Annotated in this window: 48 protein-coding genes and 3 pseudogenes (1 of these 51 running past the window's edge); 24 read left to right on the top strand and 27 right to left on the bottom strand. The window is 36.1% G+C overall.

Going from position 1 to position 57671, the window contains the following annotated elements; translation table 11 throughout:
- From fruA to J3U16_RS09225, 12 genes are all read right to left on the bottom strand, one after another.
- Nucleotides 1-207, bottom strand: partial view of a PTS fructose transporter subunit IIBC gene (gene fruA / locus J3U16_RS09280; RefSeq protein ID WP_267337132.1) — the 5' end (the start) only. 1536 nt of this gene lie to the left of the window's left edge; the window shows 207 of its 1743 coding nt (coding positions 1-207); the start codon lies at nucleotides 205-207; its stop codon lies beyond the left edge, outside the window.
- Nucleotides 208-215: 8 nt separating this feature from the next.
- Nucleotides 216-1151: a 1-phosphofructokinase gene (gene fruK / locus J3U16_RS09275; RefSeq protein ID WP_267338794.1), complete on the bottom strand. Its 936-nt coding sequence runs from the start codon at nucleotides 1149-1151 to the stop codon at nucleotides 216-218.
- A 2-nt stretch (nucleotides 1152-1153) separates the two neighbouring features.
- Complete coding sequence (fruB, locus tag J3U16_RS09270) at nucleotides 1154-2344, bottom strand: fused PTS fructose transporter subunit IIA/HPr protein (protein WP_267342932.1); 1191 nt, start codon at nucleotides 2342-2344, stop codon at nucleotides 1154-1156.
- 189 nt (nucleotides 2345-2533) lie between these two features.
- The gene (gene cra, locus J3U16_RS09265) at nucleotides 2534-3571 is read right to left on the bottom strand and encodes a catabolite repressor/activator (RefSeq protein WP_267342931.1); all 1038 of its coding nucleotides are present in this window, start codon (nucleotides 3569-3571) and stop codon (nucleotides 2534-2536) included.
- Nucleotides 3572-3716: 145 nt separating this feature from the next.
- Complete coding sequence (locus tag J3U16_RS09260) at nucleotides 3717-4472, bottom strand: ABC transporter ATP-binding protein (protein WP_220225631.1); 756 nt, start codon at nucleotides 4470-4472, stop codon at nucleotides 3717-3719.
- On the bottom strand, nucleotides 4469-5440 hold the full coding sequence (locus J3U16_RS09255) for an iron chelate uptake ABC transporter family permease subunit (protein ID WP_065735126.1): 972 nt from the start codon (nucleotides 5438-5440) through the stop codon (nucleotides 4469-4471). Before J3U16_RS09255 ends, J3U16_RS09260 begins: the two co-directional genes overlap by 4 nt.
- Nucleotides 5430-6389, bottom strand: a complete 960-nt coding sequence (locus J3U16_RS09250) for an ABC transporter permease (RefSeq protein ID WP_267342930.1) — start codon at nucleotides 6387-6389, stop codon at nucleotides 5430-5432. Before J3U16_RS09250 ends, J3U16_RS09255 begins: the two co-directional genes overlap by 11 nt.
- Nucleotides 6390-6397: 8 nt before the next feature.
- Nucleotides 6398-7354 (bottom strand): siderophore ABC transporter substrate-binding protein, encoded by a 957-nt coding sequence (locus J3U16_RS09245; protein ID WP_267342928.1) that lies wholly within the window; start codon nucleotides 7352-7354, stop codon nucleotides 6398-6400.
- 200 nt (nucleotides 7355-7554) lie between these two features.
- Nucleotides 7555-8988: a nitrogen regulation protein NR(I) gene (glnG, locus tag J3U16_RS09240; RefSeq protein WP_267332422.1), complete on the bottom strand. Its 1434-nt coding sequence runs from the start codon at nucleotides 8986-8988 to the stop codon at nucleotides 7555-7557.
- 11 nt (nucleotides 8989-8999) lie between these two features.
- A complete protein-coding gene (gene glnL, locus J3U16_RS09235) occupies nucleotides 9000-10049 on the bottom strand; it encodes a nitrogen regulation protein NR(II) (RefSeq protein WP_267332421.1) in 1050 nt (349 codons plus the stop codon).
- A gap of 74 nt (nucleotides 10050-10123) precedes the next feature.
- The gene (gene glnA, locus J3U16_RS09230) at nucleotides 10124-11533 is read right to left on the bottom strand and encodes a glutamate--ammonia ligase (RefSeq protein ID WP_065563711.1); all 1410 of its coding nucleotides are present in this window, start codon (nucleotides 11531-11533) and stop codon (nucleotides 10124-10126) included.
- 269 nt (nucleotides 11534-11802) lie between these two features.
- Nucleotides 11803-12306 carry a DUF4952 domain-containing protein gene (locus J3U16_RS09225; protein ID WP_065563712.1) on the bottom strand — a complete coding sequence of 168 codons (504 nt, stop codon included), beginning with the start codon at nucleotides 12304-12306 and terminating at the stop codon, nucleotides 11803-11805.
- 130 nt (nucleotides 12307-12436) lie between these two features.
- On the opposite strand from J3U16_RS09225, the gene J3U16_RS09220 reads away from it, so the two are divergent.
- The 3 genes from J3U16_RS09220 to gpsA are packed head-to-tail and all read left to right on the top strand — an operon-like array spanning nucleotide 12437 to nucleotide 14418.
- Nucleotides 12437-12877, top strand: a complete 441-nt coding sequence (locus J3U16_RS09220) for a rhodanese-like domain-containing protein (RefSeq protein WP_065735119.1) — start codon at nucleotides 12437-12439, stop codon at nucleotides 12875-12877.
- A 25-nt stretch (nucleotides 12878-12902) separates the two neighbouring features.
- Entirely contained in the window at nucleotides 12903-13373 is a 471-nt protein-coding gene (secB, locus tag J3U16_RS09215; RefSeq protein ID WP_065563714.1) for a protein-export chaperone SecB, read from the top strand.
- Nucleotides 13374-13398: 25 nt separating this feature from the next.
- Complete coding sequence (gene gpsA, locus J3U16_RS09210; RefSeq protein ID WP_267342927.1) at nucleotides 13399-14418, top strand: NAD(P)H-dependent glycerol-3-phosphate dehydrogenase; 1020 nt, start codon at nucleotides 13399-13401, stop codon at nucleotides 14416-14418.
- A 318-nt stretch (nucleotides 14419-14736) separates the two neighbouring features.
- Here the strand turns inward: gpsA and J3U16_RS09205 are convergent, their stop codons facing one another.
- A complete protein-coding gene (locus J3U16_RS09205) occupies nucleotides 14737-15711 on the bottom strand; it encodes a hypothetical protein (RefSeq protein ID WP_267342926.1) in 975 nt (324 codons plus the stop codon).
- A 183-nt stretch (nucleotides 15712-15894) separates the two neighbouring features.
- Between J3U16_RS09205 and aas the strand changes: the two genes are divergently transcribed.
- The 8 genes and pseudogenes from aas to J3U16_RS09170 all read left to right on the top strand — a co-directional run bounded on the left by aas (nucleotide 15895) and on the right by J3U16_RS09170 (nucleotide 23573).
- Nucleotides 15895-18042 carry a bifunctional acyl-ACP--phospholipid O-acyltransferase/long-chain-fatty-acid--ACP ligase gene (gene aas, locus J3U16_RS09200; RefSeq protein WP_267332419.1) on the top strand — a complete coding sequence of 716 codons (2148 nt, stop codon included), beginning with the start codon at nucleotides 15895-15897 and terminating at the stop codon, nucleotides 18040-18042.
- Between the two features lie 15 nt (nucleotides 18043-18057).
- Nucleotides 18058-19245 (top strand): lysophospholipid transporter LplT, encoded by a 1188-nt coding sequence (gene lplT, locus J3U16_RS09195; RefSeq protein ID WP_220225625.1) that lies wholly within the window; start codon nucleotides 18058-18060, stop codon nucleotides 19243-19245.
- Nucleotides 19232-20143 (top strand): N-acetylmuramic acid 6-phosphate etherase, encoded by a 912-nt coding sequence (gene murQ / locus J3U16_RS09190; RefSeq protein ID WP_267342925.1) that lies wholly within the window; start codon nucleotides 19232-19234, stop codon nucleotides 20141-20143. Before lplT ends, murQ begins: the two co-directional genes overlap by 14 nt.
- A gap of 186 nt (nucleotides 20144-20329) precedes the next feature.
- A pseudogene (locus J3U16_RS12130) lies at nucleotides 20330-20702 on the top strand (PTS sugar transporter subunit IIA); the annotation flags it as partial.
- Nucleotides 20703-20761: 59 nt separating this feature from the next.
- Nucleotides 20762-21304 (top strand): annotated as a pseudogene (locus tag J3U16_RS12125) (PTS system mannose/fructose/N-acetylgalactosamine-transporter subunit IIB); the annotation flags it as partial.
- Between the two features lie 21 nt (nucleotides 21305-21325).
- A complete protein-coding gene (locus tag J3U16_RS09180; protein ID WP_065563721.1) occupies nucleotides 21326-22126 on the top strand; it encodes a PTS mannose/fructose/sorbose transporter subunit IIC in 801 nt (266 codons plus the stop codon).
- A gap of 16 nt (nucleotides 22127-22142) precedes the next feature.
- Nucleotides 22143-23054: a PTS system mannose/fructose/sorbose family transporter subunit IID gene (locus tag J3U16_RS09175; protein WP_065563722.1), complete on the top strand. Its 912-nt coding sequence runs from the start codon at nucleotides 22143-22145 to the stop codon at nucleotides 23052-23054.
- 150 nt (nucleotides 23055-23204) lie between these two features.
- A complete protein-coding gene (locus tag J3U16_RS09170) occupies nucleotides 23205-23573 on the top strand; it encodes a DUF956 family protein (RefSeq protein WP_267342923.1) in 369 nt (122 codons plus the stop codon).
- 38 nt (nucleotides 23574-23611) lie between these two features.
- On the opposite strand, the gene J3U16_RS09165 is transcribed toward J3U16_RS09170, so the two are convergent.
- Complete coding sequence (locus J3U16_RS09165) at nucleotides 23612-24499, bottom strand: LysR family transcriptional regulator (protein WP_267330389.1); 888 nt, start codon at nucleotides 24497-24499, stop codon at nucleotides 23612-23614.
- A gap of 373 nt (nucleotides 24500-24872) precedes the next feature.
- Here J3U16_RS09165 and J3U16_RS09160 point away from each other — a divergent pair, with 373 nt between their 5' ends.
- From J3U16_RS09160 to J3U16_RS09125, 8 genes are all read left to right on the top strand, one after another.
- Nucleotides 24873-26183, top strand: coding sequence for a CitMHS family transporter (locus J3U16_RS09160; RefSeq protein ID WP_065735097.1), 1311 nt, complete (start codon nucleotides 24873-24875; stop codon nucleotides 26181-26183).
- 21 nt (nucleotides 26184-26204) lie between these two features.
- Nucleotides 26205-27542, top strand: coding sequence for an acyclic terpene utilization AtuA family protein (locus J3U16_RS09155; protein WP_267342921.1), 1338 nt, complete (start codon nucleotides 26205-26207; stop codon nucleotides 27540-27542).
- A gap of 1 nt (nucleotide 27543) precedes the next feature.
- Nucleotides 27544-27846: a hypothetical protein gene (locus J3U16_RS09150; protein WP_065735093.1), complete on the top strand. Its 303-nt coding sequence runs from the start codon at nucleotides 27544-27546 to the stop codon at nucleotides 27844-27846.
- 209 nt (nucleotides 27847-28055) lie between these two features.
- Complete coding sequence (gene rpsP / locus J3U16_RS09145) at nucleotides 28056-28304, top strand: 30S ribosomal protein S16 (protein WP_065563724.1); 249 nt, start codon at nucleotides 28056-28058, stop codon at nucleotides 28302-28304.
- An 18-nt stretch (nucleotides 28305-28322) separates the two neighbouring features.
- Nucleotides 28323-28850 (top strand): ribosome maturation factor RimM, encoded by a 528-nt coding sequence (rimM, locus tag J3U16_RS09140; RefSeq protein WP_065563725.1) that lies wholly within the window; start codon nucleotides 28323-28325, stop codon nucleotides 28848-28850.
- A 16-nt stretch (nucleotides 28851-28866) separates the two neighbouring features.
- Nucleotides 28867-29619 carry a tRNA (guanosine(37)-N1)-methyltransferase TrmD gene (trmD, locus tag J3U16_RS09135; protein WP_065563726.1) on the top strand — a complete coding sequence of 251 codons (753 nt, stop codon included), beginning with the start codon at nucleotides 28867-28869 and terminating at the stop codon, nucleotides 29617-29619.
- A 31-nt stretch (nucleotides 29620-29650) separates the two neighbouring features.
- Nucleotides 29651-30001 (top strand): 50S ribosomal protein L19, encoded by a 351-nt coding sequence (rplS, locus tag J3U16_RS09130; RefSeq protein WP_065563727.1) that lies wholly within the window; start codon nucleotides 29651-29653, stop codon nucleotides 29999-30001.
- Between the two features lie 151 nt (nucleotides 30002-30152).
- The gene (locus J3U16_RS09125) at nucleotides 30153-30755 is read left to right on the top strand and encodes a MarC family protein (RefSeq protein ID WP_065735090.1); all 603 of its coding nucleotides are present in this window, start codon (nucleotides 30153-30155) and stop codon (nucleotides 30753-30755) included.
- A gap of 93 nt (nucleotides 30756-30848) precedes the next feature.
- Here J3U16_RS09125 and J3U16_RS09120 read toward each other — a convergent pair whose 3' ends face one another.
- Genes J3U16_RS09120 through lysA form a run of 4 tightly spaced genes read right to left on the bottom strand, consistent with a single transcriptional unit; the run spans nucleotide 30849 to nucleotide 36272 of the window.
- Nucleotides 30849-32234 carry an amino acid permease gene (locus J3U16_RS09120; protein ID WP_065735088.1) on the bottom strand — a complete coding sequence of 462 codons (1386 nt, stop codon included), beginning with the start codon at nucleotides 32232-32234 and terminating at the stop codon, nucleotides 30849-30851.
- Nucleotides 32235-32288: 54 nt separating this feature from the next.
- A complete protein-coding gene (locus J3U16_RS09115; RefSeq protein ID WP_065735086.1) occupies nucleotides 32289-33395 on the bottom strand; it encodes an alanine/ornithine racemase family PLP-dependent enzyme in 1107 nt (368 codons plus the stop codon).
- A 19-nt stretch (nucleotides 33396-33414) separates the two neighbouring features.
- Entirely contained in the window at nucleotides 33415-34821 is a 1407-nt protein-coding gene (locus J3U16_RS09110) for an APC family permease (protein ID WP_065563731.1), read from the bottom strand.
- A 53-nt stretch (nucleotides 34822-34874) separates the two neighbouring features.
- The gene (gene lysA, locus J3U16_RS09105) at nucleotides 34875-36272 is read right to left on the bottom strand and encodes a diaminopimelate decarboxylase (protein WP_065563732.1); all 1398 of its coding nucleotides are present in this window, start codon (nucleotides 36270-36272) and stop codon (nucleotides 34875-34877) included.
- 254 nt (nucleotides 36273-36526) lie between these two features.
- On the opposite strand from lysA, the gene J3U16_RS09100 reads away from it, so the two are divergent.
- Complete coding sequence (locus J3U16_RS09100) at nucleotides 36527-37951, top strand: sigma-54 interaction domain-containing protein (RefSeq protein ID WP_416379938.1); 1425 nt, start codon at nucleotides 36527-36529, stop codon at nucleotides 37949-37951.
- Here the strand turns inward: J3U16_RS09100 and J3U16_RS09095 are convergent.
- Complete coding sequence (locus tag J3U16_RS09095; protein ID WP_267338781.1) at nucleotides 37948-39129, bottom strand: NAD(P)/FAD-dependent oxidoreductase; 1182 nt, start codon at nucleotides 39127-39129, stop codon at nucleotides 37948-37950. The genes J3U16_RS09100 and J3U16_RS09095 overlap by 4 nt on opposite strands.
- A gap of 390 nt (nucleotides 39130-39519) precedes the next feature.
- Between J3U16_RS09095 and gltB the strand changes: the two genes are divergently transcribed.
- Together gltB and J3U16_RS09085 are read left to right on the top strand one after the other, a co-directional pair.
- On the top strand, nucleotides 39520-43977 hold the full coding sequence (gene gltB / locus J3U16_RS09090) for a glutamate synthase large subunit (protein ID WP_267330383.1): 4458 nt from the start codon (nucleotides 39520-39522) through the stop codon (nucleotides 43975-43977).
- Between the two features lie 14 nt (nucleotides 43978-43991).
- Nucleotides 43992-45404, top strand: a complete 1413-nt coding sequence (locus J3U16_RS09085) for an FAD-dependent oxidoreductase (RefSeq protein ID WP_267342919.1) — start codon at nucleotides 43992-43994, stop codon at nucleotides 45402-45404.
- A gap of 234 nt (nucleotides 45405-45638) precedes the next feature.
- On the opposite strand, the gene J3U16_RS09080 is transcribed toward J3U16_RS09085, so the two are convergent.
- Nucleotides 45639-46079 (bottom strand): hypothetical protein, encoded by a 441-nt coding sequence (locus J3U16_RS09080; RefSeq protein ID WP_267337150.1) that lies wholly within the window; start codon nucleotides 46077-46079, stop codon nucleotides 45639-45641.
- Nucleotides 46072-46869: a nucleoside triphosphate pyrophosphohydrolase gene (gene mazG, locus J3U16_RS09075; RefSeq protein WP_267330381.1), complete on the bottom strand. Its 798-nt coding sequence runs from the start codon at nucleotides 46867-46869 to the stop codon at nucleotides 46072-46074. The genes J3U16_RS09080 and mazG overlap by 8 nt, the downstream gene beginning before the upstream one ends.
- A gap of 220 nt (nucleotides 46870-47089) precedes the next feature.
- Here mazG and J3U16_RS09070 point away from each other — a divergent pair, with 220 nt between their 5' ends.
- Complete coding sequence (locus J3U16_RS09070; protein ID WP_267342917.1) at nucleotides 47090-49093, top strand: OPT family oligopeptide transporter; 2004 nt, start codon at nucleotides 47090-47092, stop codon at nucleotides 49091-49093.
- 221 nt (nucleotides 49094-49314) lie between these two features.
- Entirely contained in the window at nucleotides 49315-51240 is a 1926-nt protein-coding gene (locus tag J3U16_RS09065; protein WP_065735071.1) for an ABC transporter ATP-binding protein, read from the top strand.
- A gap of 313 nt (nucleotides 51241-51553) precedes the next feature.
- Here the strand turns inward: J3U16_RS09065 and fbpC are convergent, their stop codons facing one another.
- The 6 genes and pseudogenes from fbpC to J3U16_RS09035 form a co-directional block, all read right to left on the bottom strand.
- Nucleotides 51554-52600: a ferric ABC transporter ATP-binding protein gene (fbpC, locus tag J3U16_RS09060; protein WP_065735070.1), complete on the bottom strand. Its 1047-nt coding sequence runs from the start codon at nucleotides 52598-52600 to the stop codon at nucleotides 51554-51556.
- A 162-nt stretch (nucleotides 52601-52762) separates the two neighbouring features.
- Nucleotides 52763-54847, bottom strand: a complete 2085-nt coding sequence (locus J3U16_RS09055) for an ABC transporter permease (RefSeq protein WP_267342914.1) — start codon at nucleotides 54845-54847, stop codon at nucleotides 52763-52765.
- 116 nt (nucleotides 54848-54963) lie between these two features.
- Nucleotides 54964-55965, bottom strand: coding sequence for an ABC transporter substrate-binding protein (locus J3U16_RS09050; protein ID WP_416379937.1), 1002 nt, complete (start codon nucleotides 55963-55965; stop codon nucleotides 54964-54966).
- 525 nt (nucleotides 55966-56490) lie between these two features.
- Nucleotides 56491-57036, bottom strand: coding sequence for a transcription termination/antitermination protein NusG (gene nusG / locus J3U16_RS09045; RefSeq protein ID WP_065563741.1), 546 nt, complete (start codon nucleotides 57034-57036; stop codon nucleotides 56491-56493).
- 1 nt (nucleotide 57037) lies between these two features.
- A complete protein-coding gene (gene secE, locus J3U16_RS09040) occupies nucleotides 57038-57439 on the bottom strand; it encodes a preprotein translocase subunit SecE (protein WP_065563742.1) in 402 nt (133 codons plus the stop codon).
- Between the two features lie 134 nt (nucleotides 57440-57573).
- Nucleotides 57574-57671 (bottom strand): annotated as a pseudogene (locus J3U16_RS09035) (elongation factor Tu); the annotation flags it as partial.

The following is a 57671-nucleotide window of genomic DNA, read 5'->3' as shown; positions in this document are numbered from 1 at the left end:
ATTTATATCATTAACAACATAAACTTTTTTGCCAATAACTGATTTGTCACTAATATTACCGCTACCAACCGAAATGATAGTATCGGCTGATGTTGCATTATCAACAATTTTAAAATTTAAAGAATTAGCAGCTAACGCTAATTCCGCTTTAGCTAATCGCCCATTAACTGGGCCTGAATTGCTACCTTCAACTATGTATATATTCATGAATACTCCTATCCAGCGATTATTTCAATTTTTTCCGACATGTTGGTAACCGCTTGACGGTCTGACACACCAACACCAGCTTGTTCAACAGATAAAGCGGCAACACTTGATGCAAATACTAGGGTGTCTTTGATTGATTTATTATTTAATAAACCATACATTAACCCACCGACCATTGAATCACCAGCACCAACAGTGCTAACCACTTTACATTTAGGTGGTTTGGCTAACCATGCTTCACGTTTAGTTACCCACAAAGCACCTTTGCTGCCAAGTGAAATTACTACGTTTTCTACCCCACCATCAATAAGTTCCATGGCTGCTGTTTTAATTTCTGATAATGTAGATAGTTTTCTGCCTACCCACATTTCCAGTTCTTTATCATTTGGTTTAATTAACCAAGGGTTGGCCTTAAGCCCTGCTACTAAAGCATCACGGCTACTATCAAAGACCACTTTAGGACAAATTGTTTTAACTTGTTTCATCCATTCTGTGAATTTTTCCAGTGATACTCCAGCAGGTAAACTACCACTAATGGCAACCATATCTATCTCTTTCAACCATTCTAAAGAATTGGAAACGAAAGTTTGCCAATCTTGATCGTTAATCGTGAAACCTGAAAAATTTAGGTCAGTGACTTCACTATTTTCTTCAGTGAGTTTAACGTTAATTCGGGTACGGCCATCAACGGTCTGGAATTTATCATCAACATTCAGAGATTTAAAAAGTAAATTAAAACCATCACGATTCTCTTTACCTAAAAAACCACCCACGGTTAATTTAATACCAAGATCAGATAATACTTTGGCAACATTGATACCTTTACCCGCAGCAAGCAAAGCGTTAGTTTGAACTAAGTTAACATCACCAAGCTCAACTTTTGGACAAAAACCTAATAAATCATAAGCAGGATTTAAAGTGATCGTTGCAACACGATAAGTCATGATTAAGCACCCTCTCCTAAACCACTTTCAATTGCTTTACCGATTGCATCTAATACTTGTTCTGCATCATTACCAACAGCAGTAAATTGTAAACGGCTACCTTTTTTCGCACCTAACGCAACAATTTTCATTAAACTAGTTGCACTCACTGGCTCGTTTTTACCATCTAGATTAGCTACCGTCACTTTGCTATTGAACTCTTTAACTAATTTGACAAGAACTGATGATGGGCGAGTGTGTAAGCCATTTTCATTTGGAATAACAAATACTCGGCTTAATTCTTCACCATTAGCACCACTGTTTGATGAATCATTAACATTTTCTGATGTTTCAGATGATACAGAATGATCCCCTGATAGGAGTAGATTATTAAAATCATCACTTTTTGCAGAAATTAATAATGCTAATTTTTGGTTATAAGCTAATGATGCAATGTTATTCACGATAGCTGTTACTGAATCATCAACAGCTGAAATAGTAATAAGAAGCTTAACTGGTTTGCCATCTTGATTAAGATCATTCACCGTACGGCTAATAGCAATCGCATTTTTTAAATTGCCTTCGCGGCTGTCACTTAACCATACCCCATTACCTAAATAACTTGGTTTATTATCAAGTACGTTCGTAATAAAGCTGACATTAACCGCATCGTGTTGTTTTAAACGTGAAGCATTTAAAGCTTGTAATGTAGTTAAGCTATCAGCTTGTATATCCAATAATAATGAGGATTCATCAATTACAAATTGACTATCTTCTACACTTTCTTTGCCAGTTAAAATAGCTAAAGCTTCATCGGCAGTTTGGATTTTTTTGATTCGCTCTTCAACCCCATCAGCACCAAGTACATGAGTTAATTGGCGAAGTAATTCTAAATGCTCATCAGAACTCGCAGCGATACCAATAGTTAGATAAGCTTTTTCGCCATCATCACCCCACTCTACGCCTTGAGGAAAACAAAAAACTTGAACCCCAGTTTTTTTAACTAAGTGGCGAGTTTTAGGTGTGCCATGAGGTATAGCAATACCAATACCTAAATAAGTTGCAGCTTGACTTTCACGTTCAAGCATACCATCAACGTAGCCTTCTTCAACATAACCAGCGCTAGTTAATGCGGCTGCAATCTTTTTAATTGCCTCACTTTTGTTGGTTGCTTGTTCATTTAAATGGATATCTTCTTTAACTAAATGAAACATATAATAAATACCTCTGGGTTATAATATTGGATATACTAAAAACAACTCAGCAATCCCATAATCGTTATTGAATCATGATTGAATCGTTTCAGCGATAATGAATATAAACGTCCTAATTATCAAATAAATTATATCTATTAATTCCTAAAATGTGATCTAGATCAGCTTTTTGAGTAAATCTTTTTAGCTCTATGACGATTTAATTTGACTTTTTAGCAATTTTTCTCGACTCAGGCTACCTCGATAAATTAAACGTCGCGGTATGACTGTTGTTCCTGGTTGATAGTTCTTTTTATGCAAACTATTTAATAATAATTCAATGGTTACTTCTGATACTGATTTATGATCTTGAGATAACGCAATCAATTTACACGGTAAAAAATCGAGTAACTCATTATCACCAAAGGTGGCAATTGTTAGATTATCCGGTAAACGACCAAACTTTTTCAGAATTGCATCAATGGTGCCTTGTAATAAAGAAAAAGAAGTGGAAAAAATGCCGTTTGGTAAATCATTATTTGCCAACCATTGACTAAAAGTAACCTCTGCATCGCGACGACTATAATTATTTGCACACAAAAAATCAACTTTATTGCTATGATTTAGAGCAACTTCCTTAAAACCCTCCATTCGTAGCTGGCTAACAGACAAGTTAGGTAATGCACCAATATAAGCGACTGTTCCATCAACAAATTGATTAAAAGCTTGAGCTAGCATTTTAGAATCTTCTTTGTCAGATCCAACAACATTCCTAAATTCAGATGTTGAGAGTGTTCTGTCTAATGCAAACAAAGGAGTATCACTATTTTGCCAACCGTTGTAAAACGCATAATCAGAATCATTAACAAACGATGAAGAAATGACTAAAGCATCTACACGGCGTTGCTTTAAATGTTTTACACACTCTTTTTCAATTTCCGGATTATCTTCAGAACAAGAAAGCAATAATTGATAGCCTTCTTTTCTTAACAACTGCTCTAAGTAACTTGCAATTCGGGTATAACTTATATTTTCAAAGTCTGGAATGATGATACCAATAGTACGTGTTTTCCCCGCTCTTAGACCTGCTGCTACAGCATTGGGTTGGTAATTATATTCTTTCACTACTGCCATCACTTTAGCAATGGTTTTATCACTAACTCGGTAGTCTTTAGCTTTACCATTTATTACATAGCTGGCTGTCGTTCTTGAAACGCCAGCTAACAGTGCAATTTGTTCTAATTTCATGAATATATCTCAATAAAAAAATTCATCAGTTATTTAAACTGAACACAAATTAAATGTAAACAGAACTTATCATTTAAACTTAACGAATTATAAGAAAAAAAGGATTTAGTGTGAATCTAAACCCTTTTAGTTAAAAAATCTTTTATTAATAATAAATAGCAATGTTTTGGTTATGTATCGTTTCTATTTTTACTGGCGTATCAAATATATCTTCTAAAATAGTTGAATTCATAATTTCTTTTGGACTACCTTGATAAACAAGTTGGCCATCTTTCATGGCTAAAATATAATCAGAATAAACTGAGGCAAAATTGATATCATGGATAACAATAACAATCGTTTTACCGAGTTCATCGGCCGCTCGGCGTAACTGTTTCATCATCGAAACTGCGTGTTTCATATCAAGATTGTTTAGCGGTTCATCAAGCAAAACATACTCAGTATCTTGACAAAGCACCATAGCAACATAAGCACGTTGTCGTTGCCCGCCAGAAAGTTCATCTAAAAACCGATCTTTATACTCAGTTAAATTTAAGAATTCCAGTGCTCGATGGATATGTGCTAAGTCATCTTTATTTAATCGCCCTTTTGAATAAGGATAACGTCCAAATCCTACTAATTCAAAAACAGTTAATCTGCTAGTAAAACGGTTTTCTTGCCTCAATACCGATAAGTAGGTGGCAAGTTTGTCACTTGGCGTATTAACCACGTCCATACTTTGTATTTTTACTTGTCCTTCATCAGCCAGTAATAGACGACTAATAATTGATAATAATGTCGATTTACCTGCACCATTAGGACCTATGATAGCTGTCACTCCACCTTGTGATATGGTCGCATTCACATTTTTTAATACAGATATGGTTTGATATTTTTTACTAATATTATCAATTTCTATCACATTGGAACCTTTTTCAATAATAAGAAGATAAACAGCGAACCACCAATAAACTCAATTACAATAGATAATGCACCAACCATGTTTAAAACATGCTCTAAAAACATTTGCCCACCAACAAGGAAAATAATTCCTAATAAAAATGCGGTTGGCAATAAAAAGCGATGTTGGCTGGAACCACTAATACTGTACGCTAAATTTGCAATAAGTAAGCCTAAAAACGTAAATGGACCAACTAATGCGGTCGATATTGACACTAATACCGAAACTAATAATAAAATAATGGTGACACTTTTTTGATAATCGATACCAAGATTAATCGCATTATCACGACCTAATGCTAGTACATCAAACCGAAAACGCATTCGCCATAAAAATAGACCAATTATGCTGGAAATAACTAATGAAAAGACAATTAGTACGGGTTCAGCTCGAGTAAATGTTGCAAAAATTCGACTTTGTAATACAGCAAATTCAGTTGGTGTCATTAGGCGTTGTAATAAATTGGAAAAACTACGGAACAGCGTTCCTAGAATAATCCCAATTAATAAAACTAAATGAAGATTTTGTTTAAGTTTGTTAAATAATCCTCGATACAAAAATAGAGAAAATAAAATTAATAGTAATGACTCAAAGATAAATTTACCGACAATACCAATATAAGGGATACCTTGAGCATCAATAAAAAATATTACTACTGTTTGAATCAACACAAACAGTGATTCAAACCCCATTATTGAAGGTGTTAAAATTCGATTATTCGTAACAGTTTGGAAAAGTAATGTTGACGTTGCCGCCGAAAAAGCAACTAAAATCATCGTTAATACAATCCAAGTCCGATGTGTCAAAATGTAGCTGATGTTGCCTTTTAAATTAAATGTCATGAAAAAAACAACACAAAGCACAGCAATACCAAGTAATAACCATACTGTTTTTCGGCTAGAAATATGGCGTTTTTGATTAACTAGCATGACGTTTTTTACTCAACAATACTAAAAAAATAATAGCCCCTACTACACCAAGAATGACACTGGCTGGTATTTCAAATGGATAACGGATAACGCGTCCAATAATATCACATAGCAAAACAAGCCCACTGCCTAATAAACAGATCCAAGGAATCGTTTTTCTAACATTATCACCAAATAATAAACTGACAATATTGGGAACAATCAGTCCTAAAAATGGCAATACACCAACCACCACAACGACTATTCCACCTATCAAAGCAATCACAACAAGACCAATTAACATGACTCGATTATAATTAAGCCCAACATTAACCGAAAAGTCTCTACCTAAACCGGCAACAGTGAACCGATCTGCACTCCAACAAGCAAGTAGAGTAATACCTCCAACTAACCATAATAACTCATAACGACCTTGCAAGATTCCGGAAAAGTCTCCTGACTCCCAACCACCAAGTGATTGTAATAGGTCAAAATACATCGCAAAAAAAGTACAAATGGCACTAATTACCGCACCTAGCATAATCCCAATAAGAGGGACCATAAGGGCAGATTTAAAAACAATTTTGCGAGAAATGAACATAAATAACATTGTGCCCGCCATAGCAAATAAGCTGGCAACCACCATTTTCATCATCACACTTGCACCAGGTGCAAGCACTATCATCACTAATAAACCAAGGCTAGCCGACTGAGTTGTACCTACTAACGAAGGTTCCACAAATCGATTTTGGGTAAGGAGTTGCATAATTAAACCAGCAACGCTCATGGCGCTGCCAGCTAATAATAATGCCACTGTTCTAGGTACTCGACTAACAAAAAAGATTTGTCGCATATTACTGTCAGACCATAAATCAGCTAACGTAACGTGCCCAGCACCAATAAAAAGGCTTAATGCAGCCATTGCGAATAAAAAAACAATGCCTGCAATAAAGTAAACCGTTTTAGACATGATTTATATTAATTTGCTGATGATTTTTGTAAAACATCACTTATTTGATCCATCAAACGACTATAAGTTTGAATACCACCAGAGATATACATAGAAGTAGAATCTAAATAAACAATATGGTTTTGTTGCCATGCATCGGTTTTTTGAATTAATTCGTTATTTAAAACCTGTTGTGCAGACTGTGCTTCTTTATTACCAATTGCGTTATCTCTATCAAGCACAAATATCCATTGTGGATTAACACTTGATACAAATTCAGAAGTTACTGCATTACCATGACGTCCTGCTTCTTGGAATGTTGTTGCAGGTTCAAAACCTAATACATCAAAAATAAAACCAAAACGCGATTTAGGGCCATATGCAGACATTTTGCCGCCATTAACCATAATCACTAAAGCCGTTCCAGCAGTGCTAGTTTTTGGTTTTAAGCTATCAATTTTCTGATTAAAATCAGCAATTAGTTTTTTAGCTTCTGCTTGTTTACCAAAAATATTACCTAACTGCTCAGTACGCTGCGTCAAACTAGCCACAAAATTATTAGGATCAATATCAAGCGAAATTGTCGGTGCAATATCACTTAATTTTTTATATACATCAGTGGCACGACCACCTGCAATAATCACATCAGGTTGTAATGAACTTAATACTTCATAATTTGGTTCAAATAATGTACCGACATTGGTATAAGTTTTATCAGCATATTTAGATAAGAACTCGGGGAAATGCACATCAGATTGAGGAACCGCAGTAACGGGAATATTTAATGCATCAATAATATCAAGTGTTGCTACATTAAACACTACCACTTTTTTCGGATTTTCAGGAACGTCTGTTTTACCTTGAGCATGTTCAACAACGATTGAAGCTTTATTAGCGGCAGGTACTTCTTTTTTATCATCACAACCAACTAAAGCAAATAAAGCGGTTAGTAATACTAAAAATTTAAATTTGATAGATGAAAACATTGTAACTCCTAATTATTAGCTTAGTTCAAAAGCGCGTAAATGATAAATAGAATGATTATCATTTAGACTGAATTGTAACTAAAAATAAATAAGTGTTCAATGAACTTTGATAAACAAAAAAATCAATAATTAATAAGCTTATAAAAACATCAGCCAATAATATTAAATTAAAGGCTGATTATTGATCAATTCTACGTCAATTAATAATTGGAATCTTCGGATAATTCTTTAAGCTTTCTGGTTAACGTATTTCGTCCCCAACCTAAAAGGTTGGCAGCATCTTGTTTGTGACCACGAGTAAAATTAAGTGCGCATTTCAATAAAATCCGTTCAACTTCACTAACGGTTTGTGTCAATATCCCTGTTTGGCCCGCTAATAATGCTTGCTTAGCCCACTGTTCGAGCATCGTTTTCCAATCTGTTAAAGGCTGAGGATGGGTATTAACGTCATAATTAACAGATGTAGCAGGCACCGATAACTGTAAAAGTTCTGGAGGTAAATCTTGAACAAAAATTTCATTATTTGACGACATTACAGTCACCCAACGACAAACATTTTCCAATTGCCTAACATTGCCCGGCCAATTAAACATACATAATAAATTAAGCGCTTCAGGACTCAGCACTTTACTTTCGACGCCTAACTCTTTGGCAGTAGTACGTAAAAAATGTTCAGCCAGTTTTGGAATATCTTGTGCTCTATCTCGTAATGGCGGTAATAAAATACGAATAACATTTAAGCGATGGAATAAATCTTCTCTAAACTTACCTTCTCTTACTCTCGCTTGAAGATCTTGATGGGTTGCGGCAATAATACGAACATCAACTTTAACCGGTGAATAACCACCGATTCGATAAAATTGACCATCGGCAAGCACTCTTAATAATCGCGTCTGCACATCTAACGGCATATCGCCAATTTCATCTAAAAATAGCGTACCACCGTTGGCTTGCTCAAAACGACCATGCCTTATTTGGGCTGCACCAGTGAATGCGCCTTTTTCATGACCAAACAATTCAGATTCAATCAGATCTTTTGGAATGGCAGCCATATTCAGTGCAATAAAAGGTGACTGCGAACGTGGACTATGGGTGTGCAATGCTTTAGCAACTAACTCCTTACCCGTTCCTGATTCGCCGTTAATCAGCACACTAATAGATGATTTTGAAAGTCGCCCAATAATACGAAACACTTCCTGCATTGATGGAGCTTCACCGATAATACCAGTAGAAGCTTTACTGCTAGAAGGACTGCTCGGTTTATTGCTTTGAGTTTGTAAAATAGCTCGTTCCACCAGTTGAATAACTTCATCAACATCAAAAGGCTTAGGAATATAATCATAAGCACCTTTTTGGTAAGCATTAACAGCGGCATCAAGATCGGAATGCGCCGTCATAATAATCACAGGCAAATTGGGCATTTGCTCTTTAATATAATTAAGTAAAGATAAGCCATCAATCCCAGGCATTTTTATGTCAGATAATATAACGGCTGGTTTTTGTGGGTGATTCACTAAAGCATCAATCACTTCTTGACCACTTGAAAAACTGATGCAATTAAAATGAGCATTAGTAAGTGCTTTTTCTAACACCCATCTAATCGAACTATCATCATCAACAATCCAAACATTCATTTCAATTAACCTCATTGTTTGATGGGCAGATAGATAGAAAACTCTGTGTGGCCTGGCCAACTATTAAACTCAATTTTTCCATGGTGCTGATCGATAATATTATGAGCAATCGACAAACCGATACCATTACCACCTTCATAACCACTTACCATCGGATAAAAAAGAGTATCTTGAATATGAACTGGAACACCAGGTCCATTATCTTCAATATCGATGCGCGCACAAAGTCGGTAACGCTGACCATGTAAAGTAACCTGAAATGCCGTTCGCGTTCTTATTGTGATAGAGCCTGTTTTCGAACCAATCGCTTGTATCGCATTACGAATGATATTTAAAACTACCTGTTCAATCTGTTCAGAGTCATGTACTAATTCAGGCAGACTAGGATCATAATCACGTATAATCGTTACGTTTGACGGCTTTTCTAAACTTAAAAGCGCATAAATTCGCTCAATAGCTTGGTGAATATTCTGCTGTTTTTGTTGTAAACGTTGTTGTGGACCTAATAACCTATCAACAAGATTCCTTAATCTATCTGCTTGTTCAATAATAATTTGTGTATAGTCTTGCAACTCATTTTTAGGCAGTTCACGTGATAATAGTTGCGCTGCACCTCTAAGCCCACCTAATGGGTTTTTAATTTCATGGGCAAGTCCGCGGACTAGCTCACGTGCTGCATTTTGTTGAGCTTGTTGTAATTGTTCTTGGCTTAGTTTTTTATGGCTATTAAGTGGTGCCATTTCGATCAAAATATGGCCATTAGCAAGCAGTTGTGCCGTCAATGATAAAATATGTAGTTCATTATTTATCACTAAATTTACTTCACTATCGGTAAAACCTTGGTTTTGATCTAAGGCATTTTGCATTAAATCAAGGTCTAACGAAAAATACCCTAACAAATCAGGAAGACAACTTTCTAATATTTTTTTAGAACTTTGGGCTAGTAATTGTTGTGCCGCAGTATTGGCATAAAGAATATTGAGCTTTTTATCAAGTAATAAAATATTGGTTATCATAGAGTCGAGAACAAGATTCGCATCAGATTCATTATCAAATGTCATCGTAAGCACTCCGTTCTCATTAGATACCACCGCCAAACAGCGGTGGTTAAAACTTCAAATAATAAAATAATGACTTATAGGCTGTAATACAATTCAAATTCAACCGGATGCGGAGTCATACGGACACGATCAACATCTTGGCGTTTTAAATCGATATAAGCATCGATAGTGTCATTAGTAAACACATTACCACGAGTTAAGAATTCACGATCCGCATCTAAAGCATTTAACGCTTCTTCAAGTGAACCTGCAACTTGTGGAATTAATTTAGACTCTTCTGGTGGTAAGTCATATAAGTTTTTATCCATCGCATCGCCCGGATGAATCTTATTGATAATACCATCTAAACCAGCCATTAACTGTGCAGCAAATGATAAGTATGGGTTACCAGCTGGATCTGGGAAACGAACTTCGATACGACGAGCCTTAGGACTAGTAACAACAGGGATACGAATTGATGCAGAACGGTTACGAGCAGAATATGCAAGCATAACGGGTGCTTCATAACCCGGTACTAAACGTTTATAAGAGTTTGTTGCTGGATTAGCAAAAGCATTAATTGCTTTAGCGTGTTTGATAATACCACCGATATAGAATAAAGCCATTTCAGAAAGGCCAGCATATTTATCACCAGCAAAAAGGTTCACACCATCTTTAGCAAGTGATTGATGGCAGTGCATACCAGAACCGTTATCACCAAACATTGGTTTTGGCATAAATGTCGCGGTTTTACCATAAGCATGTGCAACATTTTGTACTACATATTTATAGATTTGCACTTCGTCAGCTTTTTTAGTTAATGTATTGAAACGGCAAGCAATCTCATTTTGACCAGCAGTTGCAACTTCATGGTGATGAGCTTCAACAACTAAACCTAGTTGCTCCATAATTAAACACATTTCAGAACGGATATCTTGTGAAGAATCAACAGGAGGAAGCGGGAAGTAACCACCTTTTACACCTGGGCGGTGACCTTTGTTACCTTCTTCGTATTTAGTACCTGAGTTCCAAGCAGCTTCGATATCATCGATATGAACAAAACTACCTGACATCGGCGTTCCAAAACGCACATCATCAAATAGGAAGAATTCTGGTTCTGGTCCAAAAATAACAGTATCAGCAATGCCTGACGATTTTAAAAACTCTTCAGCGCGTTTAGCAATTGAGCGCGGGTCACGATCATAGCCTTGTAATGTTGCTGGCTCTAAAACGTCACAACGAATATTCAATGTCACATCTTCAAAAAATGGGTCAATCACGGCACTTGATGCATCTGGCATTAACACCATATCTGATTCGTTAATCCCCTTCCAACCTGCAATTGAAGAGCCATCAAACATCTTACCATCTTCAAAAAAATCTGCGTCAATTTGACTAACTGGAATGGTAACGTGTTGTTCTTTACCTTTAGTATCAGTAAAACGTAAATCAACAAATTTAACATCGTTTTCTTTTATTAGTGTAAAAACTTTTTGTGTAGACATGTAGCTTCTCCATTGAGGACATATAAAATAAATGTTCAGTTCAAAGGCATATTTGCCTATTTATTAAATTATATGCAAATTTGATGCCAATTTTTTAACCACGATTTTTGAACGGTTTTTATTGGTTAGATAATAGCAAAAATTAACATTAATGCACCAAAATAATGCACATAGCACCAAAATAATGCACCAAAATGTAACATACTGCTACTTGCGTTACATTTTGGTGCCATTAATGAAAAGTGAATTTGCTAACTCTTTTGAATGAGCTACGATTCTTTTCGATAACCTTTTATTATTAAATAAAAGGTTGTTTTATCCCAATCCTTTTTTAGGGTTTCTTCCGAAATAAATGTAGCCTCATATAATACATTATCTTTTGGATTGACAATTGCTACTGGTTTTAGTTGTTCCCAATAACAACATACGAATTTCAAATCGCCCATTCCCATAGTCTTAATTAAATATTCATGAGCTTGCTTAGCATATTTACCTTCAACTTTATAAATAACCTCAATAGGCCATGTTTGCCCATAGTCGGTTGTCCTACACTTTTCATATTGAAAAAAATCAGGGGCATTTGGATCAATCTCATGGAAAAAGTCTCGACACGTTAAATTCGGATCAAACCCTAATGAACTAGATTGACTATCTTCCTTTAGTTCCTCTAGGCTTAGTATTTCGTCAGTATTAAGATTATTTGATTCTGCTAATGCTGACGAAATTAAAGTAACGAAAATGAATGGCAACAAAATAAATCTTTTAAATAACATAGTTTCAATCCTTAAAACTTTTAAATCTTATTAGCTTAAAATAAGATTTCTCCCTTTAGGTCTATATTTCAGTAGACAATATCGTTATAATCTTAACCTATTTTTAATAATAATAGGTAATCATAAAAGTATGGACTTTGTTACACTCGAAATTATACCTTTTATCCAAAATCACCTTTTACTTTCATTAGGTTGGATTGTGTTATTCGTTGCAATCATTGTAATGACCGTGAAAAGTAAATTATCAAAAGTGAAAATAATTAATAACGCGCAAGCAATTAGTATGATCAACAAAGAAAACGCAGTTATTGTCGATATTCGCTCAGCAGATAGTTTCAAAAAAGGGCATATTACTGAATCTCACAACATTTTACCCGTTGACATTAAAAATGCTAGCGCAAAAACCATTGAAAAATTTAAAGAAGATATTATCATCGTGGTAGATGATAATGGTTTAACATCAGCAAGCATTGGTGAAGTATTAGTCAAACAGGGCTTTTTGCATGTATTTACATTAAAAGATGGTATTGCTGGATGGAACGGCGAAAACTTACCATTAGTTAGAAAATAATATAATATTAAAATAAGGTTTTATCATGACAGAACAAAACAATACACCTGAAACACAATTTGCTATTCAACGCATTTATACCAAAGATGTTTCATTTGAAACAAACAACGTTCCAGAAATTTTCACAAAACAATGGCAACCAGAAATGAATTTAGAACTAAATTCATCATCACAAGCGTTGAGTGAAGGTGTGCATGAAGTTTCTTTACGTGTCACAGTAACCGTAAAACAACAAGAAGAAGTTGTATATATTTGTGAAGTGACTCAGTCAGGTATTTTCTCGCTTATCGGATTTGACGATGCTCAAATTCAACATTGTGTAGGTGCTTATTGTCCTAATATTTTATTCCCTTATGCGCGTGAAGTTATTTCAAGCTTAGTAAATAAAGGAACTTTCCCACAACTTAATTTAGAACCTGTAAATTTTGAAGCTTTATTCATTAGCTATTTGCAACAGCAAGAAGCTAAAACCGAATCGACTGAAACTTTACAGTAATTACTAGTTAATAAAGTCTATGTTTATGAATAAAAATGCAGCAGTGACAGTGATTGGCGCAGGTTCTTATGGAACCTCGCTGGCTATATTACTGGCACGAAATGGCCACTCAACTTTATTATGGGGACATAACCCAGATAAGATGGCTATTTTGCAACATGATAGACAAAATAGACAATTTTTACCGGATATTTCTTTTCCTGACCAACTTCAAGTTGAAGCGGATCTTAAAACTGCCGTTTCAGCTTCACCAATTTTATTAATTGTTGTTCCAAGCCACGCATTTGGTAGCATTCTTAAACAAATCAAACCATTTTTAAGAAAAGATAGCAAAATTGTTTGGGCAACCAAAGGACTTGAAGTCGATACCGGTCGACTATTACAAGATGTTGCCAGAGAAGTATTGGGTGATAAAATCCCATTAGCGGTTATTTCAGGCCCTACTTTCGCTAAAGAAGTTGCATCAGGCTTACCAACAGCAGTAACCGTTGCCTCAACCGATGATCAATTTTTAACTGAACTCCAAAATTTATTTCACTGTAGTAAATCATTTCGTGTTTATAGCAGTAAAGACTTTATTGGCGTTCAACTTGGTGGCGCGGTAAAAAATGTTATTGCAATTGGTGCTGGTTTGTCCGATGGGCTGGGTTTTGGTGCAAATGCGAGAACAGCTTTAATAACCCGCGGACTTGCCGAAATGATGCGATTAGGCGAAGCTCTTGGGGCCGATCCTGCCACGTTTATGGGGATGGCTGGTTTAGGCGATTTGGTACTTACTTGTACAGATAATCAGTCCCGAAATCGTCGATTTGGTATTTTATTAGGTCAAAACAAATCCATTCAAGAAGCACAAGATATTATTGCTCAAGTGGTTGAGGGTTGCCGAAATACTAAAGAAGTTTGGGCATTAGCTCAAAAATATCATGTTGAGATGCCTATCACAGAACAAATCTATAAAGTGCTTTACGAACATAAAGATCCAAAACTTGCAGCCATGTCATTATTGGGTCGCTCACAAAAACAAGAATTAAAAAGCGAGTCTTAGATCTTTAAAAACCCCGCTCCTCAACTTTTTTTATTCAGTGATTAACTCGATTTAATAAAAACTTGATTAACATCGATTTAAGATCTCAAAAAACCCCACTCCTCAACTTTTTTTATTTAATGAATGGTCTGTTACTGGGTTTAATAAAAACATGACTAACACCGATTTAAGATCTCAAAAACCCCGTTCCTCAACTTTTTTTGTTTCAGTGATTTGCCTGTTATAGGATTTAATAAAAACATGACTAACACTGATTTAAGATCTCAAAAACCCCGCTCCTCAACTTTTTTTGATATGTCGTGGTTTTTGGGAGGCGTTTTAAACACTCATTCCTAGGCCCTTTTCCTTGGCTTTCTGGTAAATATCATAACCAACATAGACATCTAATACTGCCGTTCCCACACTTTTAAATAACGTGATTTGTTGATCGTTTTGGCGACATTTTTGTGGATCAATAACTAAATCACCTAATTCATAAAAATCTTGTTTTGTAACTAAATGTTGATTGATTGGATCGATAATATCACCCGCCTCAGCAAATACACCATCTTTGGTATCAAGTACGCGAATATCAGCATTTTTAACAATATTACTTGGTATTTCGTGCATTTCTGGCGTGTAAGCACCTACTCCATTGATATGTGTTCCTGGTTTAACCAAATCGCCATTGAAGGTCACAACTTTTGATGTGGTGACAGAGGTAATGATATCTGCTTGGCGAATATCTTCATCTAGATCGTTCGAAAAATAGAGGTTAGCGGAAAAATGAGCGAATCGTTTCTTCATCTCTTCAGTAAATTGCTTGCCTTTATTGACATCAAGCCCAAAGATCGCCACATCAGTCAATTGACGGACGGTTAACATCGCTTCTAACTGTGACGCAGCTTGTCCACCAGTACCAATTAATACAGCACGTTTAGCATCTTTTCTGGCTAATAAATCGGTAGCTGCACCTTGTACCGCGCCTGTGCGTAATTGGGTCACAAATGTGCCATCTAACATCGCACAAACTTCGCCTGTTAACGGATCGATCATAAACACTTGCGCGGGAACAGATGGCTTACCAAGTTTCGGGTTATCAGGAAAAACCGAGACAATTTTCAAGCCAACCACATCATTTTCTTTTATATGAGCAGGCATAATCAAACATTGCCCTTTTTGCATGTCAAAGTTGATGCGTAATGGAACTTCACTATTACCTTGAGTATAGATTTTCAGTGCTTGTTTATCCGCTGAAACGGCATCTTTCATAGTATAGAATTGTTGAATATCTTGGGCAGTTAAAATTAACATTTCGATTCCTTATTTAATATTTATTTTCATATTATTTATTATCCATTATTTAATCTTACCAACAAAAAAATAAATACTCTTGTTTAATATCAATATAAATAGATAATTTTCGCTTTCTTGTATATTTAATTTATTTTCATTATTATTACAAAGTACAATTTTGTACGGAAATTGAGAAATCAGATGTTATTTAAAATATTAAAGTTTTTTCTAAAAATTTTATTTCATGTAAAGATTCAAGGGAATCTCAATAATTTAAAACAAGACAGATTACTTATCACACCTAATCATGTTTCCTTCCTAGACGGCATTTTAATCGGCGTATTTTTACCAGTTAAACCAGTATTTGCTATCTACGCAGGCTACATTGATCATTGGCTAGTCCGTTTAGCCAAACGTTACGTTGATTTTGTGCCAATGGATCCATTAAGTCCAATGGCGATTAAAAGGTTAGTTCGTGAAATTGAAAAAGGACGACCAATTGTTATTTTCCCGGAAGGTCGAATTACCATAACCGGCTCATTAATGAAGATTTATGACGGTGCAGCATTTGTTGCTGCTCGTTCTCAAGCAACGATTGTACCTGTCTGGATTGAAGGTGCAGAATTTACGTTAACTAGCCGTTTAAAAGGCTTATTTAAACGTCATCTATTTCCTAAAATTACAATTCATGTATTGGAACCAACATCAATCCCAATGCCTGATGCACCAAAAGCAAGTGAACGACGATATATTGCTGGTGAAAAATTACATCAAATTATGATGAATGCCAGAATGGCAAGCCGACCAAAATTGACACTTTTTGAAGCGTTGCTCGAAGCCCAAGTTCGTTATGGGGTAAAATCGCGAATGGTTCAAGATCCTACCACTCACGAAGCCTCCTATCGAAACTTGCTTAAGCAAATTATCGGTGTTAGTTGCATAATTTCTAAGATTACCAAACAAAAAGAAAGAGTTGGTTTATTGCTCCCTAATGCAACGATTACTGTTGCAACTATTTTTGGTCTATCAGTCAAAAATCGTATTCCAGCCATGCTTAATTATACAGCAGGAACTAAAGGGTTAACCTGTGCAATTACTGCGGCTGAAATAAAAACGATCATTACTTCACGCAAATTTATTCAAAAAGGTAAGCTTGATTATCTATTAGAAGAAATTAAGGACGTAAATTGGTATTTCCTTGAGGACTTGCGTAGTAGTTTGACTTTTGTTGATAAACTTTATGTTGCACTTCATCAATACATTCCACGTTTAGTGAAACGACAACAATCAAGTGATGATGAAGCTTTAGTGTTATTTACATCAGGCTCAGAAGGCAATCCTAAAGGTGTAGTGCACAGCCATGGTAGTTTATTGGCAAATGTTGAACAGATTCGTACCGTTATCGATCCGACACCTGCTGACCGTTTTATGTCCGCATTGCCATTATTCCATGCTTTTGGTATTACTGCCGGCTTATTTTTACCGTTGTTTTCTGGAAGTCGTACCTTCTTATATCCAAACCCATTACATTATCGTATGGTGCCAGAAATCATTTATGACCAAAACTGTACCGTGTTATTTGGCACACCAACATTTTTAGCCAATTATGCTCGCTACGCTCATCCTTATGATTTTATGCGATTACGTTATGTGGTTGCCGGTGCTGAAAAACTTTCCGATGCGGTGCGTGAACAATGGAAAGATAAATATGGCATTCGAATCTTAGAAGGTTATGGCGTAACCGAATGTGCACCAGTTGTTGCCCTTAATGTGCCAATGGCATTTAAAGCAGGAACTGTTGGTCGGCTATTGCCAGGTATGCAATCAAGATTAATACCTATCCCAGGGATTACCAATGGCGGGGAATTACAGCTTAAAGGACCTAACGTAATGAAAGGTTATTTACGAGTTGAAAAACCCGGTGTACTTGAAGAGCCTGTTGCCGTTGATGAAAATGGTAATGCAGAAAAAGGCTGGTATGATACTGGCGATATCGTAGATATTGATAAAGATGAGTTTTTGACAATTAAAGGACGACTGAAACGCTTTGCTAAAATTGCTGGCGAAATGGTTTCACTGGAAAGTGTTGAAGCGCTAGCTAGAAAAGTCGATCCTGATGCCATGCATGGCGCTACAGTAAAAGCTGACGCAGCTAAAGGTGAAGCGCTTGTGCTATTTACTACTTCAACTACATTAACTCGAGAACAGCTTAATCAGGCAGCACAAGATTTAGGTATTCCTGCATTAGCCATTCCTAGAGATATTCGTGTGGTTAAAGAATTACCATTGCTTGGTACTGGCAAAATCGATTTTATTACGCTACGCAAAATGGCTGATGAAAATGAATAATAGCAAGGATTCACTATGAATAAACAGCCTTTATTAACCGTTGGCATGGCTGCAACCATGCTAGCCCAGTTTTTTTCAGCCTTTGCTGATAATGCTATTTTCTTTGCAATATTAGCTTTTATTAAACAACTCAATTATCCAGAGTGGAGCCAATCGGCATTACAAATCGGTTTTGTCATCCCTTTCATCCTTCTTTCGCCATTTGTTGGTCAATTTGCTGACAGTATGTCTAAAGGCAGAGCGATGATGATCTCAAATGGTATTAAATTATTAGGTGCTGCTGTTATTTGCCTAAATATCAATCCATTTTTAGGTTATTTTCTAGTTGGTGTGGGAGCAGCCGGTTATTCACCAGCAAAATATGGTATTTTAGGTGAGCTAACCTCTGGCGATAATTTAGTGAAAGCAAATGGTTTAATTGAAGCATCAACAATTGCAGCTATTTTACTAGGCTCACTTGCTGGAGGCCATATTGCTGACTTAAACATCACATTAGCATTACTTACTTGTGTAATAATGTATGGCCTAGCTGTTATAGCCAATATTTTTATTCCTAAACTTCCTGTTGCTCGAAAAGACATTGAGTGGAAGTTTATGAGTATGATAAAGGATTTTGCTAAAACCTTTAAAATCATTTTCAATAATAAACAAGCACTTTATACTTTACTCGGCACTAGCCTATTTTGGGGAGCGGGTATTACCTTGCGCTTTTTATTAATTAGCTGGGTGCCAATTGTGTTAGGTATTACTGACAACTCAACCCCAACAAATCTAAATGCCGTTGTGGCAATAGGTATTGTTGTTGGTGCTGGCCTTGCTAGTGCTATGGTTTCAATATCCAATACATTACGGTGTATTCCAGCAGGAATATTAATGGGGTTTGCCGTCATTGCATTTACCTTGCAAAGCAATATGACGAGTTCTTATATTCTATTAGTGATTATTGGTGCTTTAGGTGGTTATTTTTTAGTCCCACTAAATGCATTAATTCAAAAAATGGGGAAAGAGCTTATTGGTGCTGGTAGTGTAATTTCAATACAAAACTTAAGCGAATATAGTGCAATGATGATTATGCTCAGTGCTTATACGTTAGCTATTGCTTGTGGATTATCTGTTATTACTATCGGTGTAGGTTTTGGTATGCTATTTGCCATTCTTATCGGGTTTGTATGGTTAGGTTTAAAATCACATGTCAAACATTAATTTATCAGCAATGATCACCGAAAATCGCAATAGTGCGAGCGAGAACATCGACTGCGCATCCACCCTTGAAATACTTCAAATTATCAATAATGAAGATAAAAAAGTGGCAATCGCTGTCGAAAAACAATTAGCTAATATAGCCAATGCGGTAGATGCAATTAGCGATGCTTTCTTAAATCATGGCCGTTTAATTTACCTTGGTGCCGGCACTTCTGGACGATTAGGTATTTTAGATGCGAGCGAGTGCCCACCTACTTACGGAACGCCTCCAGAACAAGTCGTTGGATTAATTGCTGGCGGGCACCCTGCCATATTTAAAGCGGTTGAAAATGCAGAAGATTCACCTGAGCTAGCAGTTAATGATCTAAAAAATATCAATTTTAGCAAAAAAGATATTTTAGTAGGTATCGCAGCAAGTGGACGCACACCTTATGTTATCGGCGGTATGCAATATGCTCAATCACTGGGTTCAACAGTAATTAGCTTATGTTGCAACCCCAATGCACCGATGATTAACTTGGCCAATATTGCCATTACCCCAATTGTTGGCGCAGAAGTAGTTAGCGGTTCATCAAGAATGAAAGCCGGTACAGCACAAAAATTAGTACTTAATATGTTAACCACAGCCAGCATGATTAAAATTGGTAAGGTTTACGGTAATTTAATGGTTGATGTTGAGGCCACTAATGCTAAACTCGTAGAACGTCAAATATCAATTGTCATGCAAGCAACCGATTGTAGTCGGGAGACGGCTATTTCAACACTAAGTCAATGTAACAAAAATTGTAAAACAGCTATTTTAATGATTCTTGCAGGGTTAACAGCTCAGCAAGCAAAAACAGCATTACAACAAAATAATGGTTTTATCCGTAAAGCATTAGAACAAAGCAATAAATAATCTTTCTTAGCATTACACAAATATTACTGTTCTGATAAAGAAAGATTATTTTAAAATTTAGCGATATATTTTATCAAACCTTGATGAAGATCGAATTTATAAATCATATTGTTAACTAAAATAAGTAAATAGATTTATTTTATTAACTTTATATTAGCAATAATATAAAAAACTGGGAGGTACGTTATGGTTGGAATAATCTTGGCAACTCATGGTGAGTTTGCTGAAGGTATTTTACAATCAGGGACGATGATATTTGGAGAGCAAGAAAACGTTAAAGCCGTTACTTTGCATCCAAGTGATAGTCCTGAAAGCTTAAAGGAACGGATGCTGGCAGCAATTGCTACTTTCGATGATCAAAATGAAGTGCTTTTTTTAGTCGATTTATGGGGTGGAACACCATTTAACCAAGCCAATACACTCTGTGGTGAACATCCAAATTGGGCTATCGTTGCAGGTTTAAATCTTCCAATGTTGATTGAGGCATACTCATCACGTTTATCGATGGAGACCGCCAAAGAAGTGGCTGCCGCCATTATTGAATCAGCCCAAGATGGTATTAGAACAACGGTTGAAGTGGCAACTAAACCAACGCCAAACAATCAACAAACAAGCACTATCCCTGAAGGTACTGTTTTAGGCGATGGTAAATTGAAAATTGTATTAGCTCGCGTTGATTCACGCTTGTTACACGGACAAGTGGCAACCTCTTGGACTAAAGCGACTAACCCTAATCGTATTATTGTGGTTTCAGACTCAGTTGCCAAAGATGAGTTAAGGAAAAAACTGATTGAAGAAGCCGCACCTCCTGGTGTTAAAGCCAATGTGGTGCCAATTAAAAAAATTATTGAAGTTGCGCATGATCCCCGTTTTGGTAACACCAAAGCCTTATTACTTTTCGAAAACCCTGAAGATGTACTTCGCGCTATAGATGGCGGTGTTGATATTCAAACATTAAATGTTGGTTCAATGGCGCATTCTGTCGGTAAGGTAATGGTCAACAAAGTGCTGTCAATGAGCGCTGAAGATGTTGATACATTCGAGAAATTAAAAGCGAAAAATGTGAAATTCGACATTCGCAAAGTACCTAATGATTCTGAGGATAATATGGATGAATTATTAAAGAAAGCGAAACAAGAATTAGCTGAACAAAAGAATTAGTTTAATTAAGGGGTTATTATTATGACTTTATCAATTATTGCTATCATTTTAGTGATAGTTATTGCGTTCTTAGCTGGAATGGAAGGTATTTTAGACCAATTCCAATTCCATCAACCATTAGTTGCTTGTTCACTAATTGGTTTAGTAACAGGAAATCTAGAAGCTGGCGTAATGTTAGGTGGTTCATTACAGATGATAGCATTAGGCTGGGCAAATATTGGCGCAGCGGTTGCACCTGATGCCGCGCTTGCTGCTGTTGCTTCATCTATTATTTTAGTTCTTGGTGGACAAGGTGAAGCTGGTGTATCGACAGCTATCGCTATTGCCATCCCACTAGCAGTTGCTGGCTTATTTTTAACGATGATTGTGCGAACTATTGCCGTTCCATTAGTGCATTTAATGGATGCTGCAGCAGAGCAAGGTAATATCCGTAGAATCGAATGGTTACAAATATTAGGGGTTTGTTTACAAGGTTTACGTATTGCAATACCAGCAGCAGCGCTGTTATTTATTCCTGCTGAAGTGGTAAAAGACGCATTAAATTCAATGCCTAAATGGCTATCAGAAGGTATGGCTATTGGTGGAGGCATGGTAGTGGCTGTTGGTTATGCGATGGTAATTAATATGATGGCAAATCGTGAAGTTTGGCCATTTTTCATTATCGGTTTTGTTGTTGCCGCGATATCACAATTAACCTTGATTGCAATTGGTGCTCTAGGTATTGCTCTAGCACTAATTTATCTAAATCTTTCTGAACGTGGCAATTCATCAAATGGTGGTAGTAAAGGCGATCCACTTGATGATATTTTAAATGATTACTAAGAACTTGGAGAAGAACATGACAGATCGAATTCATTTATCGAAAAAAGACCGTTTATCGGTAGCTTGGCGTTCAACTTTCCTTCAAGGTTCTTGGAACTACGAACGTATGCAAAATGGTGGCTTGGTTTATTCAATGATTCCTGCTATCAAAAAATTATATACCACAAAAGAAGATCGTTCGGCTGCACTTAAACGCCATTTAGAATTTTTCAATACACATCCTTATTTAGCATCGCCTGTACTTGGTGTGACTTTAGCCCTAGAAGAAGAACGTGCTAATGGTGCACCTGTTGATGATGTCACTATTCAAGGGGTAAAAGTGGGAATGATGGGACCTTTAGCTGGGGTTGGTGATCCAGTATTCTGGTTTACCGTTCGTCCTATGCTTGGTGCACTAGGCGCCTCACTTGCCTTGAGTGGTAATATTTTAGGGCCAATTCTATTCTTTCTGCTTTGGAACATAATTCGCATGAGCTTTATGTGGTTTACCCAAGAATTTGGTTACCGTACTGGTTCTAAAATTACCGATAACTTAGGTGGAGGTTTACTCCAAAAAATCACTAAAGGTGCATCTATCTTGGGGATGTTTGTTCTGGCAGCTTTAGTACAAAGATGGGTATCAATAAAATTCCAACCAGTCGTATCCACAGTAAAATTAGATAATGGTGCATTTATTGATTGGAATTCCCTACCTGCTGGTGCCGAAGGTATACAAAAAGCATTGATACAAATGCAAGATGGGCTCGCACTTAGTCAAGACAAAGTAACGACTTTACAAAATAACTTAGATCAGCTAATTCCTGGACTTGTACCATTACTATTAACGTTCTTCTGTATGTGGTTACTTCGTAAAAAAGTATCACCTATTATAATTATTCTTGCACTATTCTTAGTCGGTGTTACTGGTCATGTTATTGGTCTTTTATAAAGCCAACAATGTTGACTAAAAAAGTTGAGGAGCGCACTTTTTAAACAAAATTGCTGTTTTGCCTCAAACAAAAATCACCCTTTTCTTTATAAATAATGAGAAAAGGGTGCCTTAGCAACTCAGATTAAAATAATGGATATAAGTAGCTAAATGGTTCAATCATTAAATACCAAAGTAGATTTAACAGTAAAAGCGACTGCTTTTTCAGGTTTTTCAGAATATGGCCAGATTATGATTGGTGATAAGGCGTTCGAATTCTATCATCAACGCGATCCTCGGAAATATATTCAAATTCCTTGGGAAGAGGTCGATTATGTTATCGCATCGGTATTTTTTAAAGGTAAGTGGATATCTCGTTACTCCATACAAACCAAAAAAGACGGCACGTTCGCTTTCGCGTCCAAAGAGCCCAAAAAAGTATTAAGAGCAATGCGTGTCTATGTTGATAGCAAAAAAATGGTCAAAGCGTTAGGATTTTTTGACGTGTTAAAACGAGCTTTGTTCAAGAAAAAAAGATAATATTTACATTTAAAACAATACACTAATAAATTTAAATATTAATTTATCATGTAATTATTCCGAATAAATTGATATAATTTTTGAGCTTGTTTTGATAATTGTCGATCCCTTTTCTTAATTAGATAAACTGCTCTTTTTAAAGAGATATCTTTAAATGGAATAATCGCAATATTATCATGTTCAAATTGGAATAAGGTTAACCCAGTTGTAATACTAATTCCCTGATTTACAGCAACTAACCCCATCATCGATGTCAACTGCCTAACTTCCATGGCATATTGAATGTTATAAAGCTGAGTCAATTGATCGGTATAAATACGAATACTTGTACCTTTTGAAAAAGCAATAAAGTTATGCCCTTCTAACTCTTTTAACTCAACAGATTTTTTCTGTGCAAGAACATTGTCTTTGTGGCAAATCAAGTAAAATTCATCTGAAAATAATAAATCAGCATGAATATCTTTTAATGTTGGTGTTCCTGCTGCCACCGCCAAATCTGCTGTGTTATCAATAATAGCATGTAAGCATCTATCCCATTGAGTGTCTAAAATATCGACTCTAATTTTAGGGTTTTCTTCATTAAATTTATTAATTACTTGCGGTAACCATTTAACAGCCAAAGACGGTAGAACAGCAACAGTAACACTACCTTCTTCACCGCTAGAATAACGTTTTATTTCACGAATAGTATTATCATAGTTATGAATTAGGTTTCTGGCTAATTCTATAAAATGTAAACCATCAATATTGAGTTGGACTTTTCTGGTATCACGATCGAATAGTCTAAAGCCAACTTCTTGTTCTAATGTTGCTATAAGTGCACTAAATGCGGGTTGTGATAAATTGACAACCTCCGATGCACGAGTAAAGTTTTCTGTTTCAGCTAAAGCAAGAAATGCACGTAATTGCTTAATAGAAATGTTCATATTACAACGAGTCTCTCAATGTTTTTCAAAATGGTAAAAATATAGCTTTCATCATATTTATTTTCAATGAGTTAGCATTACTGAACTGTAACATACTTTTTATTTATTTGAGCTAGTTATCAAAATAGATTTTTATTTTTTGTGACATTTGCACGGTTAAATAAAGCTCTATTTTTGACTGTTATTATAACCAACTGAAAAAACTACTATTTTTTAACCAAACATCTATAAAATTAAGCAAATTATTTATCTGTAATTCAAATAAATAATTTCCTATTTTAACTGCAAATAAATTCATATCTTATTTAAATAATTGTCTTGTTTTTAGTTGTATATCATACGGAATGTGTTCACTTTATTAAGGAGATTATCTATGTTAGCACTCACCGGCATTTTAACGATTGTCGTTATGTTGTACTGCATAATGTCAAAGCGAATGTCACCTATTGTTGCATTAATCGTCATTCCCACAATCGGAGCTTTAGTCGCTGGATGTGGTTTAGACACGCCAAAATACATTGTAGCTGGCATTACAAAACTTGCACCAATGGCGGCTATGTTTGTTTTTGCCATTACATTTTTCGGTGTGGTAACAGACGCAGGGATGTTTGACCCCATTATTAAACGCATTTTACGTTTTGTTGGTGCAAATCCTGTTCGAATACTTATTGGTACAGGTATTTTAGCGCTAATTGCCCATTTAGATGGCAATGGTGCTGTAACTTTTCTAGTGACAATACCCACAATGTTACCTTTATTTGAAAAGTTAGGAATGGATAAACGCATGTTAATCGGTATTACCGCATTGAGTGCAGGTGTAAATTTTTTACCTTGGACAGGACCAATGATTCGCGCCGCAAGCGCATTAAATATTGCTACACATGATCTTTTTATTCCTCTCATTCCTGCACAAATAGCTGGGCTAACATTCATGATATTGATGGGCTATTATTGGGGCAAAAAAGAGCAAAAACGTTTAGGACTTACTAAAGAAGCAATACTGGCAACTGGCGGTATTCCACATCATGAAAAAGAGTTAACTGAAGAAGAAAAGAAACTCCGCCGACCTCATCTCTTTTGGGTAAATATCGCTCTAGTTATTGCTGTTTTATGTACCATGGTGTTTACACATATTTCACCTACAGTTGCATTCATGATTGCCCTCACTCTCGCACTTATGATCAACTACCCAAATGTAAAAATGCAATCTGAACGAATTAATGCTCATGCTAAAGCAGCTTTAATGATGGCAAGCATTTTATTTGCTGCAGGCGCCTTTACAGGAATTATGGCTGGTTCAGGAATGTTAAAAGCGATGTCCGAAGCTGCAGTCCATTTTATTCCAGAGCATTTTGCAAGTCATGTACCATTTATCACAGGTATTGTATCAATGCCTTTAAGCCTTATTTTTGATCCTGACTCGTACTATTTTGGCATTATGCCCGTTGTAGCAAATACTGTAGAAATGTTAGGTGTGCCGGGCATCCAAGTTGCTCAAGCATCAATTATGGGACAAATGACCACAGGATTCCCTGTCAGCCCATTAACACCAGCCACATTTCTACTGGTTAGTCTTGCAGGCGTTGATTTAGCCGATCATCAAAAATTTAGTATTCCGATTTTATGGTTAGCAAGCATCATTATGACTGTTGCTTGTGTTGTTACTGGTGTGTTCCCGATTTAAATTTAAAAGAGGTAGTTAACTATGAAAACAATAAGAATTGGTTGTGGTGCAGGTTATGCCGGCGATCGTATTGAGCCAGCAATAGAACTCGCCCAAAAAGGGGAAATTCAATATTTGATATTTGAGTGTTTAGCAGAGCGAACTATTGCAATAGGTCAGAAACAAAAACAAGCTAATCCTAACGCTGGTTTTAATGAGTTACTAGAAGCAAGAATGCGTGCAGTACTACCACTATGTGCTAAAAATAAAATAAAAATTATTAGCAATATGGGTGCCGCAAACCCACAAGCAGCGGGTAAAAGTATCCAATCTATAGCTCAGTCATTGGGTCTACCTAGATTAAAAATTGCGGTTATTGAAGGGGATGATGTTTATCAATCTGTAATTAGTCAGGATCTTAAACTTGATGATATTGGTCAAAAAATTTCTGAATCTAACAAAAATATTGTTTCAGCTAATGCGTATTTAGGTTGTGAAGCTTTAGTTGAAGCACTTAACGCTGGTGCTGATATCATTATTACAGGACGAGTAGCCGATCCTTCATTATTTTTATCACCAATGGTTTATGAATTTGGTTGGTCATTATCAGATTGGGATAAATTAGGAAAAGGTACTGTTATTGGTCACTTACTTGAATGTGCAGGTCAAATAACGGGGGGATATTATGCTGATCCTGGGTATAAGGATGTGCAAGGACTTGCTCGTTTAGGTTTTCCAATTGCAGAAGTTAATGAAAATGGTGAAGCCATTATTACTAAAGTTGCTGAAGCTGGTGGTTGCGTCAATATTGATACATGTAAAGAACAGATGCTTTATGAAATTCATAACCCACAATTTTATATAACACCAGATGTAGTTGCTGATTTCTCAAATGTCACTTTCAAACAAGAAGCTAAAGATCGAGTTTCAGTAACTGGAGCAACAGGTAGACAGAAAACTGAAACATTAAAAGTATCAGTTGGTTATTTAGATGGTTTTATTGGTGAAGGAGAAATGAGTTACGCAGGTCCAGGTGCAACGGAACGAGGCCAATTAGCATTAGACATCGTAAAAGAACGTCTTTCGATTATTCATGCCAATGCTGATGAGTTGCGTTTTGACTTAATCGGCATAAATTCATTACATGGCAACAAGTTATCACAAACAAGCAAACCATATGAAGTAAGAGTTCGTGTTGCGGGTCGTTTCAAAAATAAAGCAGATGCAATTTCAATTGGTAATGAAGTCGAAGCTTTGTATACCAACGGTCCTGCAGCAGGTGGTGGTGCATTTAAATCTGTAAAAGAGATTGTTGCCATGGATTCAACGCTGATTGAACGCAAATTGGTCAAGCCAATCATTAGCTATTTGGAGGTATAAAATGAAATTAAGAGAACTAGCGCATTCACGTACAGGAGATAAAGGTAATATCTCTAATATTTCAGTTATTGCTTATGATATAAATAATTATGAAAAATTAAAGGCTGCTGTTACAGCAGAGAAAGTCAAAGAATTCTTTTCTGACATCGTTAAAGGAAAAGTAGTTCGTTATGAACTGCCTAATATTGGTGCATTAAACTTTGTTATGTATGAAGCATTAGGCGGTGGTGTTACTCGTTCTTTAGCTCTTGATATGCATGGAAAAGGACTTAGTGCAGCATTAATGGATATGGATATAGACTAAGACTCTTTTATCATTGTTATTATTACTTTGTAAATCTCATCAATCATCATTGATGAGATTTTTTTATTATCTACCCGAAAATAAGTATAAAGCTTGCTATCATCAATAAACAACCATTGCACTTTTTGCTAGAAAGAGTATAATTTTGGGGCTTTGATTTTGTCCGTGTTGGGCAAAAGAAAGATTATTTTTTAATTTAAGAGGATGTTATGGTAACTATTCGTTTAGCTCGTGGTGGCTCTAAAAAGCGCCCTTTTTATCAAGTAGTTGTCACTGATAGCCGTAACCCACGTGATGGTCGTTTTATTGAGCGCGTTGGCTTTTTTAATCCAATTGCACAAGGTAAAGCAGAAGAATTACGTTTAGATCTTGATCGCGTAAATTATTGGGTTGGTTTAGGTGCTACTATTTCTGATCGTGTTAATACATTGATCAAACAAGCACAAAAAGCTGCTTAATTAAGTAATAGTGTAAAGATGAATACTGAGAATCTAATCGTTGTTGGTAAACTTGGTTCAAGCTACGGCATTCGTGGATGGCTCAGGATTTTTTCGTTTACAGAATTTCCAGATAGTATTTTTGATTACAAACCTTGGTATATCCAGCGTGCTGGAAAATGGCAGGAAGTAATCGTTGAGAGCTTTAAACCTCATAATCAAGATATGATTGTCAAACTCAAAGGCGTTGATGATCGAGATCAAGCCAATGCGTTAACTAATGCTGAAGTATTCGTTGATGCAGAAGAATTGCCTGAGCTTAATCAAGGCGATTTCTATTGGAAAGATTTGATTGGCTGTAGAGTGAAAACAATTAACGGTTATGATTTAGGTCAAGTAACTGATTTAATGGAAACCGGTTCTAATGATGTGTTGGTTGTTAAAGCAAATCTAAAAGATGCATTTGGAGCAACAGAACGTTTAATTCCTTTTGTTGAAGAACAATTTATTAAACAAGTTGATTTAACAACAAAAATGATTGTGGTCGATTGGGATCCCGCATTTTAATCGGTAAGGTAAGAATATGTGGATTGGCGTAATTAGCCTTTTTCCCGAAATGTTCCAAGCTATTACCTGTTATGGTGTAACTGGTCGAGCAGTAAAAAACGGACTGTTAACAGTAGAATATTGGAACCCGCGCGATTTTGCGCATGATAAGCATAAGACTGTCGATGATAGGCCTTATGGTGGTGGTCCCGGCATGTTAATGATGGTACAACCACTTAGAGATGCGATTCATGCTGCGAAAGCAGTAGCAGGTGAAAATACAAAAGTAATCTATCTTTCCCCACAAGGGCGCAAATTAAACCAACAAGGTGTTTGCGAGTTGTCACAATATCAAAAATTGATTTTGATTTGTGGTCGATATGAAGGTATAGATGAACGCGTTATCCAAACCGAAATTGATGAAGAATGGTCAATTGGGGATTACGTGTTAAGTGGCGGTGAATTACCGGCGATGACAATGATTGATGCATTAGCAAGGTTTATTCCAGGTGTATTGAATCATGAATCATCAGCAGAAGAAGACTCTTTTGCAAACGGTTTACTTGATTGTCCACACTATACCAGACCTGAGGTGTTAGATGGAATGGCGGTGCCTGATGTGTTAATGTCTGGTCACCATGAAGCGATTCGTCGCTGGCGATTGAAACAATCACTAGGACGAACTTGGTTGAGAAGAGAAGATCTTCTTGAAAATCTAGCTCTGACTGATGAAGAGCAACGTTTACTCACTGAATTCCAATGTGAATATCGTGATAAACCGAGCCATTAATATTTCAGTATAACTAGTAAGAGACAAAATTATGAAAAATGCAATTATTCAGCAATTAGAACAAGAACAAATGAAAAAAGACATCCCGTCTTTTCGTCCGGGTGATACGGTAGAAGTTAAAGTATGGGTTGTTGAAGGTAACAAAAAACGTCTTCAAGCATATGAAGGTGTGGTTATTGCAATTCGCAATCGTGGTTTACATTCTGCATTTACAGTACGTAAAATTTCGAATGGCGAAGGTGTTGAACGAGTATTCCAAACTCACTCACCAACTGTTGATTCAATTACTGTGAAACGTCGTGGTCAAGTACGTCAAGCTAAACTTTACTACTTACGCGAACTTCGTGGTAAAGCGGCTCGTATTAAAGAGCGCCTTAACTAATTCAAATTGGTTAATATTTAATAAACTATTAAAATTATATCCAATTAAATATGGTCACCTTTATGGTGACCGTTTTTATGTGTATAGTTGATTCCCGCCAACAATTGTTGACAGATTTCAAGCAATATCTAAAGCTATAAAGGGTAATACTATGGATAACTATCTTGTTGAAATTCTCGCCACCACAACCAAGTTATTCGCTTTAATGACACCGCCAGCAGTGCTAAGTGCATTTTTAAGTGGTACTAAACAATATGATGAACAACAACGCCGAAAGACTGCACTTAAAACATCGTGTGCCGTTTTTATTATTGGTATTGTGTTATTCTTTTTTGGTAATGCCATGTTTAGTGTGTTTGGTTTTACACTCGATGCTTTTAGAATTGGGTCGGGAGCATTACTATTTATTACCGCTGTTTCATTGATGAATGATTCACCTGAAAAAAATAAAATTCATACTGATGATGATGATATTAGTGTGGTTCCTCTTGCAATACCTTTATGTATGGGACCAGCCTCCATTGGTACGATTATTGTTATGGGGACAAGTTCGGTAGGTATGCAAAACCTGATTGGCGCCCTTTCGCTATTGATTGCCTCAAGCGGTATTTATGCCATGTTACTATGCGCAAAAAGCATTGCTAACGTTTTAAAAAATACTGGTATTGCAATTTTGTCAAAACTTACCGGGTTATTAATATCAGCTATTGCCGCTCAAGTTGTATTTACTGGCGTCTCTGCATTTTTAAAATAAGTTTTATAATTCAGATAATTAAAAGTTCAATTCTAACAGTAAGTAATCACCTTTAATTGATAGTTAAGGTGATTACATAAACTGATAATAAAGTTAATCGGATTTACGTTTTTTGAAAAAGTAATATGAAGCTAAAATTACGAAAATTAAGATTACCTCAGATAATAAAATAAAATGCCCTGATTCACCAAACCATACCCCAACAATAATAATAATGTTAACAGTAATAGAAATCATCGCTAACCATGGAAATAGCGGAGATTTAAATTTGATCATATCTTTAGAGTATTTGCCTTCATTCACTCCCTTACGAAATTGATATTGGCACCAAGCAATAATAATCCAAGCAAAACACCCAACTTGTCCAGTACTTGCTACCAAATAGAGATATAATTTTTCAGCAGCAATATATTTAGAAAACAGCGAAACTAACGCAATAATTGCGATAAATAATATTCCTTTAGTTGGCACGCCTCGTTTATTGACTTCTGAAAAGTATTTTGGTGCTAAATCATCTTGAGCCATCGACCATAGCATTCTCGAGCTGGCATAAACAGCCGAATTAGCGGCCGATATTGCAGCACAAAAGATAACAAATAGCATCACATATGAAGCAAAGGTAATCCCGGCTTTATTGAATACCCAAACAAATGGGCTAATTTCATTATGGGTTGCTCCATAAGGGTAAACTAGTGCTAACACCGCAATCGCTAACACATAAAACAAGATGATACGAAAAGCCACACCAGTGATAATTTTTGGCAATACGCTTTGAGGTGATTGCGCTTCACCCGCTGCACTACCAATTAATTCGACGCCCTGAAATGAATAAGTAACAATTGTCATACAAACAAAAATTGATAAAAATCCACTAGGAAACCAACCTTGGTCGGTTTTAAGTGTTGGTAATACATGTGTTTGATTATATTGATGATAGAGTAAATAAATGCCAACAGCTATAAATGCAATAATGGCCAATACTTTTATCGTTGAAAACCAGTATTCACTTTCGCCAAAAGCTCTAACAGACGTTAAATGGACACAAGTAATAACGGTTAAAATAATTAGACTAAGAATATAGATGGGAATAGAGGAAAAAACTTGGTGAGCGATCATCGAAGCTGCAGTTAAGTCAGCAGCCATAGACAGTACCCAGCTTAACCAATATAACCAGCCAATGGTATAACTCCAAATAGGATGTGGAATAAACATTAGTGCATAATGCTGAAAAGAACCCGCATGTGGGAATGCACAAGAAAGTTCACCTAAGCAAAGCATGGTCGACAGCATAATACTACCCGCAAGTAGATATGCGATAATCGTGCCTAACGGTCCAACCGTGCTAAGTGGTGCTGCAATACCAATAAATAATCCAGTTCCTATTGAGCCACCTAACGAAATCATCAATAAATGACGATTTTTTAAGTTTTTCTTTAAGGTACTGGGATAAGGACTTTCTTGAGATTCTGATGTTGCCATGTAAACCGCCTAGTAATCAATAATAGCTGCTGGTTGCCCAGCAGCTGATAGATATTAATAAACAAACCGTTTTTCTACACCATTGGTTTGGCAAGCCATAAGTAGGGCTGTATAATCAAGCTCAAACCCAATCATATCGCCAACACGTAATGTTTCAGAAACATCTTCAATATCAACAATAGTATGATCGCTGGTTTGACCTAAGACCGTAATGTTGTCATTAATCGGTATACAGCTTTCTGCTGGCACATCTTGACGGCCAAAAGCGAGAAGCGCGCGTTTACGAGTACCATGATCAACAAAAGTTTTGCTGTTCAAAAAGGCATCAACACCTAATTCTCCAACAGGAACGGTTGGTTTACTATTAAGCTCGATGATTTGTGCATACAATTTATACATGTCACTACAAGCTTTTTCTACAGGTTTGTTTGAGTGATGAAACTCATCAAGATATTTCATATCCACATACTCAATACCAAACTCATGTAAACCACCAATTCGAATGTGATTAAGCCCTTCTGGCCAGATCCCTTTATCAAGCAGATGGTAACTTGTACAATTACCAGCTGATAGATACTTGATCTTGATATTACAAGCTTCTTCTACTTTACGCGCTATGTGTAAAAAATCCACACCATTTTTAACAGTTGGTAGAACAGTACCATAGCAGTTGAAGTTGGTCCCAAGCCCATAAAGCTCAACACCCGGTAAAGATAAGATTAGTTTGACTGTTTCGATGATATCATCGACATGTTCAAACCAAATACCTTCACGTAAATCGCCCATATCAACCATTAAAAGTACTTGATGGACTTTTTGTTGTTTTACCGCTTCATCAGAAAGTGCTTGGATAACTTGTTTTTCACTGTTTAAGCTAATATCTGCGTATTTCACTACTTCACTGATCTCACTTAAACAAGGACTACGTAATAAACAAGTTTTACAATTTAAAGCATCTTTAAGTTTCTTCAAATTGTAGGTTCTTGATTCAGCAATCACATCAATACCACCATCAAGCACCGCTTTGGCGGTTTCAACACAGCCATCAAAGACTTTATTTACCGCCATCACTTCAATGCCGTGTTTAGCAAGAAGCTCTTTTTCAACACGGGCATTGTCTTTTAATTTACCTAAATCAATTTCCAATATAGGTTTGTACATAAATTTACTCCTCTATATCTTATTGCAAGCGGTTACGTCTTTGTGCGCGATGGTATATCCATTCAGCTAACACAATTGCAAGCACTGCACCACCAACAATTTTAGCGATGTACTCAACATATCCACCCATATCAATTTGTGCTGGTGGAATAAAGACTAAGATCACCGCAAATAGCGTAGATAAGAAACCTAAACCAGGTAAAATAATTGGTAAAACTTTACCAGGAATCTTGAAGCTACGTGGTACATCTGGTTGAGTAATACGTAAGCGATAGTACGCAATAAACATCACTAAATAAGGAATAAAGTAACAAATGGTTGTTAATGCAGTTAACATCCAATATGCAGCAGCAATACTTGGTGATACAAATGTTGAGAAACAAAGTACCGTTACAATTATTGCTTGGATAACTAAAGCAAATGCTGGTGTTTGATATACAGGATGTAATCGACCAATACGTTCACCAAGTAAGTTATCTTCTTTTGATGCTTCTTGTAACATATAAATAGGACCAACTAACCATGAGTTAATTTGACCTAATGCACCAAAGAACAAACAAATTGCCATTACTGGTAATAACCAAGGCATGTGTAGCTCTTTAGCAGCAGCTTCCATCGCTTGCATTACACCGGCAACAATATCAGTATCAGCAGCAGGTAATAAGGTATTAATTGCCCAAGTACCAATCATATAGATACCAACGATAACAACTGCAGATACCGCCATCGCTTTAGGGAAGTCACGTTGTGGATCTCGAGTACGACCAGCGATCATTGGTGCAACTTCTAGCCCAGCAAAAGCAAACATCATGCTTGATAAAAATACAATAGTATCCCAGCTACTTAAATCCGGAATCCAATCACTAACATGGCTATAATCAGTTGCCATTGGATGACCAGTCATTAACCATACAATAGCTAATAACACGATAATAGCAGCAGGAATAAATACACCTAACCATGCACTAACACTGTTAATGATTTTAGTCCATTTCATGCCTTTGATATTCATTAACGTTAAGATCCAGAATACTGCCATGGAGCCAACACCAATAAATACCTGATTCTGAGCAAGTTCAGGGCTAAACATATAACCAATTGCAGTAAAACCAAACTGCAACATTAATGGGAAGAAAAGCACACATGAAAACAGGAAGCAAACAACCACTATCCAACCGACACGTTTACCAAATGCTTCTTTTACCCATACAAAGATCCCACCATCTTTTGGCCAGCCTGTTGAAAGCTCACCACAAACCATGGCTAATGGAAAAAACAAACAAAATGCAGCAAGTAGCCAAAGCACCATTGCTGACGCTCCGTAAGGAGCAACATTAGGAATTTGACGTAAACTCAATATTGCAATGACATTCATAAACACAATGTCTTTAATACCAAGTAAACTTGAATCTTTAGAATCACTCATAATAACCTCACATAATAACAACTGGGGCAGTTATTGCCCCAGCCAGTTCATGATTAATACACGTCGTATCCAACCATATCCTCGTAAGTGTCTTCACGGCGAATCAATCGATCTTTGCCTTCTTTATCAATCATAACAACAGCAGTACGTGGGCGGTTGTTATAAACTGTTTGGCTTTCGATGGTATAAGCACCGGCATCAAGGAAAGCAATGATATCGCCAATTTGTGTGTCTTTAGGTAATAAGAATTCTTCACCTTTAACACCCACATGGAAATAGTCACCACCGTCACATAATGGACCCGCTAATTTAATGTACTCATCATGTTGCTCAGTGATTCTTGATGCATCATAAACATAGAAGAACCAATCAAAGTGTTGACTGTCAGATAATACGCTGTAACCCGCATCAACAAATTTCCATTCAACATGTTCTTCGATGTTACCGTCTAAATCGTAGTTAGTTTTACGTTTTTCACAAGCAACTTCAGTTAAAAGCACACCAGCTGAACCGGTTACTTTACGACCTGGTTCGATACAAATTTCAACGTCAGTACGCCATTTATGTACTTCACTGATTACCGCATCGGCGAAATCTTGTGCAGTAATACCAGCATACATATTGTCTTCTAATGGATTACCATTTTCTTCGTCATATTTATATGGAACAGGAATACCACCACCAACGTTGATTAAATCAAATTTAATGCCAAGAACTTCTTCTAAACGGCGTGATTCATCAACTAATACTTTAGTCGCTTTTGCAAAAGGTTCTGCTTCTGGTACTTGATCCCCTACGTGCATATGTAAACCACGTAAATGAACATAAGGCATTTCAAGAATACGACGGCAAGTCTCTTCAGCTTGTTCTAAGTCGATACCAGATTTAGCGTGATAAGCGGTTACTAATTCTGCGTGAGTTGCTGACGGTACATTTGGTTCAACACGCACACAAACATTTGCAACTTTTTTCAAACGTCGTGAAATCTCATCAATAATATCAAGCTCATATAGGCTATCTACGTTGATGATGTAAAGATCGTTTTGGATAGCAAATTCTAAATCAACTGGTTTTTTAACCACACCGTTGAAAACAATTTGGCTACCTGGGAAACCGATTTCTAAACATTTACGAACTTCAAACATTGAGTTAGCTTCTGCATAGATACCCGCATCTTTAATCGCTTTAAGCACACCCATTACTGAACATGTTTTTGACGCATAGAAAATCTTAGTATTTGGATGGGCTTTAAACGAATCTTTGATCTCCTGAATATTACGGTCAATTTCTTTTTCAGAAAATACGTAAAAAGGTGTTGGATATTTCTTTGCTAATTCTTCCAAATTCACACCATCAAAACAAAGTTTACCGCCTTGAGCACTGAAACGACGATCTTTAGTTATAAGATCTGTGCGTATTTTGTTATAATTTGACATAATTGTGTCGGACATATGACCTCCAGTTAATTAGTACATAAAAAAGGTAAGTAAAAAGATTACTCACTTACAATGCAATCAACGTGCCAACTTAAAAAAACACAAACAATCAATTGTTTAACAGAATAATTACAAATTTAATATTAGTCATTTAGTAAAAAATATGTTTTTATGACAAAAATTTGTCACTTTTTTTAGTAATAATTGAAAGATATTTAAATTAACGCTCGCTATACTTAGTAAGAATCCAACTTTCAAAAGGTTTTAGTATCATGATAATTGATCCTGAATTATTACAAGCATTGGAAATATTTAAACATTTTTTTGATCTAATACATCAGCCTATGGCTATTATTGACAAAGAAGGTAAATATATTTACTACAATCAGGAAAGTGCAGAACTTGATGGCTACCCAATGGAACAAGCCATAGGTAAACCAATGCTTAAAGTTTACCCTAATTTGAAAAAAGAAGATAGTACTATGCTACAAGCTTTACATGGTAAAGAATATCAAGATACCTATCAAACCTATTATAATCATGTGGGCAAATTAGTTGATTATCAACATACAACGGTTCCTCTTTATAATCACAAAAAAGAAATTATTGGCGCGGTTGAAATTGGTCGTAATTTATCTAATGTTAGACAACTGCAAGATCAGGTATTCAGTCTTAATAGAAAATTATATCAAAATAAAGAACAACCATTACCAGAAATCGTTTTTGCTTCAAAAAAAATGCAACAGGTGATCGACCAAACTAATATTTTAGGTAGTAATGATGTGCCAGTATTGATTGTTGGCGAAACCGGCACTGGGAAAGAGCTATTTGCTAGATTAATTCACCAGACTAGCCAACGCCGTGATAAAGCGTTTATTTCACTTAACTGTAGCGCTTTGCCTACAACATTGATTGAAAGTACTTTATTCGGGACTGTCAAAGGAGCGTTTACTGGAGCTGAAAATCGCCAAGGTTATCTTGAACTTGCTAATGGTGGTACGTTATTTCTTGATGAACTTAACGCGATGCCACTTGAAATGCAAAGCAAACTGTTACGATTCTTACAAGAAAAAACCTATTGGCCACTAGGCGGGAATAAAGAGCAACATGCTGATGTTCGAATTGTTGCAGCTATGAATGAATCACCGGCTGATTTATTAAAAACCGGCAAAATGCGTAGTGATCTATTTTATCGATTAAATGTCGGATTAATTAAACTGCCAGCACTACGCGAAAGACAAGAAGATATTCCTGTATTGGCAAGATACTTTATTGATAAACATAAAACTGATGTAAGTGTTGTGATTACTGGTATTAGTGAACATGCATTACAGCAACTTATGTCAGCGCCTTGGCCGGGTAATGTGCGAATGCTAGAAAACGCTATTGTCCGTAGTATGGTTTTACAAAATGAGCCAGGAGAATTGCAGCAGATTATTCTGGATGAAGAATTATTTGACCTTCATAGCCCTTATTCACAAGATGAAGCCAAGCTTGAAAAACCGACTACCAGCGAAATAACTGGTAATCTTACCGAACAAGTCGAAAATTATGAAAAGCAACTTATTATTGATGCATTAAATCAGGCCAATGGGAAAATTATTACAGCGGCAAAATTACTCGATGTTTCGCGAACCACCTTACAATATAAAGTTAAGAAATATGATATACATATGGGAGTAATTGATAATTAATCAAAGGCTTGCGCGCAAGCAAATGCACTGCTCCAAGCCCATTGGAAATTATAACCACCTAGCCAACCAGCTACATCAACAACTTCACCAATAAAATAGAGATTGAGGTGATTTTTCGCCTCCATCGTCTTTGACGATAAAGCATCACAGCTCACACCACCCAAAGTTACCTCAGCTGTACGATAGCCTTCCGTTCCATTCGGTGTAACCATCCACCTAGTTAATGTTTGGTAAAGCACTTGCTGCTGAGTCGGCGTTAACTGCTTAACGGTTAAATCGGCTATCAAATTTAATTGCATCAAAGCTTCAATTAACCGCTTCGGTAATATTTGCGCCAAACAATTTTTAATGCTTTGATTGCGATTATTTTCTAACAAGCGTTGAAAATCACCTTCAAAGCTTACGTCTGGCAACAAATTAATGGTAATGGCTTCACCTGCTTGCCAATAACTAGAGATTTGTAAAATCGCTGGTCCAGATAATCCTCGATGAGTAAACAGCAAATTCTCTTTAAAAGATATTCGTTCATTAGATACTTCAACCGGCACGGCAATGCCCGACAAAGTGGATAATACTTCTAGCAAAGGTTTATGTAAGGTAAATGGCACCAACCCTGCTTTTACGGGCACAACAGGAATCGAAAATTTTTCGGCAATTTTATATCCGATAGCGGTCATACCTAGTGCTGGCATAGATTGCCCACCAGTTGCTACAATTAATTTATCAGTATGAACAAAACCTTGTGAAGTCGATAATTTAAATCCTTGCTGCTCAGCCTCAACATCTTCAAGCTGAGTGTTTAACATGAATTTAACTTGCCCCTTTTGGCACTCTTGGGCAAGCATATCAACAATATCTTGCGCTGAATTATCACAAAATAACTGTCCATGATCTTTTTCATGATAGGCAATATTGTATTGATTAACCAGTTGAATAAAATCCCATTGAGTAAAGCGCTTTAATGCAGACTTACAAAAATGACGATTTTCTGAAATATAATGGGTTGATTCTACGTTAAGGTTGGTAAAATTACATTTACCACCACCAGACATTAAAATTTTGCGTCCTAATTTTTTACCATTATCAATAACAGTTACATCATAACCTTTTTGTCCTAATAATCCGGCACAAAAAAGCCCAGCAGCACCCGCACCAATAATTGTAATTTTATTTTGCATATAAGACCTATTACCCATAATAAAGATTATCTATTATATAAGAGTAGCGATTTTAACTCACTCATTCTTGAAAAAATGTGTAAAAATCGCCAATTTTGATGCTCAAAAACCCCGTTCCTCAACTTTTTTTTAATCAAATATTAATTATTATTATGAGAAAAAAACCAATTTCTGAAACTTTTATCTCTATTAAATTTTAATTATAGTATAAACAAATAGTTAATATGAGATATTAGCTTCATTAATAAATATAGACTGAGTTATTAAAAGATTGACTTATAAGTAATATTTATTTGACCAAAAACCTATTTTTAATTACCTTCACACCTATTATGGGATTAATGCCTATATCTTCTCAAAAAATAATAACGATGAATTAGAGGCAATGATATGTTATATAACCAGCATCATGAGAAAGATAACTGCGGATTTGGTTTAATCGCTCATATAGAAGGGCAACCAAGTCACAAAGTGGTGCGTACTGCAATCCACGGACTTGCTAGAATGCAACACCGTGGTGCCATTTTATCCGATGGTAAAACGGGCGATGGCTGCGGGCTTTTAATGCAAAAACCAGATCGATTTTTTAGAGTTGTCGCAGAAGATGCCGGATGGCGTTTGGCAACAAACTATGCTGTAGGCATGCTATTTTTAAGCCAAGATGAAGCCGAAGCCCAAGCAAGCCGTGATATTGTAGAAGAAGAGCTAGCCGAAGAAACTCTATCTATTTTAGGTTGGCGTGAAGTACCAATTGATAAAAGCGTTCTGGGTGAAATTGCCCTGTCATCACTGCCAAGAATCGAACAAGTTTTTGTTAATGCCCCTGCTGGATGGACAAAAATTGATTTAGAGCGTCGTTTATATATGGTACGACGCCGCATAGAAAAACGTGTGCAAGATGATACGTTTTACGTATGTAGTTTTTCAAATCAGGTCAATATCTATAAAGGCTTATGTATGCCTAAAGATTTACCTAGATTCTATTTAGATTTGGCTGATATTCGTATGGAAACAGCAATTTGTTTATTCCATCAGCGTTTTTCAACCAATACCGTACCGCGTTGGCCACTTGCTCAACCATTTAGACATTTAGCCCACAATGGTGAAATTAATACTATCGAGGGTAATCGGCAATGGGCTAAAGCGCGATCTTACAAATTCAAAACGCCACTTATACCCGATTTACAAGATGCCGCGCCGTTTGTTAATGTTACAGGCTCGGATTCAAGCTCGCTAGATAATATGCTTGAATTATTCTTAGTAGGCGGTATGGATATTGTTCGTGCTATGCGTTTACTTGTGCCTCCTGCATGGCAAAACAATCCGGATATGAATGAAGATCTCCGTGCTTTTTTTGATTTCAACTCTATGCATATGGAACCGTGGGACGGCCCTGCAGGTATCGTTATGTCCGATGGACGTTATGCCGCTTGTAACTTAGATCGTAATGGCCTTCGCCCTGCACGTTATGTGATTACCACTGACAAACTAATTACTTGTGCATCCGAAATTGGTATTTGGGATTATCAACCAGATGAAGTAGTGACCAAAGGACGTGTTGGCCCCGGTGAATTACTAGTGATTGATACTGAAGAAGGTCGCATTTTACAATCGTCAGAAACGGATAACGATTTACAAAAACGTCATCCGTACAAAGAATGGATGGCTAAGAATGTAAAACGGCTGATTCCATTTGAAGATCTTCCTGATGATGATATCGGCTCTCGTGATTATGACGATACTTTACTAGCTACTTACCAAAAACAATTTGGTTATAGCAGTGAAGAACTTGACCAGTGTATTCGAGTCTTAGGTGAAAATGGTCAAGAAGCAACAGGCTCTATGGGCGATGATACGCCATTTGCGGTATTATCAAGTCGTCCTCGCTTAATTTATGATTATTTCCGACAAAAATTTGCTCAGGTAACTAACCCACCTATCGACCCATTGCGTGAAGCACACGTGATGTCGCTATCAACGAGCATTGGTCGTGAAATGAATGTGTTTGCTGAAGCTGAAGGTCAAGCTCATCGAGTTGCTTTTAAATACCCGGTATTAGTTCATTCGGATTTTAAACAATTAACGACCTTAGAATCACGCTACTACAAATCTGAAACGCTTGACATCACTTATGAAATTGATGGTAGCTTACGTGATGCAATTGAACAATTATGTGGTGATGCCGAAGCAAAAGTACGTGAAGGAACTGTACTACTAATCCTATCTGATAAAAATATAGCGCCAGATCGCTTACCTATTCCAGCCCCAATGGCTGTTGGCGCAGTGCAACAACGTCTAGTTGAAAAAAATCTACGCTGTGATGCCAATATCATTGTTGAAACCGCAAGCTGTCGAGATCCGCATCAGTTTGCAGTCTTGCTAGGGTTTGGCGCAACTGCAATCTATCCATACTTAGCTTATGAAACTTTAGCGCAAATGGTCGATAATGGTACGATGAATAAATCTTACCGTGAAGCGATTATTAATTACCGTAATGGTATTAATAAAGGCTTATATAAGATTATGTCAAAAATGGGGATTTCAACAGTCGCCTCTTACCGTTGCTCTAAACTATTTGAAGCAGTTGGTCTCCATGAAGAAGTCGTTGAGCTATGCTTCCAAGGTGTAACTAGCCGTATCAGTGGTGCCAATTTTGAGGACTTTGCTCAAGATCAGTTTAATTTATCTAAAAAAGCATGGTTACGACGTAAACCATTAGAACAAGGTGGATTACTCAAATTTGTTTATGGTGGTGAATACCACGCTTATAATCCAGATGTGGTGCAATCACTACAAAAAGCAGTTAATGAAGGTAATTATGAAGATTATCAACGTTATGCGGATATTGTAAATAATCGACCACCAGCAACTCTACGAGATTTATTAAAACTAAATCCTCCTGAAAACGCGGCTATTTCGCTTGATGAAGTTGAACCAGAATCATCATTGTTTAAACGCTTTGACTCCGCTGCCATGTCAATCGGTGCCTTAAGCCCAGAGGCGCATGAATCATTAGCTGAAGCAATGAATACATTAGGTGGTTTTTCTAATTCTGGTGAGGGTGGAGAAGATCCCGCTCGTTACAACACGATAAAAGTATCACGTATCAAACAAGTGGCTTCTGGTCGATTTGGTGTTACACCAGGCTACTTAATGAGTGCCGATGTTATTCAAATCAAAGTAGCCCAAGGCGCAAAACCAGGTGAGGGAGGACAATTACCTGGTGATAAAGTCACCCCTTATATTGCAAAATTACGTTTTTCTGTGCCGGGGGTAACATTAATTTCACCTCCTCCACACCACGATATTTATTCAATTGAAGATTTAGCTCAATTGATTTTTGACTTGAAACAGATTAATCCAACTGCAATGATTTCGGTTAAATTAGTCTCTGAACCGGGAGTAGGCACTATCGCAACAGGGGTTGCTAAAGCATATGCAGATTTAATCACCATTTCAGGTTATGACGGTGGTACTGGTGCCAGCCCATTAACATCAGTTAAATATGCGGGTTCCCCTTGGGAGCTTGGCTTGGTTGAAACCCAGCAATCATTAGTTGCTAACGGGTTACGTCATAAAATACGTTTGCAAGTTGATGGTGGGTTAAAAACCGGGGCAGATATTGTAAAAGCTGCAATTTTAGGCGCTGAAAGTTTTGGTTTTGGTACTGGGCCAATGGTTGCATTGGGTTGTAAATACCTCCGTATTTGTCACCTAAATAACTGTGCAACCGGCGTAGCCACTCAAGACGAAAAATTACGTAGCGAACATTATCATGGATTGCCAGAAAAAGCGATGAACTACTTCCGTTTTCTTGCGCGTAATACTCGAGAAGTTATGGCTGAACTTGGTGTTAGACAAATTGTTGATTTAATCGGTCGTACTGATCTACTTATTGAACTAGATGGTATTACTGCAAAACAGCAAAAACTGGATTTATCAAGTTTACTTAAAACAGCATCACCTATTGAAGGCAAACCAGTTCATTGTATTGAAGATAACAAACCATTTGATAAAGGTGTGCTTAATAAAGAGATCATAACTCAAGCACAAGATGCGGTTGATAATCGTCAAACTAAAAGTTTCTACTTTGACATTCAAAATACAGATCGCTCTGTTGGTACCACTTTATCCGGTTATATTGCTAAAAAATATGGCGATCAAGGCTTGGTTACCTCCCCTATTTCGTTGAACTTCAATGGTACTGCTGGTCAAAGTTTTGGCGTTTGGAATGCTGGTGGTGTGGATTTAACCCTTACAGGGGATGCTAATGACTATGTTGGTAAAGGCATGGCTGGTGGTCGCATTGTCATTCGTCCACCACAAGGCTCTGCATTTTTGAGCCATGAAGCAACCATTGCTGGTAATACCTGTTTATATGGCGCAACTGGCGGTAAATTATTTGCTGCTGGTCGGGCGGGTGAGCGTTTTGCTGTGCGTAACTCTGGAGCCATAAGTGTCGTTGAAGGCATTGGTGATAATGGCTGCGAATATATGACGGGCGGAATTGTCTGTGTTTTAGGAAAAACTGGCGTAAACTTCGGTGCTGGTATGACTGGTGGTTTTGCTTATATTTTAGATACCGATGGTGATTTGCATAAGCGTATTAATAAAGAGTTGGTTGAAATGTTAAATGTGGCTGACTACTCGATTCATGAAGAACATTTACGTGGTTTAATCATGGAACACGCACAGCTTACTCACTCATCTTGGGCAGAAGAGATATTAGCTAATTGGGAAGATTTTGCGAAACAATTTGTTTTAGTTAAACCAAAATCTAGTGATGTTAAAGCGTTATTAGGTCACCGTAGTCGCTCTTCAGCAGAGCTACGTGTGCAAGCACAGTAAGGAGAAAACACGATATGAGTCAAAATGTTTATCAGTTTATCGATTTACAACGTGTTGATCCGCCTAAAAAATCGCTAAACGTCCGTAAAATTGAGTTTGTTGAAATTTATGAAGGCTTTTCAGCCTCGCAATCTCAAGCACAAGCAGATCGTTGTCTGGCTTGTGGTAATCCTTATTGTGAATGGCGCTGTCCAGTACATAACTATATCCCAAATTGGTTAAAATTAATTAATGAAGGGAAAATTTTAGAGGCTGTTGAGCTATCTCACCAAACCAATAGTCTACCAGAGGTGTGTGGACGAGTTTGTCCGCAAGATCGTCTTTGTGAAGGTTCCTGTACTTTAAATGCTGAATTTGGAGCCGTAACGATTGGCAGTATTGAACGTTATATTACTGATGAAGCCTTTAAAATGGGATGGAAACCAAATCTATCTAACGTTGAAAAAACTGGACTAAGAGTCGCAATTATTGGTGCAGGCCCTGCTGGGTTAGCTTGCGCTGATGTCTTAGTTCGTAATGGTGTTACACCAGTTGTTTTTGATCGTCATCCGGAAATTGGTGGCCTATTAACTTTTGGTATTCCTGCTTTCAAATTAGATAAAGAAGTCTTAATTCACCGCAGACATGTCTTTACCGAAATGGGAATTGAGTTTCGCCTTAATACTGAAGTAGGTAAAGCTGTACAATTAGCCGATCTCATCAATGAATTTGATGCAGTTTTTGTTGGTACTGGTACTTATCAATCAATGCGTGCAGGCCTAGAAAATGAAGATGCCAATGGTGTTTATGATGCCCTACCATTTTTAATTGCTAATACCAAACATATTATGCAACACCAACAAACTGATGATGCGCCTTATGTCGATATGAAAAATAAACGCGTCGTGGTATTAGGTGGTGGTGATACAGCAATGGATTGCGTTCGAACGTCTATACGTCAAGGTGCAACTGAAGTGACTTGCGCCTATCGCCGTGATGAAGCTAATATGCCGGGTTCTAAACGCGAGGTTAAAAATGCTAAAGAAGAAGGCGCACAATTTCAATTCAATGTACAACCTCTGAGCATCGAAATCAATGATGCCGGTCATGTTACTGGTGTAAAAATGGTAAGAACGGAGCTTGGCGAACCTGATGCAAAAGGACGTCGTTCTCCGGTGATAATTCAAGGATCGGAATTTGTACTTCCGGCAGATGCAGTTGTAATGGCATTTGGCTTTAAACCTCATTCTATGCCGTGGTTAGCCGAACATGGTGTTGATTTTGATGATAGAGGGCGCATAATCGCACCACAAAGCAAAGGTTACCAAACCAGCCATCCAAAAATCTTTGCTGGTGGTGATGCGGTAAGAGGATCGGATTTAGTGGTGACTGCCATTAGCGAAGGTCGCAAAGGGGCAGAAGGGATTTTAGATTACTTAGAAGTATAAAGTGATTAACTAAGTAAACCTTATTTCCATTCTCTACTGAGTGGGAGTAAGGCTTATTACTTAATATTTATTGATCTGCCTAAACCATAACGTTTATTGATTACAACCTAAATATCGTCATTTATCGAGTTGAAATCGCCAATGCATATTCACTTTGATAATTGGCATTAATGACTATTAGCTGATAACATGAAATTGTATCAGCTAATAACCTTTAATTATTGTATTATTTGGTTATAAATAGACAATCTGAGAACCATTTTCAGGATTTTTAGTCGCCTCAGCAAACCCTTCTAAGAAAAAGGCTAGATGATCAGCTTCATCCCCTAAAAGGCGCCCTTTGACTTTATTCCAAGTTAATAACACGATAGCTGCTTGTGGTTCACAACAAATTAACATCGGTTGTTCAAGTTCTTCATTCCAATAAAACTCACCGCCGTATAATTTTTGGGCTGTCAGTAATAAGTAACAACCATACTCTTGAGCAATCATATTAAGCTGTTCTTCAGGGATACTAAAATTTTTCTCAGCTAATTCACCAATAATAATTTCAACAACAGCAATACTTTTTTCGGAATAATCGAGCTGGTTAATACTCCACGTTGGGCTATGTAAAATGGCATTTTGTGCCCATGCTTCGATTTCTTGATATAATTCATTTTTTTGTTCAGTCATTTTGATTTACTTCGCTAGATAATTGTTCAGATTGTTTGACAATTTGCCATGCATCTTCCATTTCTTCAAGTGTTGCATCAATTAAATTGTGATTTTTTTGTTTAAGTAATAATTCTACCAGCTTAAAACGCCTTATAAACTTGTTATTGGCATTTTGTAAACATAACTCAGATTTAACTTTTAAATGTCTGGCTAAGTTAACGGTGGCAAAAAATAAGTCGCCAAGCTCTTCTTCAATTTTGGATTGATCTTGTGCGGTTTTATTCAATTCCTCTTCCACTTCGCTAAGCTCTTCTTTAACTTTATCAATAACAGGTTTTAACTCTACCCAATCAAATCCAACTGATGCACAGCGTTTTTGTATTTTTTCAGCTTTCATTAATGCTGGAATGGCGGTGGGAATATCATCTAATAGTGAATATTGTGCTCGTTTATCACGTTCTTGTTGCTTAAGTTGTTCCCAATTTGGCTTAACAGTAGTATCATTTGAAAAGACATGGGGATGACGACTAATCAGCTTATCAGCAACAGAGAGGCAGATATCATCAAAATTAAATAAACCTTGTTCATTTGCTAAGTCAGCATAAAAAACAATCTGAAACAGTAGATCACCCAGTTCATTTTTAAGTTCAGCCATATCTTTTTTTTCTATGGCATCTAAGACTTCATAAGTTTCTTCTAGAGTATATGATTTTAATGATTCAAAAGTTTGCTTACTGTCCCATTCGCAACCTTTAATTGGATTACGTAATTGTTTAGTAATAGCTTGTAAACGTTCTAATTGGTTCACGATATTTCTCACAAAGTAGTAATTGTTAAATAACATTGTATCAAAACAAAATAGTAATGTTTTAATAACTAAATAGTAAGCATCCAAAATTTAATAAAAATATTTCCATTTAAAAACAATGAATAAAAATTTAAAAACAATAAAATCACACAGATTTACACTCAAAATACACAATTAAGTATATAATACATTTAATTTCAACTTAAAAAACACTAAAAATATGAATAAACTACGAGAACTTACATTTAGAGGTATTATTCTTGGTGCACTGATAACAATGATTTTTACTGCATCAAATGTTTATCTGGGCTTAAAGGTCGGTTTAACTTTTTCATCTGCAATTCCTGCAGCTGTAATTTCTATGGCGATTTTGCGGTTTTTCCCTAATTCAACCATTTTAGAAAATAATATGGTTCAAACGCAAGCTTCTGCTGCAGGGACATTATCTTCAATCATTTTTGTTATTCCGGGCTTATTAATGATGGGATACTGGCATGATTTCCCATTTTGGTTAACCTTTGCTGTATGTTTGGCTGGTGGTATGTTAGGTGTGTTATTTTCTATACCGCTTCGACATGTCATGGTAGTAAAAAGCGATTTACCTTACCCTGAGGGTGTTGCTGCTGCCGAGATATTAAAGGCTGGGTCAAAGGCAGAAGGAAATGACGCTAATGGTGGATTAAAAGATATTTTATTCGGTGGCGTAATTGCTTCTTTAGTCAGTTTATTTACTAATGGATTTAAACTGCTATCTGGAAATACAGCTTATTGGTTCACAGCAGGCAAAGCAATATTTCAAATACCCTTAGGGTTTTCTTTAGCACTATTAAGTGCAGGCTATCTAATTGGTATTATTTCAGGTATTGCAATACTACTTGGGACTATTATTGCTTGGGTATTTGGCATACCGATTTTAACAGTTATCAACGGTTATGATTCAAGTTTACCTTTATCTCAAGTTGCCATGCAAATTTGGGACAACGATATCCGTTTTATTGGTGCAGGAACGATTGCTATTTCAGCTGTTTGGACTTTGCTCTCTTTAATAAAACCAGTTATTGAAGGAGTGAAAATTTCTTTTAAAACTCTACGTTCAGATGTGCCAATAAAAGACACAACAGAACGCGATCTATCCCCTAAATGGATTTTTTCTATTATGGGGATGATGTTAGTCATTTTAGTCGTGACTTTTTATTCATTTATAGCTGATAGTGGCTTATCTACAGGCATAGCTTGGTCATTAGTTGCATGTGCGGTATTGTTTTCTTTTATTATGGGTTTTTTAGTTGCTGCAGCTTGTGGATATATGGCTGGTTTAGTCGGATCATCAGCAAGTCCTATGTCTGGTATTGCAATAGTTGCAGTTATTGCTGTTTCACTTATTTTATTAGGACTAGGTGAAATTAATGGCATGTTATCAACGATTGAAGGATCGAATTTTGCAACAGCATTAGCATTATTTACGACAAGTACTGTTTTAGCAATAGCATGTATATCAAATGATAATTTGCAAGATTTAAAAACAGGCTATCTAGTCAATGCAACACCATGGAAGCAACAAGTTGCTTTATTAATTGGTTGCTTTGTGGGTGCTTTAGTTATAGCTCCTATTCTAGAAACCTTATATCACGCTTACGGATTTACAGGTGCTGTTCCTCGCAGTGATATGGATCTTTCTCAAGTTTTAGCTGCTCCTCAAGCATCTTTAATGACAACTATTGCACAAGGTATTTTTTCGCATAAACTTGATTGGACAATGATTTTTATTGGCCTAGTATTAGGGGGAATAATTATCATCACTGATTTAATTTTTGCTAAAAATAACTCAAAATTTAGATTACCAGCTCTTGCTGTCGGATTAGGCATTTATTTACCACCAAGTGTCACTACACCGATTTTTGTCGGCACATTACTATCTTGGATTATAAAACGTTATACTTATGCTAACGCAAAGAAAAATAATGTTGATCCAGAAATACAATTTAAAAAAGTGGATAGCAAAGCAGCTTTAATTGCATCAGGCTTAATTGTTGGTGAAAGTTTAATTGGCGTTATATTAGCGGTAGTAATTGTGATAAGTATTACTAATGGAGGAAGTGATACCCCATTGGCAATATTTAAAAACTTAGGAAATTTACCACAATACCTAGGATTATTTGTATTTATCCTTATCTGTTGGCTTTTTATTCGCAGAGCTTTGTCGGCAATAAAAAGTAAAATTTAAGTGATATTAATATTTAGGCAATGATTACATTAATTATTAAATATGATTTTTATTCAACATATTAATAAATAATCTTATTTTATCATTTTCCGCATTGTTTACCGTATCAATCACAAATATTCGATTCAAATGCAATGCGGATAAATCACCGGTAAAACGTATTGCATAAAGTTCTTTTTTTGTTAGCATAGCTTTTTTTTAGAGTAATAGATGGCAATATTATGATTGTTTTTGATTCTATCCAAATTCGTCGTGGTGTTAATCTGCTTTTAGATAACGCTTCAGCAACAATTAATCCTAAACAAAAAGTTGGATTAGTAGGTAAAAATGGTTGTGGTAAATCCACCCTTTTTTCATTAATTAAAGGCGAAATTCACTCTGATGCTGGAAGTGTATCAATACCTACACAATGGCAGCTTGCTTGGGTTAATCAAGAAACACCTGCTTTAGATGTTCCAGCTATTGAATACACTATTGATGGGGATCGAGAATATCGCCAATTAGAACAAAAACTAACGATTGCTAATCAAGAAAATAATGGTGAGCAAATTGCGATTATTCACGAACAACTCGATACCATTGATGCTTGGACAATACGGGCAAGAGCCGCAACACTATTACATGGTTTAGGATTTTCTAACGAACAACTCAATTTACCGGTTAAATCCTACTCGGGCGGTTGGCGGATGAGACTAAATTTGGCGCAAGCGTTAATGTGCCGTTCTGATTTACTGCTGCTTGACGAACCAACTAACCACCTTGACTTAGATGCAGTGATTTGGCTTGAAAAATGGTTGAGTAATTATCAGGGAACGCTTATTTTAATCTCTCATGACCGAGACTTTTTAGATCCACTTGTTAATAAAATTATTCATATTGAACAAAAAAGTTTATTTGAATATACCGGAAACTATTCTTCATTTGAAAACCAACGTATAACTAAATTGGCACAACAACAATCATTATACGAAAGTCAGCAACAAAAAGTCGCCCATCTGCAAAGCTATATTGATCGCTTTAGAGCAAAAGCAACCAAAGCAAAACAGGCTCAAAGCCGAATTAAAATGTTAGAAAAAATGGAGCTTATTGCACCGGCACATGTGGATAATCCTTTCCATTTCAATTTTAAACCTTCTGAATTTTTACCAAGTCCATTATTGATGATGGATAAAGTGGTTGCTGGTTATGGAGATAAAATCGTCCTTGAAAAAATTAAATTAAATCTTGTTCCCGGTTCGAGAATTGGTTTATTAGGACGGAACGGAGCTGGTAAATCGACTTTAATTAAATTATTAGCGGGAGAATTACAACCTAAAGAAGGTCATATTAATTTAGCCAAAGGTGTTCAATTAGGCTATTTCGCTCAGCATCAGTTAGAGTATTTGCGTGGTGAAGAATCCTCACTTTGGCATTTAACCAAGCTTTCTGATCCTAAAATAACAGAACAAGAATTGCGTAATTACTTAGGTGGTTTTGATTTTCATGGCGATAAAGTCAATGAACCTGTAAAAACATTTTCAGGTGGTGAAAAAGCTCGATTAGTTTTAGCATTAATTGTTTGGCAAAAGCCAAACCTACTGTTACTTGATGAGCCAACTAACCATTTAGATTTAGATATGCGCCAAGCATTAACTGAAGCGCTTATTGATTTCGAAGGCGCGTTAGTTGTTGTATCGCATGATCGCCACTTACTACGTTCAACAACTGATGAGTTTTATTTAGTTCACGATCACAAAGTTGAACCATTTAATGGTGATCTAGATGATTATCAAAAATGGCTTGCCGACGAGCAGAAAGCGGAAAATCAGCCTGAACCAGATCAAGATACAGCTAAAAAAGATAGTGTCCAAAATATTTCTTCGCAAGAACGAAAAGAACAAAAACGCCGTGAAGCGGAATTAAGAGCGCAAATGCAGCCAATTAAAAAATTGTTGCAAAAAGAAGAGCAAAAACTTGAACAATTGAGTACCGCTCTTAAAGACATTGAATTGCAATTATCAGATCCGATTATTTATGAAAATGATAAAAAATCAGAATTAACTGAATTATTATTAAAACAGAGTCAACTAAAAAACCAGCAGGAACAAGTAGAAATGAATTGGCTGGATTTACAACAACAATTAGAAGATCTTAATTGTGAGCAGTGAAACGGCTTCTTAAATTTTATTGTTGTTAATTTGAAGTGCACTCAGAATAATCTTTAACATTAATCATTGCCGCTAGTTATTTTCCCTTTAATGGCTAATTTTGGATATTCCAAAATAGGCTTCGCACCACCAATATATCCTTTCTTGGTCACTGTTTACTAAGAGTTATCTGATTAAAGAACAAACGATTTAAATGACAACAAAAATACCTCCTTAGAAGAGGAGGTATTATACTTTAGTAAAAAATGATAAAAACAGTTAAGCAAACCAGATTGTATCACTAAAAATGATTTATTAAATCTGTATAGGTAATTTACTCATCTAACACAAACATTCCTTCTGGATGAATTTTTAGATAAAATTCATCGCCTACTTTAGGTTTTAATAAAATAGAATTAACTTGTAAAAGTAAAATTTGATCATGCCAGTTAACTGAAATTTCATACTGAGCCCCCATGTATGCTACATTTTCGACACGACATTTTTGGCAATCTTCAGCGCGGTTTTCCATCAATTCAATAGCCTCTGGCCTAACACCAACAACGCATTGTGTTGATTTAGGTTTGATTTGATCTTGGCAATCGAGCTTATAACCAAAAATTGAAATATAACCATTGTCATAATGCGCAGGGAAAATATTAGCGTCCCCCATAAAATTAGCCATGAACCTTGAAGCGGGTCTGCGATATAAACGTTGTGGTGAATCAACTTGCATAATGATCCCCTTTTTCATAACCAGTACCCTATCCGATACAGCAAAAGCTTCGCTCTGATCATGAGTGACATAAAATGAAGTAATATTAAAACGTTGCTGTAGTTCTCGTATTTTCTCTCGCATACTGCGACGTAAATTGGCATCCAAGTTACTTAATGGTTCATCAAATAATAAAACTTTAGGCTTAAGTATCAACGCACGGGCTAAAGCAACACGTTGTTGTTGTCCACCCGAAATTTGGTCGACAAAACGATCGGCAAATCCTGCTAGATCAACTAATTCTAATGCTTCTTCTACCCTTTTTTTACGCTCCTCTTTAGGTACACCAATCATTTTCAATCCATAACCAATGTTTTCACCTATCGACATATGTGGAAAAAGTGCATAAGATTGAAACACCATACAAATATCTCGTTGCTGAATAGATAAATTAGTTACATCTTCACCATCAATAAATATTTGCCCTTCACTAGGCTTTTCAAGTCCTGCAAGTTGACGCAAAATTGTGGTTTTTCCACAGCCTGAAGGGCCTAGTAAGGTAATCATTTCACCTTTAGCAACAGATAAATTGAAATTTTCAATCACCGTGTTTTTACCAAATCGTTTAGTAATATTTCTTAGTTCAACATAATTCTCATTCGACATAATTCATTCCTACACAAAAGTTTTTTAATATTAAACTTTTAATTTAATTCAAAAAAATTATTAACCTTATAGATTCTATTTATATAATTAAACAATCCTAAGATTCAAGCATAACCAAAAGCTACTAACGTTCAATTAAACCTATAGTCCTTCTGAGACAAACTATTGGGTATTTTTAGCAGTTGAACGAGAAGTTCTTGATTCACCAACTAAATAATCAAACAACAAAATAATTGACAGCATAACTACAATTAATATTGAGCCGTAGGCAATGGCAATACCGTATTCACCATCTTCAACTCTATTTAAAATATAGGCAGTTGCAACACGTGTATCGGGTGTAACCAAGAACACAATTGCGCTCACCGTAGTAATAGCTCGCACAAAGCTATAAACTAAAGCTGATAAAATCGCTGGGCGTAAAAGCGGAATTAAAATATAAAATATAGTTCTAAATGATCCAGCCTTTAAGCTTAATGAAGCTTCATCTAGAGATTTATCTAATTGCCCTAGCCCAGCTATTCCAGCCCGAATACCAACCGGTACATTACGCATAATCATCGAGATAATCACTATAGCAGCGGTACCTGTTAGATAAAAAGGGGCGGTATTAAAAGCTAAAATATAAGATACTCCAGCAACTGTTCCTGGCACAGCAAAGCAAAGCATTGTAGTAAACTCAATAATCTTTTTACCTTTAAAATGTTGTCTAACAACAACATAAGCGATTAATAAACCCAAAAAGGCTGTGATTGGCGCAGCAATACCTGCAAATAATAAGGTATCTAATAAAGATGGCCATGCGCCATCGCTAAATCCTTGTCCAAATAGATTAATGAAATTTGCCAATGTTAGGGTGTAATCAACGCCCCAATTAACCGTAAAGCTACCATAGAAGATACTTCCATAAAGCAATCCATTAAATAGTGTCCAAAATGCAAATAATCCCACAATGATCCATTTCAAACTAATTGGTAATGGCTGAACATCACCACGAGAAAATTTTCCTGAAACGGTAACGTAAGATCTTTTACCAATCCAAAGATACTGTACACAAAATATTGCTAAAGAAAATAGTAATAACACACTACCAAGGGTACTTGCTGAAGGATAATCTAACTGTGCCCCAGTAATATAAAAATAGATCTGTGTAGCAAGCACATCAAAATTACCACCTAAAACTAAAGGGTTACTAAAATCGGCAAGTGATTGTACAAAAACAATTAAAAATGAATTGGCTAATGCTGGTTTTATTAATGGCAGAAAAATAGAAAAAAATGTCTTATAGGGTGTTGCTCTTAGTGTATAAGAAGCTTCTTCCAATGAAGGATGAACTGTTTTGATTGCACCGTCTAAAATCATAAATGACATTGGAGCAAAAGCTAATACCTGTGCAAGCCAGATACCAGTAAAACCATACAACCAGTTAGTATCAGATAAACCTAAATAATTAGCAGCAAATTCAGTAACATAACCAGATCGCCCCATCATCAGCGTAACACCAAGCCCAACGACAAAAGGAGGGGTAACAATTGGTAATAGAGAAAAAATTCGACCTATAACCACCGAACGCTTAGCGATTCTAGCAGTATACAGCGCACAGATTAAACCAAAAAATGTTGCACTAATTCCAACAGCAATACCTAATAAAATAGAGTTAAAAATCACCCGAATAATATAAGATTTTGACAAAATATCGATGAATTGGAATGGTACAAACTTCTCTCCGTCAGTAAACATTGGCATAAAGATAGTAATAGTTGGGTATAAAATAAATATTAATATCAATACGATAATTGTTATCATTGATCCAATAACAAAGCAATCCCCACCCATCCACTCAAGGCGAGCAAATGCATGAGTCATTATCATCCCTAAGCCAATAAACAAAAATATTGTCGCATAGCCCATGCTGTGATTAAAAAACCATGAACTTGTTACGGTAAATACCATACAAAATAATGCATAAACAGCATCAAAATAATGACGAGGTAGCGCAGAACGATCAAGAGGCTTAATAGGTCTTACTAATAAAACTAATGGTAATACAAACCATACAATACTAATACCAATAGTTGACCAACCATATGATTCTAATAATTCATCAGTAGTTGATTCAAACAATCCATAATTTAATCCATAGGATGGAAATAAAATAAAAGAAATAACAATAAAAGCTAACCAGAAAAAAACTGGATCACACTTACACATTTGCTGTTTTAATTGACTAGAAATACTATATGACATAAATTCACCACAACTAACATAGTGCAAAAATTTTATTATCTACACAAAAAGAAGTAATTAGTAATTACTAGCTGATATACACAGCTAGTAGTAGGTAATATTCCAGAAAAATAATGTTATTTTTCCATTTTGACGTCATTAACCCATTTGTTAATTAAATAAGTTCGCATTTTGGAATCACCATATTTATCAAAATCATACTTAATTAGGTTAAGATCATTTAATTTTAGTGCTAGTGGTGAGGACTCTGCTGTTATATTAGTTGGAATCTGATAGGATTTGGCTTTTTGCCAAGCAATTTCTTGTGCTTGCTTAGATAATACCCAATCAACAAATAACTTTGCATTATCTAAATTACGTGCTCCTTTAATAATACTTATACCTCCGATCTCATAACCAGTGCCTTCACAAGGTGAAATTAAATCTAATGGCGCTCCGTTTTCCTTTTCTAATGAATAGTCATGTAAAAAACCGATACCAATCATAGTTTCTCCTCTTGCAGCATTACGTGCCGGAGCTACTCCAGATTTAGTATATTGAGAAATATTACGATTAAGCGCTTTAAGATAATCAAAGGCTTTATCTTCACCCCATAATTGAGTAAAAGTCGCTAGTGCTGTATAAGCGGTGCCGGAACTTTGTGGATCAGCAATTTGGATTTCACCTCGAAATTCAGGTTTAATCAGATCAGCCCAACATTTTGGTACTTCAACACCTAGCTGTTTTGCTCTGTTAGTATTTACACCAAATCCTAAAATACCAATATAAACGGCTGAAGAATAATTCCCTTTTATTTTAGCTGGATCACGGAATTCTGGTATGATTTGCTCTAAATTTGGTGATTGATATGCATACAATAATCCCATTTCACCGGCTTGAGAATGTGGGTCTAGCGTTCCACCATACCAAATATCTGATTGCGGATTTTCTTTTTCTGCTTCAATTTTTGCCAATGTACTACCACTACCATTACGAATAAGTGATGTTTTAACATTATATTTTTCGCCAAAAGCCTTAGCTTCTTCCTCACATAACGCGTTTGTACCACTACAATAAATAACCAATCGACCTTTGGCATTAGCAACCGATGCACTTCCAACAGCAATTCCCATCAACATTAATAATGTTAATATTTTTTTTTGCATAGTTAATTCCTTCCCTTAGATAATTAATATTTTCTTTTTCATTGAATAAAAAACTATAATTTTTATATGTTACATAAAATGCATAATTGATACTGTGATAACGATCTAATTTTTTAGACAATTTATAATATTTACAACTATTTAATAAGAATGTTGTTTAAGACTTAAAGTTAAGTACATCATTATGAACTATCAAAATACTTGTTAGGAGAGATACTTAATGAGGTATGTAGTGATAGGATTGAACTTTTGAAGAAAAAAATATAAAAAAAGTATCCAATTTGTCGGTGATGAAAAAAATTCACCAACATTTTATATCGTACTTTTTATTGAAAGAATAGAACGTTGACGTTGATATCAAAACAAGGCTATCTACGTCATTACGTTTAAGTAGTGAATAAAGAATAATAGTTGTTATTTTATAAGGCAGGTTAAAAAAAAATCACAGAATAATTTCTGTGATTTTTCTTTTCATTGAATTAAAAATATTCAGATAAATTAGCTCTTTTCTACTTGGCTAAAATCAAGTTCAACCGGTGTTGAACGACCAAAAATTGATACCGATACTTTTAGGCGACTTTTTTCATAATCAACTTCTTCAACTACACCATTAAAGTCTGCAAACGGTCCTTCATTAACTCGAACAAGTTCACCTGGTTCAAATAGGGTTTTAGGACGTGGTTTATCACCAACTTGTTGTAAACGATTCATGATAGCGTCAACTTCACGCTGGCTGATTGGTGCTGGTCGATCTGATGTTCCACCGATGAATCCTAAAGTTCTTGGAACACTTTTAACTAGATGCCAAGTCGCATCGTTCATCATCATTTCAACTAAAACATAACCTGGGAAAAATTTACGTTCACTTTTACGGCGTTGACCGCTTTTCATTTCGACAACTTCTTCGGTTGGTACTAAAACTTCACCAAAAGAATCTTCCATATTATGTAATTTAATATATTCACGTAATGATTGTGCAACACGTGCTTCATAGCCAGAATAAGCTTGGATCACATACCAGCGTTTTTGTTGTGTTTCACTCATATTAACGCCCTATTAATGTTAAATAAAAGATGACTGAACGGAACAAAGAATCCATACCCCAAAGAGCTGTACCAACAATAATTGTAATAACAGCTATTAATAAAGTTGTTTGTACTGTTTCTTTACGAGTTGGCCATACAACTTTTCTTAACTCTTTTCGTGATTCTTGCAGAAATGTTATAAATGATTTTCCTTTATTGGTTGTAAATGCAATAAATAAGGTTAAAAGCGAAATGACAACAACCGCAATAATTCGAACAACTGTATTTGGTTGATATATATCATTAGGCGCAGAGAAATAAGAATTTCCCCAAACAATTAACGCAATTAATACTAGAACCAAAACCCATTTAAACTTGTCTAGAACTGTGCTTGTATCTTGACTCTCGTTACTTACTAGCATATAGAACCTATAATTATGTTATTTATAATATTATCCATTTTCCAAAATGCTCTTTTTAATAAAAACATTTTGCTAAACAGACTAGATAAGAAAGGGCATCAAACGACACCCTTTCTAAATAGTGCTTTCTTTAATTATTTAATAACCTTAGCAACAACACCAGCACCAACAGTACGACCACCTTCACGGATAGCGAAACGTAAGCCGTCTGCCATTGCGATTGGGTGAATTA

The sequence above is a fragment of the Gilliamella sp. B3023 genome (assembly GCF_026536845.1).
Lineage (GTDB): Bacteria > Pseudomonadota > Gammaproteobacteria > Enterobacterales > Orbaceae > Gilliamella > Gilliamella apicola_E.
This window is presented reverse-complemented; position numbering and strand designations above follow the sequence as displayed.

What these genes read in the sequence shown, in the direction of transcription:
- J3U16_RS09165 (WP_267330389.1), bottom strand. Translation starts at nt 24,499, where the DNA reads ATGAACATTTCTATTAAGCAATTACGTGCATTTCTTGCTTTAGCTGAA.
- glnG (WP_267332422.1), bottom strand. Translation starts at nt 8,988, where the DNA reads ATGAATGTTTGGATTGTTGATGATGATAGTTCGATTAGATGGGTGTTA.
- secE (WP_065563742.1), bottom strand. Translation starts at nt 57,439, where the DNA reads ATGCTAGTAAGTAACGAGAGTCAAGATACAAGCACAGTTCTAGACAAG.
- J3U16_RS09050 (WP_416379937.1), bottom strand. Translation starts at nt 55,965, where the DNA reads ATGTTGATGGGAATTGCTGTTGGAAGTGCATCGGTTGCTAATGCCAAA.
- trmD (WP_065563726.1), top strand. Translation starts at nt 28,867, where the DNA reads ATGTGGATTGGCGTAATTAGCCTTTTTCCCGAAATGTTCCAAGCTATT.
- J3U16_RS09175 (WP_065563722.1), top strand. Translation starts at nt 22,143, where the DNA reads ATGACAGATCGAATTCATTTATCGAAAAAAGACCGTTTATCGGTAGCT.
- secB (WP_065563714.1), top strand. Translation starts at nt 12,903, where the DNA reads ATGACAGAACAAAACAATACACCTGAAACACAATTTGCTATTCAACGC.
- lplT (WP_220225625.1), top strand. Translation starts at nt 18,058, where the DNA reads ATGAATAAACAGCCTTTATTAACCGTTGGCATGGCTGCAACCATGCTA.
- aas (WP_267332419.1), top strand. Translation starts at nt 15,895, where the DNA reads ATGTTATTTAAAATATTAAAGTTTTTTCTAAAAATTTTATTTCATGTA.
- J3U16_RS09255 (WP_065735126.1), bottom strand. Translation starts at nt 5,440, where the DNA reads ATGCTAGTTAATCAAAAACGCCATATTTCTAGCCGAAAAACAGTATGG.
- rpsP (WP_065563724.1), top strand. Translation starts at nt 28,056, where the DNA reads ATGGTAACTATTCGTTTAGCTCGTGGTGGCTCTAAAAAGCGCCCTTTT.
- fbpC (WP_065735070.1), bottom strand. Translation starts at nt 52,600, where the DNA reads ATGTCGAATGAGAATTATGTTGAACTAAGAAATATTACTAAACGATTT.
- J3U16_RS09205 (WP_267342926.1), bottom strand. Translation starts at nt 15,711, where the DNA reads ATGTTAATTTTAACTGCCCAAGATATTCAACAATTCTATACTATGAAA.
- J3U16_RS09160 (WP_065735097.1), top strand. Translation starts at nt 24,873, where the DNA reads ATGTTAGCACTCACCGGCATTTTAACGATTGTCGTTATGTTGTACTGC.
- glnA (WP_065563711.1), bottom strand. Translation starts at nt 11,533, where the DNA reads ATGTCTACACAAAAAGTTTTTACACTAATAAAAGAAAACGATGTTAAA.
- lysA (WP_065563732.1), bottom strand. Translation starts at nt 36,272, where the DNA reads ATGTCCGACACAATTATGTCAAATTATAACAAAATACGCACAGATCTT.
- J3U16_RS09080 (WP_267337150.1), bottom strand. Translation starts at nt 46,079, where the DNA reads ATGACTGAACAAAAAAATGAATTATATCAAGAAATCGAAGCATGGGCA.
- J3U16_RS09225 (WP_065563712.1), bottom strand. Translation starts at nt 12,306, where the DNA reads ATGTTATTTAAAAGATTTATTTTGTTGCCATTCATTTTCGTTACTTTA.
- cra (WP_267342931.1), bottom strand. Translation starts at nt 3,571, where the DNA reads ATGAAATTAGAACAAATTGCACTGTTAGCTGGCGTTTCAAGAACGACA.
- J3U16_RS09085 (WP_267342919.1), top strand. Translation starts at nt 43,992, where the DNA reads ATGAGTCAAAATGTTTATCAGTTTATCGATTTACAACGTGTTGATCCG.
- J3U16_RS09115 (WP_065735086.1), bottom strand. Translation starts at nt 33,395, where the DNA reads ATGTACAAACCTATATTGGAAATTGATTTAGGTAAATTAAAAGACAAT.
- J3U16_RS09120 (WP_065735088.1), bottom strand. Translation starts at nt 32,234, where the DNA reads ATGGCAACATCAGAATCTCAAGAAAGTCCTTATCCCAGTACCTTAAAG.
- fruB (WP_267342932.1), bottom strand. Translation starts at nt 2,344, where the DNA reads ATGTTTCATTTAGTTAAAGAAGATATCCATTTAAATGAACAAGCAACC.
- J3U16_RS09170 (WP_267342923.1), top strand. Translation starts at nt 23,205, where the DNA reads ATGGTTCAATCATTAAATACCAAAGTAGATTTAACAGTAAAAGCGACT.
- murQ (WP_267342925.1), top strand. Translation starts at nt 19,232, where the DNA reads ATGTCAAACATTAATTTATCAGCAATGATCACCGAAAATCGCAATAGT.
- J3U16_RS09220 (WP_065735119.1), top strand. Translation starts at nt 12,437, where the DNA reads ATGGACTTTGTTACACTCGAAATTATACCTTTTATCCAAAATCACCTT.
- fruK (WP_267338794.1), bottom strand. Translation starts at nt 1,151, where the DNA reads ATGACTTATCGTGTTGCAACGATCACTTTAAATCCTGCTTATGATTTA.
- J3U16_RS09245 (WP_267342928.1), bottom strand. Translation starts at nt 7,354, where the DNA reads ATGTTTTCATCTATCAAATTTAAATTTTTAGTATTACTAACCGCTTTA.
- J3U16_RS09110 (WP_065563731.1), bottom strand. Translation starts at nt 34,821, where the DNA reads ATGAGTGATTCTAAAGATTCAAGTTTACTTGGTATTAAAGACATTGTG.
- rplS (WP_065563727.1), top strand. Translation starts at nt 29,651, where the DNA reads ATGAAAAATGCAATTATTCAGCAATTAGAACAAGAACAAATGAAAAAA.
- J3U16_RS09150 (WP_065735093.1), top strand. Translation starts at nt 27,544, where the DNA reads ATGAAATTAAGAGAACTAGCGCATTCACGTACAGGAGATAAAGGTAAT.
- J3U16_RS09070 (WP_267342917.1), top strand. Translation starts at nt 47,090, where the DNA reads ATGAATAAACTACGAGAACTTACATTTAGAGGTATTATTCTTGGTGCA.
- gpsA (WP_267342927.1), top strand. Translation starts at nt 13,399, where the DNA reads ATGAATAAAAATGCAGCAGTGACAGTGATTGGCGCAGGTTCTTATGGA.
- J3U16_RS09250 (WP_267342930.1), bottom strand. Translation starts at nt 6,389, where the DNA reads ATGTCTAAAACGGTTTACTTTATTGCAGGCATTGTTTTTTTATTCGCA.
- J3U16_RS09055 (WP_267342914.1), bottom strand. Translation starts at nt 54,847, where the DNA reads ATGTCATATAGTATTTCTAGTCAATTAAAACAGCAAATGTGTAAGTGT.
- J3U16_RS09125 (WP_065735090.1), top strand. Translation starts at nt 30,153, where the DNA reads ATGGATAACTATCTTGTTGAAATTCTCGCCACCACAACCAAGTTATTC.
- J3U16_RS09095 (WP_267338781.1), bottom strand. Translation starts at nt 39,129, where the DNA reads ATGCAAAATAAAATTACAATTATTGGTGCGGGTGCTGCTGGGCTTTTT.
- J3U16_RS09155 (WP_267342921.1), top strand. Translation starts at nt 26,205, where the DNA reads ATGAAAACAATAAGAATTGGTTGTGGTGCAGGTTATGCCGGCGATCGT.
- gltB (WP_267330383.1), top strand. Translation starts at nt 39,520, where the DNA reads ATGTTATATAACCAGCATCATGAGAAAGATAACTGCGGATTTGGTTTA.
- J3U16_RS09065 (WP_065735071.1), top strand. Translation starts at nt 49,315, where the DNA reads ATGATTGTTTTTGATTCTATCCAAATTCGTCGTGGTGTTAATCTGCTT.
- glnL (WP_267332421.1), bottom strand. Translation starts at nt 10,049, where the DNA reads ATGACATTTGATAATGAATCTGATGCGAATCTTGTTCTCGACTCTATG.
- rimM (WP_065563725.1), top strand. Translation starts at nt 28,323, where the DNA reads ATGAATACTGAGAATCTAATCGTTGTTGGTAAACTTGGTTCAAGCTAC.
- nusG (WP_065563741.1), bottom strand. Translation starts at nt 57,036, where the DNA reads ATGAGTGAAACACAACAAAAACGCTGGTATGTGATCCAAGCTTATTCT.
- J3U16_RS09180 (WP_065563721.1), top strand. Translation starts at nt 21,326, where the DNA reads ATGACTTTATCAATTATTGCTATCATTTTAGTGATAGTTATTGCGTTC.